Raw genomic sequence first — 57,671 nt, forward strand, 5'->3', positions numbered from 1 at the left:
TTATAGATTTCACCCAAAATCCACCATGAATTGACTTGGGTTCATAGGCGATTATGAAAATACCTGGATCAAGATCTTTCAGTCTAGTATACAGTTTTAACTCATATTTCCTTGGTGTTAGTATTTGAAGAGCTTGTCTCTCACCTTGTCTACCATTCGCATGCCAATCTGTAACTCCATATCCTTCATCTCTCAATATTAAAGGTAAGTTTAGTTTAGTATCTGTAGAGATTGCATTTACCATAATATACCCAAGTGCCATTTTTTCTTCAATTTTCGTTCCAATAACAACTCCAGTACCATACCCAACTGCATAAGCAACCAAGTTTTGGATTTCATTTAAGTTATCTAATACTAGACCTAGTCCCACTATATAAATTACCGTTTCTACCATACTTATAAGTGCGGCGATATAACGGTATCCTTTTAATGTAAGAATCATTCGCAAAGTAAAGAAAGTAACATAAACAATATTAATAGAAAAAATAATGATTATCATTAAAATTGGAGATACATCCATTTCATCAACTCCTAACATATGTTGTTCTTCATTATCGCATATAGTGTCGCAATTTCAAGGAATTCAAGCTTTTAGCTGAAATTGTATTCCTTTTATTACAAAGTTCAAATTTATAATATTCTGATGACAAATTATACAAAAGATAGTACAATACACTAATTGGGTGAAGTCTGGATTTGAAATTGTTTTAGTTCATAAATACTGTTAGAGAATATCACCAATTTCTAGGGGGATCAGTCAATGCATGGACAATTTAGAAAAAGATATACACAAACAACACAAGAACAAAAAATGTATGCAGTACAAGAAGTTCTAAAAAACGGAAGAGGACGTAAAGAGGTAGCAGATGAATTGCACGTAAGCGTCAATTCAGTTACAACGTGGATTAGAAAATATAAAGAAGATGGGAAAAATGCGCTCTCCCCATATTCTCAAGAAGAAATAAGTCGTCTCAAGGAAATTGAAAAAAAGTATAATGAGCAACAAAAAATGGAGTTACTTAAAAAGCTTCCCATTTATATTCACTTAAAAAAGCTTTCATATCCCAGAAAGCTGAAGAATCTTTGAAGTTTTCATATGCTTCATTTATGAAAGTAGGGAGTGAATTTCATAAAATATAAAATTAATTTTCTTACTTCTTTGTATTCAAAAAAAGTCTAATAAATTGCTATTGAATTAAACTTAGTACCGACTTTTTATATGGCGTCTAGTGATGGCATACTCCCACAAAGACCTGTGCAAGAGTTTAACCCGCCGTGGCTAAAACTTATGATGGCATAATATGTCTAGATTTCTATCGTTAGGGCTCTCTTTTGATTCTCCGGTATAATATACCTCTGAGCATCTCTTCCTTACATTCTCGAGCTCTTTGCGCCTCTTTTTCACGCTTACTTTACCGTGAAAAATGCAGTAATAGTATAAAAATGAGAGAAATCACAGTGGGGTTTCTCTTTTTTTGCTAAAGGGGCTAGTTGGAATAGTAAAAAATACCACAAAAAAGTCGTTACCGATATAACTCGGTAACGACTTTTTTTTGGTGCCCAGCGACGTCCTACTCTCACAGGGGGAGACCCCCAACTACCATCGGCGCTGAAGAGCTTAACTTCCGTGTTCGGTATGGGAACGGGTGTGACCTCTTCGCCATCATCACTAGACTCTTTCGGCTTTCAATATACGGCGCATTGCGTTGTCAACTTCATTCGATCTGTCAGTCACGTACGTTAGTACGTTCCTTCCTTCTCTCACTTGTTTCCTAGCACTGCTTGTATCTTGAAACCCTCATAATAGAGTGCTTGTTCACTCAAAACTGGATAAACGACATTGTTACGTTAAACAAAATTTGGTTAAGTCCTCGATCGATTAGTATTCGTCAGCTGCACGTGTCGCCACGCTTCCACCCCGAACCTATCTACCTCATCGTCTTTGAGGGATCTTACTTACTTGCGTAATGGGAAATCTCATCTTGAGGGGGGCTTCGTGCTTAGATGCTTTCAGCACTTATCCCGTCCACACATAGCTACCCAGCGATGCTCTTGGCAGAACAACTGGTACACCAGCGGTGTGTCCATCCCGGTCCTCTCGTACTAAGGACAGCTCCTCTCAAATTTCCTACGCCCACGACGGATAGGGACCGAACTGTCTCACGACGTTCTGAACCCAGCTCGCGTACCGCTTTAATGGGCGAACAGCCCAACCCTTGGGACCGACTACAGCCCCAGGATGCGATGAGCCGACATCGAGGTGCCAAACCTCCCCGTCGATGTGGACTCTTGGGGGAGATAAGCCTGTTATCCCCGGGGTAGCTTTTATCCGTTGAGCGATGGCCCTTCCATGCGGAACCACCGGATCACTAAGCCCGTCTTTCGACCCTGCTCGACTTGTAGGTCTCGCAGTCAAGCTCCCTTCTGCCTTTACACTCTTCGAATGATTTCCAACCATTCTGAGGGAACCTTTGGGCGCCTCCGTTACACTTTAGGAGGCGACCGCCCCAGTCAAACTACCCGCCTGACACTGTCTCCTACCCGGGTTACGGGTATGGGTTAGAATTTCAATACAACCAGGGCAGTATCCCACCGACGCCTCCTCCGAAGCTGGCGCTCCGGGCTCTAAGGCTCCTGCCTATCCTGTACAAGTTGCACCAAAATTCAATATCAAGCTATAGTAAAGCTCCACGGGGTCTTTCCGTCCTGTCGCGGGTAACCTGCATCTTCACAGGTACTATAATTTCACCGAGTCTCTCGTTGAGACAGTGCCCAGATCGTTACGCCTTTCGTGCGGGTCGGAACTTACCCGACAAGGAATTTCGCTACCTTAGGACCGTTATAGTTACGGCCGCCGTTTACTGGGGCTTCAATTCGCACCTTCGCTTGCGCTAAGCACTCCTCTTAACCTTCCAGCACCGGGCAGGCGTCAGCCCATATACTTCACCTTACGGTTTTGCATAGACCTGTGTTTTTGCTAAACAGTCGCCTGGGCCTATTCACTGCGGCTCTTCTAGGCTATGAACCCAAAAGAGCACCCCTTCTCCCGAAGTTACGGGGTCATTTTGCCGAGTTCCTTAACGAGAGTTCTCTCGCTCACCTTAGGATTCTCTCCTCGACTACCTGTGTCGGTTTGCGGTACGGGCACCTTTCACCTCGCTAGAGGCTTTTCTTGGCAGTGTGAAATCAGGAACTCTAGACATACGTCCTCGCCATCACAGCTCAATGTTAAAGAATGCGGATTTGCCTACATTCACACCTTACTGCTTGGACATGCATAACCAACAGCATGCTTACCCTATCCTTCTGCGTCCCCCCATTACTCAAACGGTGGTTTGGTGGTACAGGAATATCAACCTGTTATCCATCGCCTACGCCTATCGGCCTCGGCTTAGGTCCCGACTAACCCTGAGCGGACGAGCCTTCCTCAGGAAACCTTAGTCATACGGTGGACGGGATTCTCACCCGTCTTTCGCTACTCATACCGGCATTCTCACTTCTAAGCGCTCCACCAGTCCTTCCGGTCTGACTTCAACGCCCTTAGAACGCTCTCCTACCACTGATACCAAAGGTATCAATCCACAGCTTCGGTGATTTGTTTAGCCCCGATACATTTTCGGCGCAGCGTCACTCGACCAGTGAGCTATTACGCACTCTTTAAATGATGGCTGCTTCTAAGCCAACATCCTGGTTGTCTAAGCAACGCCACATCCTTTTCCACTTAACAAATACTTTGGGACCTTAGCTGGTGGTCTGGGCTGTTTCCCTCTTGACTACGGATCTTATCACTCGCAGTCTGACTCCCAAACATAAATCATTGGCATTCGGAGTTTGTCTGAATTCGGTAACCCGGGATGGGCCCCTAGTCCAAACAGTGCTCTACCTCCAAGATTCTAACGTTTGAGGCTAGCCCTAAAGCTATTTCGGAGAGAACCAGCTATCTCCAGGTTCGATTGGAATTTCTCCGCTACCCACACCTCATCCCCGCACTTTTCAACGTGCGTGGGTTCGGACCTCCAGTAAGTGTTACCTTACCTTCATCCTGGACATGGGTAGATCACCTGGTTTCGGGTCTACGACCACATACTCATTCGCCCTATTCAGACTCGCTTTCGCTGCGGCTCCGTCTTCTCGACTTAACCTTGCATGGGATCGTAACTCGCCGGTTCATTCTACAAAAGGCACGCTATCACCCATTAACGGGCTCTAACTACTTGTAGGCACACGGTTTCAGGATCTATTTCACTCCCCTTCCGGGGTGCTTTTCACCTTTCCCTCACGGTACTGGTTCACTATCGGTCACTAGGTAGTATTTAGCCTTGGGAGATGGTCCTCCCAGATTCCGACGGAATTTCACGTGTTCCGCCGTACTCAGGATACACTCAAGAGAGAATGAATTTTAGACTACGGGGCTTTTACCCTATCCTGCGGACCTTTCCAGATCGCTTCGTCTAACTCATTCCTTTGTAACTCTATGTAGAGTGTCCTACAACCCCAAAAGGCAAGCCTTTTGGTTTGGGCTATTCCCGTTTCGCTCGCCGCTACTCAGGGAATCGAATTTTCTTTCTCTTCCTCCAGGTACTTAGATGTTTCAGTTCCCTGGGTGTGTCTCAGATGCGCTATGTATTCACGCAAATGTACTGCTCCATTACGAACAGTGGGTTTCCCCATTCGGAAATCTCCGGATCAAAGCTCACTTACAGCTCCCCGAAGCATATCGGTGTTAGTGCCGTCCTTCGTCGACTCCTAGTGCCAAGGCATTCACCGTGCGCCCTTATTAACTTAACCTAAAAGTTAAAAAGTCTTACACGTCGTGATTACGTAAATAATCACAACAGAATTTCTTGTTGTTTATTGTTTCAATGTCGTTTTATCCAGTTTTCAAAGAACAAGAGTTGAATCTTCATATAAAATGAACATTCAAAACTGAACTGCAAAACGTTAAGATACGAATAAAAATTCGTATTCCGATATTATCCTTAGAAAGGAGGTGATCCAGCCGCACCTTCCGATACGGCTACCTTGTTACGACTTCACCCCAATCATCTGTCCCACCTTCGGCGGCTGGCTCCCGTAAGGGTTACCCCACCGACTTCGGGTGTTACAAACTCTCGTGGTGTGACGGGCGGTGTGTACAAGGCCCGGGAACGTATTCACCGTGGCATGCTGATCCACGATTACTAGCGATTCCGGCTTCATGTAGGCGAGTTGCAGCCTACAATCCGAACTGAGAACGGTTTTATGGGATTTGCTCACCCTCGCGGGGTTGCGACCCTCTGTACCGTCCATTGTAGCACGTGTGTAGCCCAGGTCATAAGGGGCATGATGATTTGACGTCATCCCCACCTTCCTCCGGTTTATCACCGGCAGTCACCTTAGAGTGCCCAACTAAATGCTGGCAACTAAGATCAAGGGTTGCGCTCGTTGCGGGACTTAACCCAACATCTCACGACACGAGCTGACGACAACCATGCACCACCTGTCACCGCTGTCCCCGAAGGGAAAAGCCTATCTCTAGGCCGGTCAGCGGGATGTCAAGACCTGGTAAGGTTCTTCGCGTTGCTTCGAATTAAACCACATGCTCCACCGCTTGTGCGGGCCCCCGTCAATTCCTTTGAGTTTCAGTCTTGCGACCGTACTCCCCAGGCGGAGTGCTTAATGCGTTAGCTGCAGCACTAAGGGGCGGAAACCCCCTAACACTTAGCACTCATCGTTTACGGCGTGGACTACCAGGGTATCTAATCCTGTTTGCTCCCCACGCTTTCGCGCCTCAGCGTCAGTTACAGACCAGAAAGCCGCCTTCGCCACTGGTGTTCCTCCAAATCTCTACGCATTTCACCGCTACACTTGGAATTCCGCTTTCCTCTTCTGTACTCAAGTCCCCCAGTTTCCAATGACCTTCCACGGTTGAGCCGTGGGATTTCACATCAGACTTAAAGGACCGCCTGCGCGCGCTTTACGCCCAATAATTCCGGACAACGCTTGCCACCTACGTATTACCGCGGCTGCTGGCACGTAGTTAGCCGTGGCTTTCTAATGAGGTACCGTCAAGGTACGAGCAGTTACTCTCGTACTTGTTCTTCCCTCACAACAGAGTTTTACGATCCGAAAACCTTCTTCACTCACGCGGCATTGCTCCATCAGACTTTCGTCCATTGTGGAAGATTCCCTACTGCTGCCTCCCGTAGGAGTCTGGGCCGTGTCTCAGTCCCAGTGTGGCCGATCACCCTCTCAGGTCGGCTACGCATCGTCGCCTTGGTGAGCCGTTACCTCACCAACTAGCTAATGCGCCGCGGGCCCATCCTGTAGTGACAGCGAGATGCCGTCTTTTAACATCTCCCCATGAGAGGAAATGGATTATTCGGTATTAGCCCCGGTTTCCCGGAGTTATCCCAATCTACAGGGCAGGTTGCCCACGTGTTACTCACCCGTCCGCCGCTAAATCAGAAGAAGCAAGCTTCTTCGTCATTCGCTCGACTTGCATGTATTAGGCATGCCGCCAGCGTTCGTCCTGAGCCAGGATCAAACTCTCCATAATAGTTCGCTTCCGGTATGCAGAGCACATCGAAAGCGAACAAATTAGAACTAGTTTAAAAGCTCATTTTGTTTTGCTGGCATCATCATTAAATGATGTCAAAAATTGTTTTGCTCTCATCCTAACAAGTTAGTTGAAAGCTATGTTTCTTAACGTTTTGCATGTTCAGTTTTCAATGTTCATGTTGTTTAAGTTGTCGTCTTGTTTCAGCGACCTTTGTATCTTAACACCCTTTTGCTACCTTCGTCAACAGCTTTTTGTAAAGTTGTTGTGTAAAATATAATAACACTTTTTTCTGATAAATGCAACAATTAAATAGAGTTAATAGGAACCCTTTTAAACGCTAGGTTTCTATGAAAATAACGACACTTCCTTTAAACTCAAATCTATCTAGATTCCTAATTATAATATTTAAGATTCTAATTAAAATAAGTTAGAACAAAGAGATAATACCCTCTTTAGTTTTCAAAGTTTAGTAAAGTTAGATGAATTTATCATAAGGTGCATCTATATAGAAGAAACAAAAAAGAGAAGCACAATGCTTCTCTCTTGTTTTACTATTTTTATAAGAAGATAAAGTAACAAAGGAATATAACCCATAAACCATACATAATCGGATGGATTTCTTTAATACGCCCTGCTACGATCATTGTAATTGGGTAGAATAAAAATCCAATGGCGATACCAGTTGCAATAGAATAAGTTAATGGCATTGCAATGATTACGAAAAACGCAGGCACTGCAACTTCGAATTTTTTCCACTCTATATTTCCTAAAGCAGAAACCATCAATACCCCAACTATTATTAACGCCGGCGCCGTTACATAAGAAGTAACTACACTTAATATTGGATAGAAGAATAATGCTAATAACATCAGCACTCCCGTTACTACTGCCGCGAAACCTGAACGCGCCCCAGCTGCAACACCAGCTGTTGATTCTACATAACTAGTAGTAGTGGAAGTACCCGCTACTGCTCCAGCTGTAGTAGCTATTGCATCTGCTAGTAACGCTTTACCAGCACGTGGTAATTTATTGCCTTTCATTAATCCCGCTTGGTTAGCAACAGATATCAATGTTCCAGCTGTATCAAAGAAGTTTACAAATAAGAAAGTAAGCACTACAACTAAGAATTGTGTAGTTAATAAAGAAGTTGGATCATTAAAAATTGGATCAAGTGCAGCTCCAAATGTTGGGCTTACATCTGGAATACTACTTACGATTCCAGATGGTAGTGGCACTAGACTGAAAATCATACCAACGATTGCCGTAATCAGCATTCCGTAGAATATTCCACCTTTAACGCCTTTCACCATCATAATCACTGTAATAACAAGCCCAAAAATCGTTAATAAAATGTTAGGGTCTGCTAAATCTCCTAGACCAACAATTACAGAAGGATCACTTACGATAATCTTAGAGTTTTGCAAACCTACAAAAGTGATAAACAAACCAATTCCAGCACCCACTGCATACTTTAGTTCGGTTGGAATTGCGTTTATAATTGTTTCACGAATGCCAGTTAACGATAGAAGTATAAAGATTACTCCTGCTACAAAAACGCCAGTTAAAGCAATTTGCCATGAGATTCCAAAATCTAGTACTACTGTAAAAGCAAAAAATGCGTTTAATCCCATACCTGGTGCTAGTGCAATTGGGTATTTCGCCAGTACTCCCATTAATATAGAACCAAGACCTGCTGCAAGAGCAGTAGCTGTAAATACAGCACCTTTATCCATATGCATGGAATCTGGTAATCCCTCTATCCCATCAAGCGAAAGGATCATCGGGTTTACTATAAGAATATACGCCATAGCTAGGAAAGTTGTTAACCCTCCAATAATTTCACTGCGGTAATTAGTCCCTAATTCTTCAAACTGAAAATACTTTTTCATGATTTCCTCCAGTTATTGTCTGTATAACAGAAAAAAGCATACGACTAGTAAATCAGTCGTATGCTTTAGTATCTCAAGTAAGGGAAGAATTATCCTTCTTCCTCTTAATCGTAGTCGAATCATTTACGGTGATTCGGTAGAGACTTTTGGGCCTTATTCCCAACGTTATACGACGACATATTAAATTATATATGTAATATAACATCATTATTTTAGAAAATCAATACTAAATCCGAACGTTTTTATATAAAAACTTAATATAGTTCGTCATTATGACATTTCTAGTATTTCTTACTAATTCAAATACTCCTCATACTTACTACTGTAATCAAAAGCAAATTAGTAATTTCCATTTTAAATAGAAGGAGTATGTATTATATTAAAAACGGAACGACTATTATTCATTTATAAATTCAAATAACTCTATCTCCAATAACTTGGAATAAGAAAAACACAGGAAAAGGTTTACCCTCCTGTGTTTTCATTTATATTATTTTTCCGTTTGGTTTTGTTTCTTTTTCAAATACTCTGCCCGTATTTTTTCTAGCTGCTGCTTTTTATCAAATTTGGCAGGCTTGTTTTTTTCATGATAACTTGCCACAGCTGCCTGACCTTTATTATCCAAAAGATATTTTCCCACTTTGTTCACCCACTTTTCTTGTCTTTAAAGAGAATCTATTCAACAAATATAATATACCTTATTTTACGGAATTAAACCCTATTAGCTTAACGCTAATCTAAAGATTAGATTTACGGTACTGAATGTACTTCTTAATATGAATCAACTCCAATGCTTTAATACACATCTCTACATAATACAGTTTCCTGATTCATTTTGAAACCTTCCTTCAATTCAATGATTCAGAACATAAAATAAGACCTCCCTTTAATCATGAATTACATGAATAAAGGAAAGTCCTATTTTGCAACGATCACTCATAACCTTTAAATCCTTGATATAAGGTTTTAGTGTTTGGTCCTATTCCCACTCAATCGTAGCTGGTGGTTTACTCGTAATGTCATACAGTACGCGGTTGATGTGAGACACTTCATTGACTAAACGAACAGATACTTTCTCTAGAACGTCCCATGGGATACGTGCCCAGTCAGAAGTCATTCCATCAATAGAAGTTACTGCACGGATACCGATTGCGTAATCATATGTACGTGCATCACCCATTACACCAACGCTGCGGATGTCTGGAAGAACTGTGAAGTACTGCCAAATATCACGATCAAGTCCGGCTTTGGCGATTTCTTCGCGAAGGATGAAATCAGATTCACGAACGATTTCTAATTTTTCTTCAGTAATTTCACCTAATACACGAATTCCTAAACCAGGTCCTGGGAAAGGTTGACGCCAAACGATTTTTTCATCAATACCAAGTTCTAATCCTAATGCACGCACTTCGTCTTTAAACAATGTTTTAAGTGGCTCAATTAGTTTGAACTGCATATCTTCTGGCAATCCACCAACATTATGATGAGATTTAATCGTTTGAGCTGTTGCAGTTCCAGACTCAATAATATCTGTATATAGCGTACCTTGTGCTAGGAAATCCATACCGTCTAACTTAGAAGCTTCCTCGTCAAATACGTATATAAATTCATTCCCAATAATTTTGCGTTTTTTCTCTGGATCTGAAACCCCAGCTAATTTGTTCATGAAACGTTCGCGAGCATCAATTTTAATAACATTCATATTAAAACCTTCTGTGAAAGTCTTCATTACTTGCTCTACTTCACCTTTACGGTTTAAGTTATGGTCCACAAACATACATGTTAGTTGGTCTCCAATTGCTTTATGGATTAGTACCGCAACTACTGAAGAATCGACTCCACCACTTAGTGCACAAAGAACTTTTTTATCCCCAACTTCTTGGCGAATGTTTTGGATTTGCATCTCTACAAAGCTTTCCATGGACCAGTCACCTTTAGCATGACAAATATCAAATACGAATTGACGTATTAACTCAATCCCATAAATAGAATGTCTAACTTCAGGATGGAATTGTACAGCATAGAAATTTTTTGCTTCGTTTGCCATTGCAGCTACTTCACAAGATGGACTTGTTGCAATAACTTCAAAACCCTCAGGAGCAACTGTTACATGGTCTCCGTGACTCATCCAAACGACTTGGTTTTCTGGAAGTTGTCCAAATAAAGGAGTTGCGTTTTTCACATTGATCTCCGCTTTCCCATACTCGCGATGAGAAGCTTTTTCTACTTTCCCACCAAAATGCTGAGACATTAGCTGCATACCGTAGCAAATACCTAAAATTGGAACACCTAAGTCATAGATTGCAGAATCGATATGGAATGCATTTTCATCGTAAACTGAATTAGGTCCGCCTGAGAAGATGATCCCTGTTGCATTTACTTTTTTCAATTCTTCTGCTGTAACTGTATGTGGCAGTAGTTCACTGTAAACACCAAATTCACGAATACGACGTGTAATTAGTTGGTTATATTGACTACCGAAATCCAAAACAACTATCTTTTCTTGTTCCTTTAATAATGGTGTTAAAGTCATTAGTTCCACCTCTTCTGATAATAATCCAAACGTACCCTCAATCTAATAGAATGATAAAAAAACGCGTAAGAAAGCATACCTCCTCTTTCTACGCGTTTATGTTCTCTACATCAAAAAGGTGAATGCATATGCCTAAAAAAGACATGACTGCATTCACCTTCATAGTCAAGTTGTTAATGGCAACTTGGTAGAAACATCCGAACCATATTATCGGACATATACGAGGGCAACATTGGTCATTTAATTTGACTTTAGTTTACAGGTAGTTGCCCTCAAAATCAACCGCTAAGCTGATTGATTAAATATTCCCAACTTTCTCTCATCGACTCATAATTTATGCCCTCTCGATTATTACCATATAAGCCTTTTTCATATTCATCTGTTAATTTACGCATATGTGTTTCTCCAAAGCCAGAATCTACATATTTTGCATAAGCAGATAGCGTCTGTCCTTGCTCTCTCTTCATTCCATATGCATCTAATTGTTTCAATAGCTGATGATACATTTTTTCAAATGTATCCCAGTCGTTTTTCCGCATTCGGCTCACCGGTATTAACACTTTGGATAACCACTTTCTTCGATAACGATAGGCTAGCATAGAAAGCAATACTAAACCGAGTAGTGTCCATAATATAGGTGCTTTGTTATTAGAAATCCATTTAGCAAAGCTACTCATGATTTCTGTAAAACCTTTGGAAACTTCCTTCTTATCTTTTTCAGCTTGAGGCTTTTCTGGAGTCTCCTTAGGTGTATTTTCCGGTGTTTCCAACTCATCTTTTTCATTGTCTATATCATAATTTAAATTGACAGCATTCGTAAATCCAATTGTAGGCTCGAATGTCATCCATCCAGTACCTGGAAAATAAGCTTCTACCCATGAGTGTGCATTATTGTTTGTCACTTCATAAACTGGAACTCCATTATCACGTTCAACTACGTCTCCCGGTGCAAACCCCTTCACCCAACGTGCAGGAATTCCTTCCGAACGCAACAATACAACCATCGAAGTGGAGAAGTTATCACAATAGCCGACCTTCGTATCAAATAAAAACTGATCGACATAATCGGTATCACCTTCTGGAACTGCCGCCAAATCCTGATTGTAGCTAAAACCATTTAATCGGAAATAGCGTTCAATTGCTTTTGCCTTATCATATAAATTATCGGTATCTGCAGTAATAGAAGTTGCCAAATCCTTTACCCTTGAAGGTAATGTTTCGGGAAGCTGCAAATAGCGATCGAATTCACTAGATAATCCTTCTAAGTTTGCAGGCGCCGTATCCCTAAGTGCTTTTAAGCTATAGATTGGCTCGTTATAGGTTACTTCATAGGTTCCAACAGGTACTTCATTGTCTCCATTAAATGTATATAGTTTTTGATTTCTTTCATTCATTTTTAAAGAAATAGGCTCCACTGAGTCAACCCGCTCGATTCCATAAGGCTGCATGATAAAAGGATATGGTTGAGACATATAGATTCTAGCTATTAACGACTCATCTTCTGTCCCAGGTGCAATATCAGATTGAATCGGTTCTCCCAGCCCGTAGTTCGAAAGGGTTGGAGGCTCTGTTGCTGAATTTACCCAACCTTTAGAAGTATACATATCCTTCGTTTCAATCTTCCAATATTGCTTCGTTGGACTAGTCGCATAAAATACGGGAGTATCATCGCTCGCAAAGGCTCCTCCCAAGAACTCATCATTTTCTCCATAGCCGACTTTTTGTATTCCTCCACCAACACCTTTTCCATCTTCCCTATTATCTGCATTTGGACTGGTCGATAATAGAAAAGGCACTGGATCTGGCCAACTAGGACCTGCTTTTGGCAAAACGTAAGCGAGGGCACTACTAATAACTATAATACTTAACAAACTTCCAATACTGGCTACTATAAATGCACCATGTATTTTCCCATCTTGCCCCGATAACATTTTTTGAGCATATAATAAGCCCAAGATAAGGAAGCCAGATATTAATACGGTAACAATACTCTTCTCTCCACTATATGGACTAAATGTATCTAAGATTGTTATAAATAAAACGGTAAACAAAAAGAATAACATTAAGTTTTTACGTACTCGTATCCAATAGTTTAATAGATACGTAGTCATCCATAATAAAATGAAAAATAAAAATGTTCGGAAGGGGTCTGTCACCTGTACCCAATCTTGACTTATAAGAGAAGCGATATTTCCTACGAACATCCCCCAAATAAATTTCAATGCCTCTATTGATAAGAAAGATAGATCTGTATAGATATGTATAATTACCCAACAAATAAATACTAACTTAACAGGAAATGCATATACCCATTTCAATTTTATAAGATAAAACAAAAAGGAGATTACTAAATACCAACCAAATAAGCTTAAAAAACCTGTACTCGTTAACTCGATAACTGGTTTTAACCATTCCATCATTAGGATAAAAACAAAAGAATAAATAAGTATAGATATTATTGTTTGCTGCGCTTTGTTACTCATGAACGTTTCACCTCCAAAAAGGCTTGGGCAAAGCGATCTTTCGTAATCGACTGCACTTGAAAACCTCTACTTGCTGCATACTTGTACATAGCATTCTCTTCACTTGTATTTTTTTCATTTTTGGATTTTATGACAAAACAAGTACACGCTCGTAAGTTTGTTGCATTTTTTTGTACATTATCCATCCATTCATAAGTTAGATTACTAGTCACATATAAAAGAGTTGTCGCATTGGATAATGATCGGTCATGCAAAATTACTTGCTCTAGCGGCTTCGTTAAATCGTCTTTTACCTTTGTTAAATGATATAGCACTCGTTGAAGATGCTGGTCAGTTTGAACTTCAGGCAAGAACAATCGTTCCTCTCCAACCGAGAGAAATGCAGAGGATGCCTGATGCTTTACAATCGCTTGCATCATTGAGGCTGTTAAGTCGACCACTTCCTCAAACAGAGGAGAAGGCGTTCGGTCCATCACCACGAACATATCCTGGGATTGACGATCTTCGAATTCTTTTGTTTTTAGTGTTTGTGTTCTGGCGAAAGACTTCCAATGAATCCATGATACACGATCACCCGATTGGTATGATCTAACGCCAGTTGCCATTGATGTATCTTTCATAGCTTGAATTCTAGAAGCAGCTGCTCCTTGGTCATATCTCGTTTCAATTGGAATGTAGACCATCTCAGTCAAGTTTGGAAATACGAGAATTGTTTTAGAATTTGTTACAAATACTTCTTTTTTCACCCAACCAAATAAATCGCTTACTACAATGCTTGTCCCTTCTAAAACATGCTCACCACGTGGAATATGCTCTATTTCATAAGTCCATCTAAATTCTTTTTTCATGCCCCAAAAGGTAAGCTGTTTCCATGAAGCTTCTGTAGCAAGAGAAGAGCTTACTTTTTCCTCCATTTGAACGTACATTAGTGGAAAACGACTTTTTCTCGTCACCTGAATAGTTGCTGAAAACCTTCCACCACTTTGAACTTTACCAGTTTCAATTATTCGTTCCACAACGATATCGTTCAGTGAATTCATATATAATAACAACGAATATAAAGAAATAGGGACGACCAAATAAAACAAAAACCAGCTAACAAACCCTCCCTGAAACATTGCATACACAAAAGCTACTACTAGGAGGAATAGAACGCCTACTACCCCTCGAATCTTTTTCCATCGATTGAGCAAATGCTTCATTGACTTATTTTCCTCTTAATAGGAACCGGAGTCCTCTTCACAATTCGTGCAAGCACTTCTTCAGACGAAATTCCATCATAACGTGCCTCAGGGCGTAAGATGACACGATGTCCAAAAACATAAGGCATCAAATATTGAATATCATCTGGGTTTACATAATCTCTACCATGAAGCAACGCAAGACCCTGCGACGCGCGCATTAATGCAATAGATGCACGTGGACTTACTCCTAGATAAATATATGTATCCTGTCTTGTACGATTAGATAGTTCAACGATATAGCTCTTTATTGTTTCATCTACTGTTACTTGCTTCACCTTTTTCTGAAGTTCGATTAACTCTTCTAGAGAAATGACAGGCACCAATGTATCAATCGGTGATGCATGTTCTAATCTATTTAATACTTCAATTTCTTCGCTTGGATGCGGATAACCCATCTTTAACTTAAGTAAAAAACGATCTAATTGGGCCTCTGGTAACGGGTAGGTCCCTTCATGTTCAATCGGATTTTGCGTCGCCATTACAAAAAATGGTCTTGGAATCGGCATAGTCACTCCATCAATGGTAACCGAAGCTTCTTCCATCCCTTCTAGTAGCGCAGATTGCGTTTTTGGGGATGTACGATTGATTTCATCCGCAAGAACTATATTCCCCATAATAGGTCCAGGTCTAAACTCGAACTCCATTTCCTTTGGATTGTAAATAGAAACTCCTAATACGTCCGAAGGCAATAAATCCGGTGTGAATTGAATTCTTTTAAAATCTGCTCCAATAGATTTGGCAAGCGCCCGCACCATCATCGTTTTACCTACACCTGGTACGTCTTCTAATAACACATGTCCTTGCGCTAATAATGCAACTACTGCAAGTTCCGCAATATCTTTTTTACCAATCATTACTTTTTCTATATTTCGAATAATCGTTTCTATCTGTGCTCGTTCTCTCATCATTCTCCCCCTAAAATCACGTATAAATTGACTTGCGTGAAAATTTTTACAATACGCTATAAGCATACCCAAAATTTGCCTTAAGTACAAATAGAAAACAAAAAAGTCGAGCTGCCTTTTTACTCGACAGTTCGACTTTCTATTTTTATATATCAGACTTTGTTATTATTTCCAAAAATCATCAAAAATGGTGACTGGCATATTACGTTTATGCATGGATCGAATATAGAAACCTTCAATTTTTTCTTCCGATTCCTTCGATACCGTTTTACCTTCTAAATAATCATCAATTTCATCATATGTTACGCCAAGCGCTACTTCATCCGGTAGAGCCGGTCTGTCTTCTTCCAAATCTGCAGTCGGAATTTTCGTATAGAGATGTTCAGGACAACCTAATTCTTTCAAAATCAGCTTACCTTGACGCTTGTTTAAGCGGAAGATTGGCGTAATATCTACTCCACCATCTCCGTATTTTGTATAAAATCCTGTTACGGCTTCTGCTGCATGATCCGTACCAAGGACCACGCCATTGTGCATAGCTGCTATAGAATATTGAGCTTTCATTCGCTCTCGAGCCTTTTCATTCCCTTTAGCAAAATCAGATAGGCTCACTCCAGCCTCCACTAAAGCCTTATCACTAGCATCCACAGCTTCTTTTATATTGATCGTTATACGTTTACTTGGCTTGATAAAATCCAATGCATCTTGACGATCCGTCTCATCAAATTGAATACCATACGGTAAACTTACTGCTATAAATGAATATTTCTCCTCACCAAGTTCTTTATTTAATTCATCGACTGTGAGCTGAGCAAGTTTCCCTACTAATGTAGAATCTTGACCTCCAGAAATACCTAAAACCATACTTGTTAAAAAGGGGTGTTTTTTTAAATAGTCCTTCATAAAATCAATACTAATACGTATTTCTTGTTGTACATCAATGGTTGGTTTCACTTTTAACGCTGCTATAATTTCTTGTTGTTTAGCTGACATTAATACCTACCTCCATTTTGGTCAATAATATTATGTTCCATGTCCTTAATCTCTTGAATATTACGCATTTTATTGTCCCAACATTTTTGGCTCAAGTCCACTGGATACTCTTCCGGATTTAGAGAGCGTTTATACTCTTCCCACAATAGATCCAGGTTGTCATGCGCATATTTCCGAACTTCCGATAACTCAGGGATTCGATAAATAACTTCCCCATTTTCAATCACTTTTTCATGTAGATCCCTTGCTTCAAAATTGGTTACAAATTTAGAGACAAATGTATGCACTGGATGGAACATCTTTAAGCGTTCCTCATGTGTTGGATCTTCATCGTGCATTGTAATATAGTCACCTTCTGCTTTACCATTTTCTTTATCAATAATTCGATATAGTTTTTTCTGGCCAGGCGTTGTCACCTTTTCAGTAGTGGAAGAAATCTTAATCGTGTCTTCCATCACCCCTGCCTCGTTTGCAATAGAGACAATTTTATAAACTGCTCCAAGTGCTGGTTGATCGTATGCAGTGATTAACTTCGTTCCGATTCCCCAACTATCGACCTTGGCACCTTGTGCTTTTAAGTTCAAAATAGTATATTCATCTAAATCATTGGAAACAACGATTTTAGCATTAGGGAAGCCAGCTTCATCTAACATTTTTCTAGCTTCCTTCGATAAAAATGAAATATCACCTGAATCTAAACGAATACCGATAAAGTTAATCTTATCTCCCAGTTCTTTCGCTACTCTTATAGCTGTAGGAACCCCCGTTTTTAATGTATTATATGTATCCACCAAAAATACGCAATCTTTATGGCGCTGCGCATACGAATGAAATGCTTCATATTCATTTTTATATGCTTGCACTAGTGAATGAGCATGCGTTCCAGTTACAGGAATTCCAAACTTTTTCCCAGCACGGACATTACTAGTTCCATCTATTCCTCCTATGTATGCAGCTCGAGTACCCCAGATGGCTGCATCCATTTCTTGCGCACGTCTTGAACCAAACTCCATAGCGATTTCTTCTTTAAGCACTTGTTTAATACGAGAACCTTTTGTCGCTATTAACGTTTGATAATTGACGATATTAAGCAGGGCCGTTTCTACTAGCTGCGCTTCCGCAAGCGTAGATTCAATACGAATAATCGGTTCATTCGGAAATACTAGCTCCCCTTCAACCATTGAATATACATTTCCGGTAAAACGAATAGTACGTAAATAGGCTATAAAGTCTTCTCTGTATCCAAGCTCTTCTTGCAAATACCCTAAATCACTGTCGGTGAAGTGAAAATCACGCAAATAATCTAGACATCTTTCTAGTCCTGCAAAAATGCCATATCCATTACCAAATGGGAGTTTGCGGAAAAACAATTCAAACACTGCTTTCCGTTCATGCATATTATCTGCCCAATAGGTTTCCACCATATTTATTTGGTATAAATCAGTATGTAAGGCTAAACCGTCATCTGGATAATTTTTCTTCATAAAAATCCCCTTTTTCATAACTATTGAAATAAGTATACACTATTTACCCTTTTTCTTTGCAAATAATCCTATCCCAATAACGCTTACAATTTCGGAGAAAACCTGACGTTTAGGTGTGACGTATTATCCTAGAGAGAATGATATCTAATCTAATTAATATTAGTAGTTTTAAAAACAGAAAAAGCTACTCAATAAGTTTGAATAACAACTTAATAAGTAGCTAGTATTTTTTTGTTTTATTATTCTCCCATTGGAGAAATTACATCTACAACATAGGCTGCAACTGCTTCGATTTCTTCAGCGGTCAGCGTATCTTTAAACGAAGGCATGGAAGTACCACCCTCTTCAATACGCGCTATAACATCATCTCTGCTAACAGCAACTTCACTATTTTGTAAATTAGGTCCATTATGGCCGTTTGCGCCTTGGTTTCCATGACAAGCTAAACAGTTTGCATCATATACAGTAATTCCTTTATCAGGATTTGCACTCACTGTGTCTCCTTCAGTAGGCTTTTCTGCCGGTTTTGTACTTTTCGCAGGGAACTTAATTACTTGCCCTTCTGGTAAATCCCCACCTAATTTAAATGTGTATATCTTATCTCCATGCTTACTACCTGCAAGTGCATTACCCGCAGCATATATACTGATGTATTGCTCACCATCAATTTCATACGTAACGGAAGGTGCATTTGCTCCTGCATCCATCATGTATTCCCAAACTTGATCGCCCGTTTTTGCATCGTATGCAATCAAACGGCCGTCATTATGTCCAACAAAAACAAGATTTCCTTTAGTAGTTAACACTCCACTATACGCTTGAGTATCCCACTTTTGCTGCCAAGCAATTTTGTTAGTTTTAACGTCGATCGCAGTGACAGTCCCCCGAACTGGAGCATCTAAAATTGGTCCAAAAATACTTCCAAAGTATTGATCTCCCTCTTTAAATTCTTCCAACTCACTTCTTTCAAAGGACATATATGTGTCATTACCTAATACATAAAAGTACTCGGTATCCGGATTATAAGCTGAAGGTGGCCAGTTTGCTCCACCAGTCGGTCCTGGCTTAAGTGTAATTGGAACATCCCAAAATGGTGTAAAGATACCTCCAATTTCACCTGTGAAATCAGATGATAGATCATTCTTCACATCTTCCTCTGTCACAGCCTGAGGAACAAAGGCATCTCCAACAGGAAACGGTTGCGTTGCTGCCGTTTTTTGACGTTCATCCTGCGGTACAGGTTTTTCTTCTATACCAACAAGCGGCGTTCCATCGGCACGGTCTAATAGATAAACCCAACCAGTTTTACCTGCCTGCCCAAGCCCTTTTCTCATTTTCCCATCCATTTCTACATCATAAAGAACGACTGGGTTTGCTGGATCCATATCCCAAATATCATGATGCACTTCTTGGAAATGCCATACATATTGTCCGTTTTCAGCATTCACCGCGACGACCGAATTGGCATATAAATTATCCCCTTCACGGTTACTTCCATCTAAGTCTGGAGCGGTATTTCCAGTTGCAAAGTAAATGTACCCCAGTTCAGGATCAACGGATGGAGTATTCCATACCGGTCCTCCACCTGTTAACCAAGCGTCACTATCTGCTGGCCATGTATCTCCGTTTATATCACCCGGACCAGGTATTGTGTAGAAACGCCAAACTTCAAAACCTAAATCTGCATCATAGGCCATTACACGTCCACGAATACCATATTCTCCTCCTGCTACCCCCGTATAGACTTTCCCATTATAGAATAGAGGTGCACTAGTGATCGTGTAACCTTCTTCCCACTCAGCTACAGTAGTTTCCCATAATACTTCTCCTGTCTTTTGGTCGAGTGCGATTAAACGTGCGTCCAGTAATCCTACAAATACTTTTCCGTCGCCGACCGCAACTCCACGAGTCGTCCAACCACAGCATACTGTATCCATTTCTTGCGGTATATCCGGATTGTATACCCATAATTGTTCTCCAGTTTTAGCATCTATAGCGAAAACATCATTTGCTCCAGTAGCGATATACATAATACCATCAACTACAATAGGAGTTGCTTCTCCAGAATATTTACCTTCTGCTCCTGACCCTCCTAAGCTACTAACCCAAGTTGGTTTTAAATCCCCAATATTTTCAGTAGTGATTTGGTTTAGCATCGAATAACGTCTGTTGTAGTAATCTCCACCATTTGTTGTCCATTCAGTTGAAGAATATTTTACTACTTCATCATGTATTAATGGACTTTCTTCCACTTCTGTCTCTTCCTCTGGTTCCTCTTTTACTGTTATGCTGGCATATGGAACTTCTCCGTTCTCTTCATTCAAGTTTTCAAAGTTTATTACTAGATATATCATAAAAAAAGCTACTAAAGTGATTACTAATCCTATAAAGATTAGTGCAGATACTGATAATCCTCTACTTTTCATCTGACTCTCCCTTCAAAAATAGTGAAATGTCCGTTTAAATATTTTATGTTTCGAAATTGATAGAAATGCGGTTTCTTCGATAGTCGAATCAAATAAAAAAACTGTTCAAGAGTTTAGACTCCTGAACAGTTTTTTTAATACCTTCTTATTTAGTTAAGTCTTTACAACCTTCATAGATTAGATCAAACAACTCTTGAATGTCATTCTCTTCTACACAGGAGAATGCAACGCGGATGTCTGTTTTGTTGCTTGCGATTACTCCTACACCGTAATGATCAAGTAAATGTAGTCTTAAAGTTTCTGCATCCACTGCGTTTAACTTCAAGCACATGAAGTAACCCGAGTTGAATGGATAATAGGTCCAATATGGAGCGAATTTTTCATCCGCTAGGACTTGCTTTGTTTTTACTGCTCTACCTTGCATAATTTGGAACTTTTCTTCTTTTTCTTGTAAAAACTCTTCAGATTGAAGAGATTCCAACAGAATTGTCTGAGAAATATGAGATCCACTTGAAACCGTACCGCGAATTATTCCCTTCGTCTTCTGTTCTAGAGCATCTAATGTATCAGGACTCGCCGCATATGTGATAAATCCAACACGGAATCCCCAAACGTAGTTTTCTTTTGTCGCACCATCAATTTTGACTGGCAAAATGTTTTCATGACTGTCCGCTAATAAACCGAACAACGATTCTTTAATAGAATCCTCATAAAATAACCCGAAGTATGCATCATCTAGTAAAACTACTAATTTCAAACCACCTTCAGCAGCATCCTTCAATACTTGAACGATTGCTTCTGCCTCTTTAACAGAAGGCGTAAAGCCCGTAGGATTGTTAGGGAAGTTTAACAAGACGATTGCTTTTTCTGTTTGTTTAGCAAGTGTGTCACGGAACGCTTCCACATGGAAACTACCAGCCTCATTGAAAAGAGGGAAAGTCTCTACCCGTCCACCTCTTCTTACTTGGAACACTGTGTTATAGTTCCCCCAATATTGTTGCGGTGTTACTAATACGTCTCCAGCATCCATGAACAAGTCTGCTGCAATACTTAAGCCATGAGTTAGTGCACTAGTTACTATCGGTGTACCAATTGATTTACCATTCATCGATGGGTTGTCTACTAACAGCTTTTCCTTCCATACTAAACGTAAAGCTTCCTTCCCCTGAGGAGGAGCATATGGATAGATATCATTTGGTTTATAATCTAATTTCTTTTGTATATGGTTGAAATGCATCGGTTCCCCATTTTCCGTTGCGATTCCAATAGTAGCATTAAAACGATGTGCTTTTTTCCCTGCTTCTGCACTTTGACTTAAAATACCTTTTGGATAGTACAAGTTTTTACCTAAATCGGACAACATATTATAGACTGCTGGGTTTTCTTTTTGCATTTTTTCATTTAATTGCGTTGCTAAAGCATTCATCTATTGGTACCTCCATAATATCTGATTTACAAATATTGTACTCTATTTAACTAAAGTATTATACCCTTACGTGAAATATATCATTCTAACCTTGTCACTGCACTAATTCTAAAATAACAGGACAATGATCACTTCCGAGTACCTGTGAATCTATAGAAGCATCCTTCAAAAAAGGGACTAGTTTTTCAGAAGCTATAAAATAATCTATTCTCCATCCAATATTTCGCTCTCGCACCTGACTCATATAGGACCACCAACTATAGGCATCTTCTTTTTCTGGATAAAAGTAACGAAATGTATCTACAAATCCTGCTGCAAGTAAATCGGTCATTTTGCCACGCTCTTGTTCCGTAAACCCTGAGTTACCTCTATTAGATTTAGCGTTTTTCAAATCTATTTCGCTATGAGCCACGTTTAAGTCCCCACACATAATTACAGGCTTTATAGCATTAAGTGTTATTAAGTAAGTACGCATTTCATCTTCCCATTCCAGTCGATATGGAAGTCTTGTTAGATCTCGTTTAGCATTCGGAGTGTATACATTCACCAAGTAAAATTGATCATACTCCAGCGTAATAATTCTACCTTCGTCCTCTGAAACCTTATCACCAACACCATATTTAACAGATAACGGTTTTACCTTCGTAAAAATTGCTGTACCAGAATAGCCCTTTTTCAAGGCATAGTTCCAATACTGTTCATAGCCGTGTAAGGGTAGCTCAATTTGGCCAGCTTGCAGCTTTGTTTCTTGCAAACAAAAAATATCAGCGTTTACTTCATTAAAATATTCGAGAAATCCTTTTTTCGCGCAGGCTCTTATGCCATTCACATTCCATGAAACCAACTTCATTTTATATCCTCCAAGATAGAAACTTATGTAACTAGTTTTATGTTAATCATAACAAAGTGTTGTCTCTTTTAAAAACAATGAGTAGGCAGACAAGTAATGGGAATTTTATAATTCCAGAGTTATGCTGATTAATATAGATCAATCCTCTTTTGGTTAAGAATTCTGTCATTCTAGCAGCTAGCATATATTGGTCGCTAGATTGGGTTTCTATTTAGTGAGAAAAAGGGTACTTTATAAATAAGAGAATAGTAGAGGAAGTGTCGAATACATGGATGTATCATTAAAATCATCCGGGGCAAAACATAAAATGAGCGAAGCGAAACCTTGGGTTCGTCGCTTTGGTCGTTTTGGTTATATGACTATAGGTATTGTGTATGGAATGATCGGCATTCTAGCAGCTTTAGCAGCATTCGGACCCCGAGGAGAGATGACCGGAACGTCTGGTGTACTGCAATCAATCTCTGAAATACCATTCGGGGAAATTGCCTTATGGATTATTGGAATAGGTTTATTCGGTTATATCCTATGGGTTTTTATATTAGCAATTAAAGATCCTAATAATGTAGGAACTGATGTACAAGGTCTAATAAAAAGAGCCGGTTATTTCATTAGTGGAGTCATTTATGCAAATTTATCATATGGAGCTATAAAACTAGCAAGCCATACGGGAAATGCTGGTAATAGTGAATCTGAGAAAAACGTTTCCATTAAGTTACTGGAACAACCATTTGGTATATGGTTAGTTGGAATAGTTGGTGCAATAATTATTGGATGTGGCGTTTTCGAACTTTATAGTGGTATTAAAGAGAAATTCATGTCTGAATTCAAAACCTATGAAATGAATGGTATGGAACGAAATATTGCTAGAATAACAGGGAAAATTGGTCTTATTTCAAGAGGGACTGTTATAAGTATGATCGGATTTTTCTTTATTCGCACGGCATATACAAATAACTCCGAAGAATCTAAAGGGTTTGGGGGTGCTTTGACAGAATTAGCAAACCAGCCCTTCGGAAAGTTTTTGCTAGCTATGGTAGCAATTGGACTAATCTTATATGGCCTCCACCAAATCATACTCGGACGCTATCAGCGCATGAACTTTGGTTATGAGAAATCTAACTTTAAAAAACGTTAAACATTTTCGAAGTACGCTATCCCTCATCCCTTATAAATGGCTATCAGATTGATATATAATCTGATAGCCATTTTAGATTTCATCTATCTCCTTCAATAAAGACTGACTTACTCTTTACTTTTTGGTCATCTTCAGTAACACAAATATGGCGATAGCTAATGCAAATAGCCCAAACAAAATAACTAATGAAATAGCCCCAAACAATACTAAGCTCATAAAAACCCTCCTTTGGTGCTAACTCTATTAAGCATGGACTTTAGACTTTTCTAGGGCAGTCCCTAAAAACTTAGCAAGCTCCAGCATCCCATATTTCTCTGCCTTAGCCTCTGCATACGCATTGTAGTTCGTATTTGTGTTTACGTCATACGTGTACACTTCCCCGTTTGCATCACGAATAAATTCAATACCGGCTACATCAATTTTGTTTGCTTGCAAGAATGCTTCATATCGCTCGACCCAAGATACATCAATATCTTCTTTAACTTCAAACTTCATAGCTGGCTCTTCTCCCACTGGACAGAATGCATCTCCAATTTGACAAGAATCTGCCGGACAAAGCTCGAATCCTTCTGAAGTATCTACTCTTACTGCATATAAATACTTACCACCGATGAACTCCGCTCTCGTAATATAAGCATCGGGTGATTGGATGTATTGTTGGATGAGCGTAATACCATCTACAGGATCTTCAAATGCAGGGCCATTCACATAAGTTTCCAATGCCTCTATTGTTTGAAATAATTGTACTCCTAATCCTTTACCAGCACGATTATGCTTTGTGATAAATGGCGTCTTCCCTAGCTTTTTAGCAGCTAAAATAATTTGCTCACTACCAACAGCCGCAATCGTTTTTGGCGTGTTGATGCCACTTGCTTGCAAAGCAGTATACTGATTGATCTTACTTAGTTCTAAACTTAACGCTTTCGTTCCATTAAATACTGTTCTTCCATGAAGCTCAAGCCAAGACAGCACTCCACCAGCTAATTCAGGTGCATATCTATGTCCCCTAGTATGGGAAGAAGCACTCATTCGGTTATAAAACACCCCTTCTGGAGGTGCTGTTGTTAAATCTACAATTCCCTGGTTTAGATGCCATAATTCATACGGTAAATTTAATTCTTCTAATCGTTTTGTTAAATGAACCGTCCACTCATCATTTTCATGAATTATATATATTTTAGACATAATCATCCACTCCTCTACTTCTATTCCTATCAAACTACTATGTATTAGTATATACCAATAAAGTTGGAGACAACAGCAGAAAACCCTGCTCTTGGAGAGCAGGGTTTTCCAGTTAATATGGATCCGCTTCATGACTTTTATCAATTGCTTGTTCTGGTGCTTTATCTCCGTCTTTATTTCCCAACGGTTTTTGAGAGGAACCATTACTTTTAGCTTGAGCAAGTCCTTCTCTTAAATGACGCCCATAGTCTTCATCTGCTTCCTCCGCTAAAGCAATCATCTTTTCTTGAATTCGTGGGTCACAGACAGACAGGTCATTTACTAAATTCGAGATGAGCTCCGTTTTTTCCCATTGCTCAAATTGTCGATAGGTTTCTCCTGCTTGCTTTGTGTTATTTTGACGGTCAATGGACTCGCGCACTAAGTTTCCTTTAATCATTGGAGTGTACTCTTTACCAGTTTGTGTTGCTTCCTTTAAGCCATCTAGTATAGAAGGTTCATAGTTGATATGTGGATTTTGGAACGGACCTCTATCTAACTTGTACGCCATTTGGCCACCGCTTTGATTGGTTGCAACACGTTTTTTAGGTGCATTGATCGGAAGCTGTAAATAGTTTGCTCCAACACGGTGACGTTGTGTATCGGAATATGAAAATGTACGGCCTTGTAGCATTTTATCGTCCGAAAAGTCCAATCCATCTACGAGTACACCGGTACCAAACGCTGCCTGTTCCACCTCTGTAAAATAATCCACTGGGTTTCGATCTAACACCATTTTTCCAACAGCCTTCCAGGGGAATAAGTCTTCAGGCCACAGCTTTGTATCATCTAACGGATCAAAGTCTAACTCTGGATGATCATCATCACTCATCGTTTGGACTAGTAACTCCCATTCAGGGAAATCGCCTTTTTCAATTGCATCATATAAATCCTGCGTTGCATGATTAAAGTTTTTTGCCTGTATTTCCTCTGCTTCCTTTTGAGTTAAGTTACGAATGCCTTGCTTCGGCTCCCAGTGATATTTTACAAGGACTGCTTTACCTTCGTTGTTTACCCATTTATACGTATTTACACCTGACCCTTGCATCATTCGGTAATTTGCCGGAATGCCCCATGGAGAATAGATGAAAGTCACCATATGAAATGACTCAGGGGAACTCGCACAAAAATCAAAAAAACGTTCCGAATCTTGAATATTAGTTACCGGATCTGGCTTAAACGCATGAATCATGTCCGGGAACTTTATCGCATCACGGATAAAGAATATTTTTAAGTTATTCCCTACTAAATCCCAGTTTCCATCCTCTGTATAAAACTTCACTGCAAACCCACGTGGATCACGTAGCGTTTCAGGAGAATGCCCTCCATGAATAACGGATGAAAATCGAACAAAAACAGGAGTTTTCTTTCCTTTTCCCTGAAATACTTTAGCACGAGTATATTTAGAAACTGCCTCGTCTCCCACAGCACCATAAGCTTCGAAATAACCATGCGCTCCGGCACCTCTTGCATGAACTACCCGCTCTGGTATACGTTCCCTGTCAAAGTGACTTATTTTCTCAATGAAATCATAGTTTTCTAACGTTGCTGGTCCTCTGTTTCCAACAGTCCTCATATTCTGATTATTCGTTACCGGATGCCCCTGCCTATTCGTAAGAGTATCCTCATTTTCCACATTTGTAGTGTTATTAGTTTGTTCTTCCTTCACTGTTCATCCTCCTAAACACAAGATAGAATTTACATTCCTCTCTATACTGTCCAGAACAATGAGTAAATATTCCAGTATTACATAAAGCTTGCTATAGAAAGTGCATACTTTCTCCAAACCGATACGTGAATCGGTTTCTCTACTTTCCTTTTTCCACTTACATACGTTTGTAAATCTCCTTTAAATGTTAAGGATAATGCTGAAAGTTGTTCGAAATGATATGGCTGCGTTAAAGGAGGTGCAACCCGGAACTGCGAGGACGGACATTCTTTCATAATTGTAGCGACAAACTGAGAACAAAAGAATGCATTCTCACGTTCTTTTTCAATATTTATCGCAACATACACTAAGCCGAGTAAATTATATTTGTATAATTGCTGTTGTTGTTCCATTTGAGTAATTATACTTTTCATCCGTAAATATTCAGAATCCGTCACCCCACACTCATAAATGGCACAAGTAGCTCTTTGAAGCATTCCCTCAATCGGGTTTTCTTTTATAAACCCTCCATTAAAAGGGTTATGATGACTTTTTCTACCAAAGCTATACATCTCATTTAGTTCCTCATCAAAAGCAATAGAGGCATGGTTCAACTCTTTTTTTGTATACATGCCAATCGCTTTTGAAAAAAGTGTCCCAGTATTACTAAGAATGATATAAACCTTTTTCCCCATTTTTTCCACCTCGTTCAGAAGAGGTATTTTTCCTCTAATCTATTATCCTAATCATCCTCTATTTTTTAATAATTCCAAACGTACTAAAGGTGGAAAGTGACTAAGCCCTAAGCCGTAGATGGTTGATACAATTATATTTTCCAGCCCGAATATAAAGAATAAAAAGCAATATTGAATGCATACATTTTTTCTACAATTATTATACGTTGAATATTCACAATACACTTTTCTATTAAACACTCTATATACATATGTCTAGTTGTTAGTCATATAGCCATGTATTAGTGATTGTGCCCATATTACAAACTTGTTACAATTTCATTGCTTGTTATAACTATAAAAAAATATTATTCCAAAAAGATAGAATTTAAAGGAGAGATAATGTGACTCAATATAATTTAGAAGAGTTGAAACTATTAAATCAGTTTTTGTTTGCCCTATTTATCGTTGCTGATTTTGCACTTTTTCTTCATTTCACTAATAATATTTTTCCCTGGTTCTCATTAATTGGCGCAGCTATTGGATTGTCCATTATTGTTGCTTGTTGGACCGGAAAAAAATACACACTTTTCATCGCCGCATTATTAGTAAGCACTGCCTTATTTTCAATCGTTTATAATTGGCAAACTATTGTACATTAATACATTTTTCATAAATGGAGGGTTTGAATATGTCAGAACAAGAAAAAAAGAGTCCTATTTTAGATAAGCGTTCATCTAGACGTACATTCATCAAAAATTCTGGTTTAACAGTTGGTGGACTTGTTTTAGGTGGAGCAATCGGTAGCTTAGTTGGTGGCAAAACTGAAACAACTACTCATACAGCTACTGGCGGAAGTACTCATACGGCTATCGATTACAGTGATACTCGTCAGTTTTTCGTAAGACAAAAAGATTTTGATGCACTTAGTACAGCAGCGGAACTAATTTATCCAGAAGATGAGCATGGTCCAGGCGCTATTACACTCGGCGCTCCTTACTTTATAGACAAACAATTAGCTAGCCCTTGGGGTATTAATACGGATGATTATAGAAAAGGTCCTTTCCAACCAGGCGAAGTCCCTCTAGATAAAGCAGAAATTATGCTGCAAGGTGTTCGTAAAATAAATGAAGTTGCAGAGAAAGAGCATGATGGAACGGTCTTCAAAGATTTATCGGAAGAGCAACAAATTACTATCCTTAGTACTTTTGAAGCTGGAGAAGTAAAGATGGATTTAGTAAATTCTGCAGCATTTTTTGGTTTACTAAGAACACTTACATTACAAGGTTGTTTCTCAGACCCACTTTATGGTGGCAATAAAAACATGGCTGGCTGGAAAATGAAAGAATTCCCTGGAGCTCAAATGTCGTATGCTTCCTATTTAGATGAAGAGGAATTTGTATTAATAGATCCTATTAGTTTAGGCGGACACAAACATTCATAAGGTAAAACAACAAGAGGAGGATTATTATGGTTACAAAATTACCAAAAGTTGATGTTGTAACAACTGGTATGGGCTGGACAGGCGGTATTGTTGCTGCTGAACTGACAAAAGCTGGCTATCATGTGGTTGGATTAGAACGTGGAGTAGAAAGATCCATCGAAGATTATTTACATGGTCATGATGAATTAAAATATAATATTCATAAAGAATTAATGCAAAAGTTAACAAAAGATACTATTACATTCCGTAATACATTAAACGATACTGCCAAACCAGTACGTGATGAAGGTGCATTAGTAGTAGGAACTGGTACTGGCGGCGGCGGTGCTCACTGGGGTGGCCAAACGTATCGCTATTTCCCATATGATTTTGAAATTCGTAGTAAAACGATTGAAAAATATGGTGAAGGTAAAATTCCGGCTGATGTTACTATTCAAGACTGGGGTATTACGTACGATGAAATCGAACCATATTACTCCAAGTTTGAACAAATGGCTGGTATATCAGGGGAACCCGATCCTTTAGCAGGACATCGTTCGATCGATTACCCAACACCACCACTAAAAAAATTACCACAAATGAAAATGTTTCATGAAGCAGCAGAGAAACTTGGATATCATCCATTCGTAGTTCCAACTGCAAATGTGTCAGAAACATATACGAATCCAGATGGAGAAACATTAAATGCATGTCAGTACTGTGCATTTTGTGGGAACTATGGCTGTGAGTACGGAGCAAAAGCAGACCCAATCGTAACAGTAATACCAACTGCTAAGAAAACAGGTAATTTTGAACTTCGAACAAATTCTATCGTAACGCGTGTATTATATGATGGAACAAAAGCGACTGGTGTTTTATATAAAGATACAAGAACTGGTGAGGAGTTCGAACAACCTGCCGATCTTGTTGTTTTAACAAGCTATATCTTTAATAATGTTCGCTTACTATTGTTATCTGGTATTGGAAAACCGTATAATCCTAAAACTGGCGAAGGAATTATCGGTAAAAACTACACAGATCACCATACGATTACTGGAGCTATTGGTTATTTTGAAGAGAAAAAATTCAATAGTTACATCGGAACAGGTTCTTTAGGATCGGCTTTCAATGACTTTAATGCGGATAACTTTGACCATGCAAATCTGGATTTCATCCATGGCGGGCAGATTGAATTGCATTTATTTGGTAATGAACCTATTTCTAATAATCCTGCACCATTTGGTACGCCGACTTGGGGTAAAGAATTTAAGAAAAACTCTTTACACTATTTCTACCGTAACCTAAGTGTAGTTTCACAAAGAGCTATATTGCCTCATAAAGATCATTATCTAGACTTAGATCCAACATATACAGATGATTACGGTGATCCGTTAATTCGTGTAACATTCGATTATACTGAGATGGACCATAAACGTAATGAATTTTTAGTTGAAAAAATTAATGAAGTAGTAAAAGAAATGGGAGCAGACATTATCGATACAATTCCAATGGCTGAGCATTTTGGTGGAAGATTTACTTTCCAACATGATGGTGGCGGTGTAATCATGGGTGATAGCCCTGAAAACTCTGCAGTAAATAATTACATGCAAATGTGGGATGTAGATAATTTATTCGTTTGTGGAGCTTCGGCATTCCCTCACTTTGGTCCAACGAATCCAACTCCAACTGTTGGTGCATTGGCTTACCGAGCAACTGAAGGTATGATTGAGTACTTAAAAAACGGCGGCGGACCATTAGTTCCTAAAAAATAATACAGTAGCAAGTGTAGAACCATCATTTTCTTTCAAAATGTGTTATATTAATAACGATTCTTTATAGAAGGAGGAGATTCTATGCCAAACATAGGGATACCCGGTTTAATACTTGTACTAATTATTGCTTTGATCATCTTTGGTCCATCTAAATTACCTCAACTAGGCAAAGCTGTTGGACAAACGTTAAAAGAATTCAAAACCTCGACTCGAGATATTATAAATGATGAAGAAAAAGATGATAAGAAAGTCGAAGCATCTGAAGTAAATTTAGATAAAAAATTATAATTTTGGTTGGTCCTGACATCTGTCAAGACCAGCTTTTTTTATTAGAATTAGCTTTTCTTTTTGAAATGAAATGAGCTATTATTGGTTTTAAATATTTCTAATAAATTATCTGCAATTTGCTCTGGTGTTTGTTTACACCCACCATGTATCCATTCAAGAATTACCCCATAAGAACCATACATTTTATATGTATTATAATGCTCTAGCTCAATACTTTCATTCGCTGCATCTAAATATACGATTCCCTCAAATACTTCCTTAAATTTCAAAAAGAATTTATCATTCATCCTAGGAATGGAATCTTCTAATGTTAATAAACTATAAAAATCTCTATTATCATAAAAGTGTTTAAAAAAAGCATTGGATGAAGGTAATATATGATTATAATCAACAACATTTGTTTCTAGAAATGGCTTATGAAATGCTAATTTTAATTCTCCTAATACTTCTGCTAGTAATTCTTCTGCTAAGTCCTCTTTATCTTTAAAGTGTAAATAAAAGGTGCTTCTATTATAGTCTGCCTTTTCCACTATATCTGTGACCGTAACGTTTTTGTATCCTTTGCTCTTCACTAGCTGGATAAAATGCATCTTCAAGAGATTTTTTGTTCTCCGAATTCTTCTATCCCCCATCGAATAACTTTCGGAATTCATGAGCAATTCCCCCTTGTCTTTTTAAATATAGACAAAATTATACATGAATAATCATCCTTGAACCAATCTGTTTTAAGTTCGTCCATATTCCTATAGCCATTTAAAAGGAGTATGGGAATGCGAAATCTTCTACTATTTACTTATTTACAGGCACTTTCTTGTATATTTCCTGTAATCATCTTTTCAGCCTTAGCTCTTTCTAAGTTTGTCAGTATCCCACTTATCCCTAGATATGATCTGATCCTACTCCTTTGTATAGCGGGGCAAGTATTTATGCTCATTTCCAAATTAGAGACTTGGGATGAATTTAAGGTAATTTGTTTGTTTCATATTATTGGTCTCGGTTTAGAATTATATAAAGTACATATGGGTTCTTGGTCGTACCCCGAGGACGCCTTTAGTAAGGTAGGTGGCGTACCTTTGTATAGCGGATTTATGTATGCGAGTGTTGCGAGCTATATTTGTCAAAGTTGGCGTAGGATGAATCTCCATATGTACAATTGGCCGAAACCCTTTTGGGCGGTAGGAATTAGTGTTCTTATCTACTTCAATTTCTTTACCCACCATTTCAGCTATGATATTCGTTGGATTCTTAAATGCTTATTGTTAATCATCTTTTTCCGCACAGTAGTGACTTTTGAGTTAAGAGAAAAAGTGTTTAAAATGCCTATGATTCTTGCATTTTTACTAATTGGCTTTTTTATTTGGATCGCTGAGAATATCGTTACCTTCTTAGGTGCGTGGCAGTATCCTAACCAAGCGGAGACCTGGTCGCTCGTGCATATCGGCAAAATTAGCTCGTGGTTTTTACTTGTGATTATAAGCGTTATTATCGTTGCACAACTGAAGCGAGTGAAGAGCCGTTCCTTATAAATGTGTGAGGATTGATCGATTATCGGTCGCTATCGATCGATATTCTTACTCGGTGGATCGATTATGGAGCATCATCGATCGATTCGACAGATATTAAGTGTTTTTTGACCGATTATCCATTTTCTATATATAAAAAACACTGCCAAGTTAGTTGGCAGTGTTTAATCTTTAGTCAACGACAAAATATCTTGCATCTGGATGTGCAAAAACGATTGCAGATACAGACGCTTCTGGTTCCATCATGAACTCTTCAGTAAGTTCTACTCCAATGACTTCAGGTTTTATCAAGCTAAACAGTTTTGCTTGGTCATCTAAATTGGGACAAGCTGGATAGCCGAAAGAGAATCGCTGCCCTTGGTATTTTGCTGCAAAACGGTCACGCATGGTGAAGTCCGTTGCATCTGGGAATCCCCATTGGTCTCGGATTTCTTGGTGAATGCGTTCGGCAAATCCTTCTGCAAGTTCTAAGGCTGTTGCTTGTAATGCATGGCTTTCTAAAAACTTGCCTTGGTTTTTCAGTTTAGCGGCTTCCCCACGAACTCCATGCCCTGCCGTTACTAACATTAGTGCTACATAATCCATTTCTCCACTGTCTACAGATTTTAAATAATCTGCTAAACACAGGAATGGCACGATGGATTGACGTGGGAATGTAAAGCGCTCGATTTCTGTTTTACAGTCGAAAGGGTCATAAATAATGACATCATTACCATCCGCCTGAGCAGGGAAAAATTGATATACCCCTTGCGGCTTCAATATATCAGATTGCAAATATCCCGTGACTAATTCATGTAATTCTGTAGCGCGCCCGTCATTTTCTGCTAAAAGTTTTTCACTATACCCTTTTAATCCTAAATGATGGCCTATTAATGTTCGCATATTTACATATGGGTGCAAATGTGCAACTAAATAATCCTTTAATACATGTTTACGAACATCCTTTGGTCTATATACCTGAACATCCTCACTTACGGTCTTAATTGGTTTTTCTAAAACAGCTACCGCTTGTTTGGCCGAGCGATTAGCTTCCGCAATTTTTCGTTTTTCCTGTTGAACACTAAGTTCTACTAATAGAATCTCTTTATCTTCTTTATTTTGTAATCGATTGGCTAAGTCCAGACCCTGCATGGCATCTTTCGCGTATAGAACAGGCCCATCATATTGAGCGGAAATTTTTGTCTCAGTAAAACGACGAGAAAGTGCTGCTCCACCTACTAATATTGGCACATCAATACCTGCTTCTTTAAAGTCTTGAGCAGTGATGACCATTTGCTGCGCAGATTTTACAAGTAGCCCTGAAAGCCCGATCATATCAGGCTTTTCTTTCCGGATTACCTCTATTAAAGTGGCTGGAGTTACTTTAATCCCAACATCGATTACTTTATATCCGTTATTACTCAATATAATATCAACTAAGTTTTTACCTATATCATGCACATCGCCTTTTACAGTCGCAAGGACGATTTTCCCTTTACCAGAGTCATCCTCTTTTTTCTCCATGAACTGCTCCAAATATGCAACAGAAGCCTTCATCACTCCCGCACTTTGAAGAACCTCTGCAACTATTAACTGATTGTCATTAAACAGTCGTCCTACCTCAGCCATGCCCTTCATTAATGGACCATTAATAACATCTAGTGGTGCATCATACATTTGAAGTGCCGCTTCTAAATCCGGGATAAGTCCTTCCTTCGTACCTTCAATAACATAATAGGCAAGACGTTCTGGTACCGTTTTGGGTATATCATCTTCAGTCTTTTCTTTCTTTTTATCTCGGTAAAAATCGGTGAAATCAGCAAGTGTTTTGTCAGTCGTCGTAAACAAAAGCTCATTGGCCATATCGATTTCTTGTTTAGGAATAGACGCATATCTCTCCAGTTTCTCGGTATTTACAATCGCGTAGTCCAAACCAGCCTGCGTGCAATGATATAAATAGACTGCATTCAATACTTCTCGACCAACGGGTGGAAGACCAAATGAGACATTACTTACTCCTAAAATAGTTAGTGCTCTTGGCAGTTTTTCTTTAATGAGGCGAATCCCTTCAATCGTTTCTACTGCTGACCCAATATATTGTTGGTCACCTGTTCCGACTGGGAATACGAGTGGATCAAAGATAATATCCTCTGGCGCAAGCCCCCATTTATTAACTAATAAATCATAAGAACGTTCTGCGATTTCTAACTTTCGCTGTCTTGTAACCGCCATTCCTATCTCATCAATTGTGCCAACTACAACTGCCGCACCGTATTTCTTCACTAAAGGCATTACAGCTTCAAACCGCTCTTCTCCATCTTCTAAATTAATAGAGTTGATAATTGTTTTTCCTTGGGAATATTTCAGTGCAACTTCAATTACTTTTTCATCAGTCGAATCAATAACAAGTGGCACTTTAACTTTTTTCACTACCTCTTTCATAAAGTTAGTCATGTCCTCTAGTTCATCGCGGTCCGGATTTGCTAGGCAAATATCGATAACATGAGCTCCACCTTTTACCTGTGCCCGAGCAATTTCAGAGGCTTCCTCAAATTTTTCATCTACGATTAAACGTTTAAATTTTCGAGAGCCAATTACATTTGTTCGTTCCCCTATAAAGAGTGGGCGCATCGTTTCGTCGTATTGAAGAGGCTCAATCCCTGATACTACATGCCCATGACCTGCTTCTACGGGTTTACGTGGTGAAAGATCCTTTACCGCTTCTCGTACTGCTCGAATATGAGCTGGAGTAGTTCCACAACATCCACCAACAACATTCAACCACCCTTTTTCTGCAAAGCCTCTCAGCTTTTTAGAAAGTGATTCAGGAGATTCGTGATAATGCCCTTCCTCATCTGGTAAGCCAGCATTAGGATAGCAGCTAACATATCCATCTGATAGCTCAGATAACGAACGGATATGATCGGTCATAAATTCTGGTCCGGTAGCACAATTCAATCCAACGGAAAGTGGCTTTATATGCTCGATGGAAATATAGAATGCTTCAATACTCTGCCCTGCAAGTGTCGTTCCCATCGGTTCAATCGTTCCAGAAATCATAATAGGTAGTTCTATCTTTAGCTCAGTAAAAGCCTGTTGGATACCAATTGTTGCAGCCTTCACATTCAGCATATCTTGGCTCGTTTCTAGTAAAATAACGTCTACTCCACCTTCTACTAAAGCTTTTGCCTGTACATAAAAGTCGTTTGTAAGTTCGTCAAACGTAATACCACCAGTAACCGATAGTGTTTTAGTAGTTGGCCCTATTGCCCCAGCTACAAATCGTGGCCAGTCAGATGTAGAAAATTCATCTGCACATGTTTTAGCAAGCTGGGCTGCTCGAAAGTTTATATCATGTGCCTGAGCACCAAGATCATATTCATTTAACACGACTGGGGTTCCACCAAATGTATTCGTACAAATAATATCAGCCCCAGCAGCTAAATATTCACGATGAACATGTTCAATAACATCTGGTTTGACGATATTTAAATACTCATTACAACCGTCGTATTCTTCCCCTCCGAAGTCTTCAGGGCTAAGATCTGCATTTTGTATCATCGTTCCCATTGCACCATCAATAATTAGTATTCTTTGTTGGAGCTGCTGCTCAATTAGATGTTTGGACATAGCTGAATCCTCTCTCTTTCTCCCGGTCAGTCTCTTGAATATAATGAATTAATTCTAAAGACATATCGTAACGGAAAAATGGTGTAATAATATAAATTCCGTTAAATAATTCCGCTGCGGTATCGATTAATTCCTTCGATATTTGAATACCTTCTGCAGTAGCTCGCTCTCTATCTTCTCCACATAAGCGCATACGCTCTAGCACCTCTTCAGACAATTTTATGCCTGGGACTTCATTGTGAAGGAATTCAGAATTTCGACTATTGGTTAGTGGCATAATTCCGATGAAAATAGGGGTTGATAAATGCTTGGTCGCTTCGTAAATCTCATGGATTTTTTCTTTAGAATAGACAGGCTGTGTGATGAAATAATCCGCCCCACACTCAATTTTCTTCTCGAGTCGCTTCACTGCACGGTCCAGCACACGAACATTCGGATTAAAAGCAGCTGCTACAGAGAAGTTAGCCTTTTTCCGTAGCGACTTTCCTGAGAAAGAAATACCTTCGTTTAATTGTTTGATCAGTTGAATCAGTTCTAAGCTTGATACATCATAAACACTTGTCGCTCCAGGGAAATCCCCAATTTTAGTTGGGTCTCCAGTAACTGCAAGAATGTCATGGATTCCGAGCGCATCCAGTCCCATCAAATGAGATTGAAGACCAATTAAATTACGGTCACGGCACGTAATATGAGCAAGTGGTCTAATATTTTTTTGGTGTTTTAACATCGAACCCATCGCCATATTACTAACTCGTGGAGAAGCCAATGAATTATCCGCCATTGTCACCGCGTCAATTCCAGTTGCATATAGCTTTTCTGCACCTTCCATGAATGTAGTCGTATCGAGATGACGGGGAGTGTCTAATTCAACAATTATGGTCCTTTCTGTTTTCGCTTTTTCATGTAGAGCTTGGGTATTAGTTGGCTTAGCATCTTGAATAATAATAGGCTTTCTTGTCTCTACTACTTTATTGGTAATAGGGGTTAAATGCCCAATATGTCTTTTCACTGCTTCAATATGCTTTGGTGTCGTTCCACAGCAACCACCTATTAAGCGTACTCCTGCATCTCTCAAATATAATGCAGCTTTACCAAAGTACTCAGCATCGGATTCGTAAACTATACGTCCTTCATCTATATCCAGTAAGCTCGCATTTGGATAAGCAGATAAGAATGCCTTTTCTGGCAGCTTTACTCCTTCAAATGCTTGAATTGTATGATGTGGACCTAGTCGACAGTTGACTCCTACAATGTTGGCTCCAATTGTTTCAAGCTCATGCAGCGCATCATTTAGAGGTAAGCCATTTTGCAAAATACCCGGATCATGCATAGATACTTGAGCTATTATCGGAATATCGGTTAGTGTACGAAGATAAGTCACAGTAGTCTTTAGCTCTTCGAAATCATAATAGGTTTCAAGTAATAGACCATCTGGATCTCCCGCCAACAATTGGATTGCTTGTTGGTCGAGTGAATGAATAATTTCTTGGAGTGTAGCATCACTTTTTCGAATTCCTCGAATCCCCCCAATAGTCCCGAGGACGAATTGGTTTCCAGATGCGGCAGCTCTTTTCGCAATTTGAATGGCAGCTTCATTTATTTCTTTCACTTGATTTTCTAGTCCATAGCGAGCAAGCTTAATAGCATTTGCTCCGTATGTATTCGTTTGAATAATATCTGCTCCGGCCGCAATATAATCCTGATGGATTTTCTCTATAATTTCCGGTTTTTGAATATTTAACTCTTCATTACAATAGTCAATTCCATAAGAGTACAGTAGTGTCCCCATTGCCCCGTCTGCTGTCAGCATAGACGTCTGTAACTTCTCCAATAAACTCATCGTGCATTCATCCTCCCATATAAAAAAGCCTTCTATGAAAAGAAGGCTTTACTAGTATGCAAGATACCACCTTCTCATCTTTCAAACTTTTGCAAAGTCTGCTGGATTTAGCACCTGACCAAATGAATGGCTGGTTGCTGAAGCGTCGTAGGGCCAGTCCCTCGGCTTCTCTTGATAAGAATTTCACTATTCAGTTTTCTAATTAGACATATCGTACCTTTATTCAACTAAAGCGTCAAGGTATATTTTGAACTTTCTATATACTCCGCTTTTGAAGTTGGATCGTCCTCATCGATCGATTTATCGTGATGATTGATGAATTATGGACGACGATGGAGCGATTTTTAGTGGTGGTCGATCGATTTTCGATGTGTATCGATCGATTATTCCTATCGATCGATCGATTCTCCAATAATACGCTTCACCACTTCCATTTATACTCTATTTTACTCTGGGATGTACCAGTTCGAATTAAATCCATAGATTGGAGAAGTCTAGATGCTACATGATGAGAATTTATATGAAGGAATTTTCGACACTGCCGATTATTAATCGTATCCCCGATCAAAACAAACCACTCTCGAATGGCTTTCTCATGAACAAGCCTATCTACATGACCACAACGTATACAGTTCCAGCCATTCTTCCTTTTTACCATCCCAAACATTTCACATTTTTCACAGCACACTCCAGTTTGTAAATCATTTGGGTTAATACCCCAGCGATTACACATCGGGTATGGGAAGTATGTTTTGTGACTCTTTAAAATTTCTGTACTCAATTTATGCAGCTCTTTTCTAGATATATATCTTCTTTCTCGAGGAATATTTCTTAGATAGATAGGAATTGTTTGATGGAGAATAGCGTTGTATTTTGTGGGGGGCTCAATAACTCGAACTTTGGAATTTGTTAATACAATTACTCCAAAAACAGGAATCGTCACACCATGTTGTTTTAACCATTCGTCGAGTAAAAAAATATTCCTTTCAATCTGAACCTCTGGACTTTCAAATACGTCCACTTTACCTTCTTCATTTTCTCTTTCTAATTGAGAGGGGTTTTGCTTAAAGCTCAACTTCCCACCTATATTCTTACTCTCCAAAATCACCGCAAAATACTGCGTGAAAAAGACTGTATCAATCTGGAACTTTCCATATGATTCTAAACTCACATCGTGCAATACCACATATTCAAAAGGAAATGAATACTTACTAAACACTCCGTCTACTCTAACTTCTCCATGAATACCAGCCAATGCCATATGCATTTTGGAATGAATCAATTCCTTCATTTCATGTGACTCATGTAATCGTCGATTCAATAACTGAAGACCTATATAGCTATATTCCTCCGTACGTGTTTTTACTATCAACCAACCACCTCCACCCGCATCGTAGCACAATAAAAGAAATTGTAAATTCTACTAAAAATGCAACTATTCCCTTTTCCCCATAAAAAAAAGACCAAAAGTGAATTTTGGTCCCGTAATTTACTGTACTATTGAATTTATGATTTTTTCTGCAGTTTCTCTGCCATTCTTAATACAAGCCGCAATCCCAACTCCGTAATAAGAACAGCCAGCTAACAAGACATTTGGCATGTCATTTGCCATTTTAGCTGTTAATGATTGAATCGCATCTCCATGCGCTAAATGATAGTTCGGCATTTGCTCGTTCCATTTTGTTACTTCTATGACTTCAGGTTTGCCTGTTAATTTCAAGCTCATTTCAATATCTTGAAGCGCCACTTCCACTAGCTCGTCTTCACTCATGTTCTTCATACTCTCAAAAGCCGGGTTCGAACTCTTATAAAACATACGAACTAATAACTGATTATTTTTTGATGTGTGCGTCCATTTCCGACTTGTCCACGTACATGCATTACATCTCACATCACTATTTTCAGAAACGATAAAACCAGTTCCCTCCGCTGGGAGCTGCTCGTCTGGAATATCAAAACCAAGATATACACTAATAAGGGAGGAATTTTTCAATTTGTTAAAGTCCGTATCCAACTCTTCATCCTGAAGAATTACTTGCGCCACGTTATGAGGAGTTGCTAGCACTACACTGTCCGCTTCAATCGTTTCTCCGTTAGTCAATAAAATCGAATAATAATCATCTTTCTTCTCTACTTTCTTCGTTGCCACACCTTTAATAATTGTTGATTGGCTTAGCACTTCCTCTAAGCGATCGATAAGTGTAGAAAGTCCGTTTTGAAAGGAAATAAACTTCTTATTTGCTGAGGCCTGGAATTGCGCTTTGTTTTCTTCTAACCCTTTCATTATACTGCCGTATTTGTTTTTATAATCGATTAAGTATGGCAATGTTGAAGCGATAGAAAGCTTATTTAGATCCCCCGAGTATACGCCAGATAACACAGGAACAATTTGTTTTTCCACTAATTCTTTCCCTAAGAAATATTCTAAAAATGATCCGACAGAACTTTCTTTTGTGAAAGTTTCATTTGGTATTTCTAAATCCTTTAACGCTTCTTTTTTCCCTAATTCGGATACTAGCGTACTGCTATTTAACGACTCGATACTTGCAGGGATACCGAAAACACTATCTGCAGGAATCGCATGGAGCTCATTATTTGTGTAAATATATGAAATGCCTGTTGAGTTGTACACTTTTTCATCTTCTAGTTGAAGCTCTTCAATTAGCTGAATGATGGATTCATTTCTTGCAACGATTGAATCTGCCCCAACCTCCATGATAAAGTCATTCTCCAGTACGGTATGGATTTTACCACCTAAATACTCATTTGCTTCAACTAACACTAACTCTATATCTAATGACTTTTCTTTTTTGAGTTTCTGCAAATAATGCATCGTTGAAAGGCCTGTAATGCCTCCGCCTATAACTACTATTCTTTTCAACATAACCACTCCTTATTTCACTTCATATAACTAGTATAAGCGTTTTTAAAATTATCGGATATGATTTACCTCACTACGAGAAGGTAAATTATGAACAAATAGAGAAAAACTAATTCTAAAGAAACAATCTCCATTAGTAAAAGCCTTGTTACTCTGTAAGATTAAGTACAAGTAATTGTGCTTAATGTCATATTCAATAGTGTTTCTTTTATAATGTTACACATTAAATAAAAATGCACATTACTAAATTCAAATTTTAGTGATGTGCTTTTTATTCTCATTAACTTTCTCATGTACATTTGTTAAAAGGTTAAACACTTTACAATAACTAAGTAAAATATTAACATGAGAACATTAGTTCTTATTAAAGGGGGGTAATAATTGTATTGGTTTGAGTATTGTCCAAAGCATATTGAAAGTAAATACCAGTTACTTGTATTTAAAGATAACCAGCCCTTTATTCCTTTGACAGATTATTATCATGATTGTTTGGGGAGAATTGATAAAAGCTCTGCAATATCATATTTGAATTGTCTACTTCCATTTTTTAGATGGTTAGAGAAAGAAAGTAATTATCAAGGAAACAAAGTGCAATGGAACGATTCGGAAGAGAAAATACGTGTTGTGGTTGAAGATTATTTGATGCATGAAATGAAGTGTAAGATTCGCGATAAAGACACCTTTCGTTTTGTAAATTTAACTAATAAAAGTCCTAACACAATAAGTCAATTTTTATCGGCATTAAAATCATTTTACAAGTCCATGCTACGGTTAAAACAGTATCACTATAGTAATCCATTAATAGATGGTCAGGCTATCCTACACAGCTACAAAGAGGAGATAAATGGTGTTAGAGAAGATAAGCCGAGAATGCCTTCAATTGCAGGTACAGAAGAAGCTATTCCTCATCGAAGATTAACGGATTCCTATTTTAAAATCATCAATGAAGAGTGGCAACCACAAATTATTGATGATACAGATCTACCGTATCAAGTATATCAAGCTGGTAAAAAAGCAAGTTGGTCGCTTCGTGAGATGGTCATAGCTCGTATGTTATTTGAAACGGGTGCAAGGACATCAGAAATTATTGAATTAACAATTGGGGATTACCGCAAACGTAAAAGTCATCAAGAATTTATAACCTTCAATAAAGGGAGTCATGGTAGAAAAATAAAGTTTATACGTGTTAGCAAAGATACGGTGAAAAGATTGTTTCACTATATAGATACTGAAAGAAAATCCCTTGATGAAAATCATTTAAATTTTGAACAATTACCTGATGATGCCCCTATTTTTTTATCAGCAAATAGAACACCTCTTACTTATCACGCTTGGTACTACCACTGGAATCGAGCAATGAAGATAAATGAACTAAGTTTAAATCCACATAAAGCCAGACATTGGTTCGTTACTTCTCGATTAAGAGAAATTTATAACATTGCAAAAAACGAAACAGAAATACATCAACGGAAAAATGAGTTGATTAAATATATGAAGTGGAAAAATCCAGATATGATGTCTGTGTATGAGCATCATTTTGATGAAACGAAACATCGAGAAGCACATGAAAGAATGTTGGGACAAATGCAGCAAAACGAAAAGGACTATGTTAAGCAACTGCAATCTTCTAGAAAATCAAAACAAAAGTTAAGAGTCGTTAAATCATCAGTTATCGAAAACTATGATGAAGATTTGAAAGAATTGTTAGAAGGGTTGGAATAAATTTGACTGGAACAACGCAGTTGAGACCAAAAACAGAATTTTACGATAAAATGCTGGAACAAATGGATACTCGATTAATGTGTCTACAAAATCACAGAGGCGAATTTATAATTGATAAATTGGATGAACGGTTGCTTAAATATCTATATGATAACTGCTTAAATTTTGATTGGAAAAATCAACTATTGCTTATAGCATTAATCGAAGTATCTAGGAATAATGACTATTCAACTACTGCGAGTACATTCTATACCCTTCATCCAAGATTCAAAGATATTTTTGGGCAATGTAACATTACTTCATTTTCAGATTTCGAGCCGGATGTTCATTTAAATAAATATTTACAAGGTAATATTTGTGTCAATTCTTCTAACGGTATGAAAAGTAATTTACTAAACACCTATAAATCATCTGAATACCATACTAATAAATGGATTAATAATAACCTTCCTTCATTTGAACAAGAATATTGTCGGAAATTTATAATTCCACCCTTTTTGAGTGATAGTAGGGATTTTTCCTTTACTAAATTAGCATTGGAACAGGGACGAAACACTCGCAAAGATGAAACAGATGCTATTGTGCCACACCTTTCAAAAATACGTGCAGAAGCAAATCTACGATGCATTCAAATGAAGAGGCTAAGAGACGCATTTCAGAAACAAATAAGGATTATAGAAGCCGATTCAATGTTATTACCGATTGAATTTTCTTATAACGAACCAAAACGCATTGGTGAAATATTTCATTTTCGTTTGTGGGATAAACCTTCCTTTGTACTGAATCATCAAAAGGATTTTTCCGATGTTATTATAAAGCAAGCAAAACAAAAAAAATCAACTTACTCTGATGAAAATAATGCTTATTTCCTTGAGTTTATTCGTGCTGAATCTATAGATAGTGAGTCGGAACCAGAGGGTCTTTGGTTTAATGAATTAATTGAGCAGAATGTTTTAGGTTATTGGTCAAAAAACAGACCAGTTGAAGAACATGAGAAGATTTTAAAATTCTTGTCTTTATGGGGATACAAAGCTGAAAAAGAGCAAAAGTCCGTTCCATTTTTTTCACAGCATAAGGGAATAATAACATCTTCAAACTTTATCGCTTTACATAAGGATAAAGCAGAAGGCTTACTAATAGATGTAGAGCCATTTTATGCAGCTTGTACATTTGGTCTATTAGCCATCGACATTTTAACAACAACAGGTGCAAGAAAGAACGAGTTACTTCAAATTAGTAATACAAAAGAATGTATTCAGGTAAAGAAAATTAATAACAAGCTGCATTATTCCTATAAAGCTATTCCTAAAGGAAGAGATTCATTAGAAGAATTTTATTTAAGCAAACAAACGATGGAGCATATTCAAATGGTATCAAGGATGTTAAAAACACATTATGGTAGTGATAAAATTCCAAGTGTCCTTTACAGAGAGGACAGAAAGCATATATTCACTAAAACTATGCCTTATTATTTTCAATATGCAGGTAAAGCATTAAAAAGTGATGCTTTACACAGTTCCATTCGATTTTTACTTCATGGATTATTATTTGAGATGCAAGATGGAAAAGCTGTAACTATAAAAACACACCTATTACGTCATGCATTTGCGACAGAAGCTGTTCAACGTCAAAAAATGCCGATTGATATTGTCGCAAAAATGTTGCATCAAAAGGATTTTAACGTAACAGAGTATTATTCATCTCCTACACCTACCCAAATCGCAGAATCAGTAAGTGAGTTACATGATGTTATTTCAAGTTATGTGGACATTGATGATGTGTATATAAGAAGTCCACAAGAATTACAAAAAGAATTCGATGTCTACGCAGAAAAAGTTGGCGTATTTAATAAGGTGTTGGGTGGTACTTGTGTTACTGACTATGTTTGTCCTGTTAAAATGCAATGTTTAGGTTGCAAAGCAAAAATACCCGATCCAGACCAAGAGAATGAATTATTAGAAGTCATTCAATTATCAAAAGATATGGAACAACGATTTAAAGATATGGGATTGGATGTCGAAGCTCGGAAAGCGATAGAAATGGCAAAGCAAGCTAAGATTGAATTGAAAGAAATTGATTTAATTAAGCAATATAGAGAGGAACGTAGCTATGAACCAATCACCAAAAGGAATCCATTTAGATAATCATCAGTGGCTTGATAAAGTACATCAGCAACGTAAGAAACGTTCTGTTTCTATTGGCATACAAACCATTGATTTTCTTGTAGCTCAAGATATTCCAGTAACATATCACAACATTAGTGAACATTCAAAAGCATTTGATGATAAAGAGAAAGGTATTCACATAAATACTATTAAACGAAATGAAGAACTATATGAGTATTACAAAAAGCATAGTAGAACTTATAAAGTAAAGAATGCTCGTAAAAAGCCAGAGAAGCCTACTACATTTGATGAATCAACTTTAAGAAGGATTTCCCCTAACCGGGACTCAGATAACGCTAGAAAGAAATATATGCAGCTTTCTAAGGCTGAATTAGTTAACCGTTTAATTGAAGTAGAACAATATGTTGCAGAGAATCAACGACGTTGGGTTAGTAATCAATTTGAACAGTTTAAATAAAAATAAGGGGGACTGTTCTTACTTAGCCCCTCTTTCTTCCATTTGAAAGCTTTTCAAATTTCTCCTTCAAATCCTATTATTTTTTATATAAATCTTTGTTTGGAGGAGTGCTATTAAAGATTATTTTACCTTTTGTATCTTCGCCAAGTACCATAACCGTTTTTCCAAAATCATCTTGTATAAAGTTAATACCAGTTATTTCTTCTCCATTTTTAGACGTATAAAAAACAGCTTCCTTAAATAATAGTTTCTTATAAGAAAGTAATCTGAATTCTATCATTTTTCTTTCTAGTAATTCATCAACAATTCTATTGGCATCATTATATACTACTCGGAAATTATCATCATAAAGCAAATACATTCTATCCATTAATTTATACTCCCCATTAATCACCAAATAGTAATCATCAGTAAAGATCAATGTGATTTGATATTGTTGAGAAGAAAAGTCTTTAAAAAAGTTTACACCTACTTGCATAGTCAATTTAGGTTGATTTTTATCAAAAGTATGTGCTTTTGCTAGATTTAAATCATTATGTGCGAAAGATAAATTTTCAAGAGTACAGTCAAATGCTTGATTATTATGATGTTCCACTATAAAACCCTTTTCTTTAGTTTCTAGAAATTCTTTTAATCCATACCAATGAGCCATTACCGATTGATGTAATGTAGAATGCTCTACGAATTCTTTATTGCTCGTTTTTATATAAGTTTTTTCTCCATTTAAAAATTTCTTTGTACTTACTGTCCAAGATACCATAGAAATCCAATTCCAAAAATCTGTTTCAAATGTGGTATAACCTAAAAAACCATGTTCTTCATTTTTAAAATAAATTTTATCTTTATCATAACTTAATGATAATTTCATTTTATAACTCCTCTCTTTGTAATTCTTATTTTATCAAAAAAGCAAGTACAGGGTAAAAGTTGTTATAATAAATGCTATGTTAAAGGTAAAGGTTGATTTAAAAATGCATATAAAAAATGAGCTGGAAAATATATCTCCAAGCTCATTTTATTTTGATATCGTTTTTTACTAAAGCACGACGTTAGCTTAATAAAAATAACTCTGTAATTTGGGAACCAACTTTTTATAATCGACAATAAAATCTCTTATTGCAAGCACAGCAAAATAAGAAGAGACACCTGTTTTTGCTAACAGACATTCTTCATAAACCAAGCTAATATTCAATGTTTTTTGAGGTTCTATCTCACTTTTCATTAGGGATATCGCCAATTGATTATATATTTCTTGTATATTATTATCGATAGACCTTTCTACCGATAACTGCCCTGCAATGCTTTCCCACCATACTTGAAAAGACTTGTAGATTTCAGCATATTTCTTTAAGTTTTCTAAATCAATCACGAATAATCTTTGATAAAATAAATCTTTTTCTTCATAAAATATTCTCATGTCGTTACTTTGGGGTTTAGATATGCTTATCCTTTCTGCAATTTCATCCCATAAATCCTTATAATTTAATTCAAACTCTTCATTAAAAGCTATTTTTGATGGGAAAAACGGGTATTTGCATTCTTTTTCACTCTGATTTTGATTAAGATAAATATTTTGTATGTATATCAAAAAATTCAAATTATAAGATGCACTTATTGTTATTAATAGTGAATTTCCCAATTCTTTTCCTCCATTCTTAAAATAATAATAATCGGTCTTCTTAAACTAACCTGCTGCGTTAGTTCAATAAGAAAAAGCTCCCCTTACAGGCAGCCACTTGTTTTAACTAAATCACCCGTTAGTTTAAGTGTAGACTTTCACAATATTGCAGAACTCTAATCATCATTAGTCATCTTTTAAACAGTCAATAATGTCGGTGCGGTTGAAAAGGGAAAGAATTTTAACATTTCTACTGAACTGGAATGGTCGTTGACCAAGGTAACATTCGAACTATTGAATTAAGTAAAATATATTTTCTACAGATGCATCCAATAACTCTTCTTTTAAATCGTAAAGTTTAATGACTGTAATATATTTTTCATTATTCACTTCAACAACATATAATCTTATATCCTGAAAGTAGGAACCCAAATAAGAAATAATATGTTTTTCTATATTCTCCGTCCATTTAATAAAAGGAGTGAATATGGAATTAGCTGGTGTACCGTATTTATTCCACAAAAGAGAAGATTTAATTATTAACTGTGAAATGTACAAATCAGGAATCTTCATCTCGCCACTTTCAAAGACAAGCTTTTTCTCCTGAGCAAGTCCCAAAGCAGGACTTCTTTTTACTAGTATTTCTTGGTGGTTAACAAAATCGATAATATGAGTATATGCAACATCCAAAAGATTGTTTTGGTAATAAAAATCAAATTGAACTAAGACTGATTCTTTCAAGTTAAATAACTCTAATGAGAAGTTTTCATCTTCTTGTTTTGTTAAATGTACTTCCTCAAAAATCCCATTGAAATAATTAATATCAACATCATTTATAAGGTCTTTATCGATAAAGTAGTTTATACAAAAATGTTTGTTTTCATCGCAATTATATTTCTGTTGTATAAATAATTCGATTAAATCATTTAACAATATAGGCTTATATTTTTGGGATATCATTTATCAACCTCTTTACCAAAAATCTAATTATGTTTTTCTAAAGTAATATTCTCTATCTAATCAAAAAATCCTTCTTCAACTAAACTGCCGCGTTAGTTTAAGTGAAAATTTTCACAATCTTATAATTATTTTAACATAAATATCCAATGCAAACTTATATGGCAAACCCATTCAACGCATTCAACGCATTCATTAATGATTAATCAACCTTGTCTTTTAATCAGAGCATTGGTTTTAACTATTGTTAATATGGTGTTCTCTAATGACTCGTATGCGATCACCAGTGTTAATGGTTTCAGGCAGTATTTGACTATATTTTTTAGCCTTACCCCATAATTAAAGAAATTGATGACAACCATATTAACAGCCCCAAAGGTTTCCCGTTTATTTTTAAATAGTATAGTACATAAACATCACTTTTAAATAATAAAAAACAGAACCACCATAGCTATAATGATTCTGCCTATTATAATGTGTAACATTCTATTCTCTTTGATTAATTACTAAGTGAATTAAAAATATGTTGACTTTTAATAAAAATAATAACAAGGCTTTTTTATCGACTGAATTCACTATTATGCTAATTTACCCTTATCATTTGATGAATCATTGCTTTTCAGACTGTCTAACAAAACATAGCCAAATATAACTCCTGCTATATACGTGAATGTAAAATCACCTAATAGCATTACTTCATTGAAAAATAACAAATTCTTTCCATAAACAATAGCCAGAAGCCGAATCATAGCGATATAAATAGATGGGATTCCAATTACAAGGACCTTTACCCAATCAATCGACCATCTCTTTTTATCTTTAATTTCTATGATCAATTTAGGTAATCGTAACAACATTCCCATAAAAATAGAGAAAATACTTGTAAATATTATAAAAGGTTTAATATCAAATACTATCGCTGACCTTTCTCTTAATCGCATTTGATAATCCATGCCCATATAAAAAACACCTCCAACTATTACAGTTGAAAGGAAAATAAATAAAAATCTTTTCATTCAAGCTCCTCCTTAATAGAACCAAAAGAAAAAATGGATAGACTAGCATTTCTAAGTGCTATATCTACCCTTGGTATTATACTTTTCTTAACACAGCTCGTATGGGACTTCCATCTGCTCCTTCAATTTTCAAGGGTAGAGCGATTAAATCATAATCACCTGGTTCTACCTTTTCGAGCAAAAGATTTTCAATTATAAATACATTGTTGTTAAACAGCGAATGGTGAGCTAATAGTTCCTTACTTTCGATACCGTCCACGGAAGGTTGGTCGGTACCAATGAGATAGATACCCTTTTCCTTTAAAAAAGGTCCAATATTTTCCTTCAATGTATTAATCCTGTCTGGAAATTTTTCAGGAGATGCAGTATTCGTTGTTTTTAAAAGCAAACGTTCTACACCTGTTAGATCAAACCCTTCTAACTCCTCCCTACCAATTTCCGTAGCCCCAACGACACTCACCACTTTGGCACGACCAATATACATATTAACGTCTAGCATATCTAACGTTTTCCCTTCACTTACATAGTGAAATGGGGCATCTGCATGTGTTCCAGTATGCAAACTTGCTGTAATCGTCCCAACATTTGCAGCACCACCATCATCCTTTGTAGCGGTTAGTTCATATTCAAAGAGTGTATCTCCTGGCCATGTAGCTATTCTAGTAGAGATAGTTTGTGTAATATCGATCCATTCCTTATTCATATCCGTGACCCCCTATAAATTAGTGCGTAAATCCCAAAGTTCCGGGAAAAAACGATGATCTAACACATGTCGTAAATAATTCACACCGGAAGATCCCCCAGTGCCTTTCTTAAATCCTATTATTCTTTCAACCGTTTTCATATGACGAAAGCGCCACTGTTGAAGCCAGTCTTCCACGTCTACTAGCTTTTCTGCTAGTTGATATAAATTCCAGTGTTGATCGACGTTTTGATAAACTTCCTTCCATGCATTGGCTACTGATTCATCTCCCACATACGAAATGGAATAATCTCGATTCAATAATGAAGGAGCTATCGGAAACCCCGCTCTAGCTAATGCTTGAATCGAAACATCATAAATACTCGGTGCAAGAAAAGCAGTTTCTAATTCTCTATGCAATTCTTCATCCTGCTCGTAAATCTTTAATATATGTTTGGACTTATGGCCAAGAGCAAATTCGATTTGTCGGTATTGAAAAGATTGAAATCCAGAAGCCTTGCCTAACTTATCTCGAAATTCTAGATACTCTGCCGGTGTTAATGTAGAAAGAACATCCCAAGCTTGAATAATTTGTGTTTGAATTTTCGTCACTCTTGCTAGCATTTTAAAGGCAGATTGCATCTTATCAGCCTGAATAGCATGAATGGCACTAGTCAATTCATGTAGGATAAGCTTCATCCAAAGTTCACTAACTTGGTGGATAATGATGAAAAGCATTTCATCATGATGTCCAGATAATCTGTTCTGACTAGACAATAAATTATCCAGTTGCAAATATTCTCCATACGTCATATCATTGCTAAAATCTGTATGAATGCCACTTTCCTTCTTTTCATCTTGCATATCTTCCCTCCTTATTAAGCAACGACATCACGTTTGTTTTCATATTTTCTATACAGCTCTTCCTCCATAATCCTTTTTAAAATCTGCACAGTATTCCAAACGTCTTCAAACGAGTTATACAATGCAACTGGTGCCAGGCGAATACCATTAGGTGAACGAAAATCGGGAATGACTTGATGCTCTTTTAACGCTTTACATATACGTGCCGCCTCTTCATGCACTAAAAAGATATGACCTCCACGCTTTTCTGATTCACGCGGATTAGAAATGACAAAATTATACTCACCCAATTCCAAATCAATTAACATCATCAGATAATCGGTAAGTCTTAATGATTTTTCACGAATTGCTTCCATTCCAACCTCTTGGAACATCTCTAGCGAACCTAATAATGGTGCACTGCTTAGTATATGAGGAGTCCCGATCTGATACGCACCAGCATCAGCTGCTGGTACCATTTGGGTAGACATATCAAATTGCTTCTCTTTATCTGACCCAAACCACCCTGCTAATCCAGGCTTTCTTCCGAAATGCTTACGGTTCACATATAAACCACCTGTTGCACCAGGTCCACCATTCAGATGCTTGTAGTTACACCAAAAAGCAAAATCTACGTCCCATTTATCTAACTCATGTGGTACAGATCCTATTGAATGACACAGATCAAAACCAATAATAATATTGCGCTTATGCGCCGCTTCCGTGAGCAATTGGATGTCTAATACTTGACCACTTCGATATAGCACACTAGGTAGTACTATTAGAGCCACATCATCGGTCAACGCATTAATAATATCTTCTTCCTCTAACGTATAGCCATCTCGACTTTTCACCATTATCATATGGTCTTTAGTATCCAATCCATGCAAGGACAGCTGACTACTAATAGCATATATATCAGATGGGAAATTTAGTTCATCCACAACTATTTTCGTACGCTTTCCCTCGGGTCGATAAAAACTAGCAACCAACTGATGCAAGTTTGCCGTTGTAGAGCCCGTTATAATTACTTCGTCCTTTGAGGCTCCTACTAGTGGAGCACACATCTCACTTAATAACTCAGGGAAATAAAACCAAGGATACTGCCCTTTTGTCCAGCCATCTATTCCATATTCTTTCCAAGAATCTAGTAGGGTTAATACTGAATTTTCTGCTCGCTTAGAGAGTAACCCAAGGGAATTTCCATCCATATAAATGGTATTTGGTTGGACATAGAATTCGTGTCGATACATCCTTAAAGTATCTTGCTCATCTAATTTTTGGGCATAGTCTAGTGAAGTATTTCGTTCCATAGTAATTCCCTCCTTATAAACAAACTCATCTATACCTACTTCTGCAATTATCCGAAAATTCCTTCTTTCTATTTCTCATTATGTATTTACAATAAACACTGCTTCTTCGTACATACAAAAAAGCGTTCGAAAATGGACTCTTCGAACGCTACTTGTAACTATACTATTTTTAGTCGTTATTAATTTGCAAATCAGTTAACACAATAACATTGGGATGATTACAAAGCCGTGTAACCGGAATATCCTCCGTTACATCTCCTTTTAATAACGCTTCAATCGCAGTTCTTTTCTCTTCTCCTACTGCAATTAAAAGAATGCATTTCGCTCTCATTATAGAAGCAATGCCCATCGTAATGGCTTGCTTTGGAACTTCATCAAGCGAGTCAAAAAATCTAGCATTTGCAGATCTAGTGGAAGCTGTTAGCTCAACCACATCTGTTTCACTTTGAAAGGATGTACCTGGTTCATTGAAACCTATATGCCCATTCACTCCGACACCTAATAATTGCATATCGACAGTTAGTGATTTTAACACGTTTTCATATTTTAATGCTTCTGCATGTACATCTTCAGCTACTCCATTTGGAATATATGTAGCTTTAAATGGTTTTGCCTCAAAGAGATGTTGTTGCATAAACGTATGGTAGCTTGCTGGATGTCCTTGAGGAACTCCCACATACTCGTCTAGATTTACACTATTACAGTGAGAGAAATCCAACGCACTACTTCGCAGCTTTTCATAAAGTGGAATCATCGTCCCACCCGTTGCTAATCCAAATGTAATTGCACCATTCTTTATCTGTGTTGAAAATATTTCTTGTGCCCGACTATATAGAGCATCATTGTCTTCCCATACTTCTAAATCTAATGCCATACTGAAAACCACCTTTTTCTGAATTGCGCATACTCACTAATTGCTAAATTTTTACGTTAGTAAAATTATCATTATATTCAATTTGGTCATTTGATGCAAATCGAGAGCAAACAAGCACTAATAATACTTTAGTTAAAATCTATTCGATTTTTATACTTTTCCATCATCTCTTCATTATGCAATTGGCTATCTGAGAGATTTGCACTTTTAAACACTGGTAGTTGATCAGATTCCTTACTTATCTCCTCGATAATTTGCGAAATAAGTGCATTAAGAAGAGCAGCCCCAACAACCGTAGAAGATGGACCATATTGCAATCCCTTGTTACTCAGAAGTCCATCGCCAACAGGTATATGTGTATTTAAAACGATATCCACTACATCTTCTAGGCGCTTCCCGCTCGCGTGTCGACCTTCTTGGTCCTTATAATTTAAAGACTGAAGAGAGATAACTAAAATACCCGCCTTTTTCCCTAAGAAAGCCATATCTATTGGAGCTGGATTGCGACCAGAAGTAGAAATAACAATTAGAATATCATTCGGTTGAAAGCTTATGTTGTCATTATTACGCTCGATGAACGTAGGATCTTTCTCGTTCTGTGAAGAAGTCAACGCACCTTTGTGTAACATTAAAGGCTCTATGGTAATCGGAGCAACAGGTACTAACCCTCCTGCACGGTAATATGCTTCCTGAGCTAAAAGATGGGAATGTCCACAACCAAATAATTGCACTATTCCCCCCTTTTTAATACGGTCACCAATTAGCTTAGAAGTATTATCTATATTTTCTTTTTCCAGTGCTGCAACCTGCTCCAGTAAACTATTTATTTCCTTCCAATAGGACTGCATTTGATCACCTCTATTTTCATTAACTTTCAAATACTATATTTCCTCGACAGATTGTTTTTTGTACATTCAATTCCAAATCCAATATAACCAAATCTGCGTCAAAGCCTTCATCAATATACCCTTTATGGGATAATTTCAATTGTTTCGCTGCATTAGTAGAGGACATCGATACCAGTTCTTGCAAGGAACAACCCGTCGTTTGCTTCATATTACGAACAGCCTGGTCCATTGTCAGTATACTTCCCGCTAATGCGCCACTAGACAGATGTGCACCTTTTTCTGTGACATAAACAGTCTGTCCACCAAGATCGTATTCCCCATAATCTAATCCTTTAGCACGCATAGCATCTGTTATTAAAATAATTCCTTCAGCACCCTTCAAACGGTATGCTAAATTCACTGCCTTCATATGACTATGTATATAATCAACAATGATTTCCACTTTCATATGATCGTCTAGCAGAACTGATCCGACTACACCTGTATCACGATGATGGAATGGACGCATTTGGTTATATAAATGGGTAGCTTGCTTAGCTCCTAATTGGACCGCCTTTTCAACTTCATCTGAACTAGCATCTGAATGTCCGATTGAAGAGATAATGCCTTCCTCACTCATGGCTTGTACAAATTCAAAACCACCCACTATTTCGGGAGCAACGGTCACTTGTTTAATGCGATTTCCACTAAGTTGTTGCCACTTTAGAAACTGTTCAATAGAGGGCTCGCTAATATGTTCAATTGGCTGTGCTCCAGCCCATTTTGTAGAAATATATGGTCCCTCTACATGAATCCCTAAAACCTCTGCTTCATCTGCATTATTTACAAAGCCATTTACATTTTCAAGCGCTGCTTCAATCGCATCCACCCGTTGAGTGATAGTAGTTGGCAAATAGCTAGTCGTACCTTCTTTTACTAATGAACGAGACATTCCTCTAAGCGCTTCTTCTGTAGCATCCATCATGTCAAAACCAGCTGACCCATGAATATGCATATCGATAAAACCTGGCATAACTATCCAATTCTTTGCAGTTCCATCTAAAAAGATATCTGCCTCCACTTGTAAAGCTTGTCCAATTTTCTCTACCTTACCATCTCGGATAAATAGATCCCCTGTAATTTCACGATCATAATTTACAATAGTCACGTTCGATATTAGAATTGTTTTACTCATTACTACACCTCCGCAGTTTGCTTAATAACAGTATAGATTAATAATCCCAAAATGATAAATAGAATCTGCATCACCATAAAGAAAAAGCCGTTTAATATGGACACCCAAATTAAACAGCTTTTCAATTATCTACTATTTACGTATTTTCTCAATTTCGTCTGCAACAAATTGTACGCTTGTTCCAACAATAACTTGAATATTTTTCGGACCTACTATATTAATACCTGGAACACCAGTATCTTTAATTTTCTTTTGATCGACTTTATCCATATCTAATACTTCTACACGTAAACGAGTTGTACAGTGTTCTACAGATGCAACATTGGCGTCCCCACCTAGCCCATCATAGATTCTAGCTGCCATATTTGAAAACTTATCATCAGATGAAACTACAACAGTTTCTTCACTTTCATCTGTATCGTCTTCTCTACCTGGAGTTTTTAAGTTAAACTTCAAGATTAAGAAACGGAATAAGAAATAGTAAATAACTGCAAATACTAGCCCTTGTAGCAATAGCATAAGCGGGAAATTAGCGATTGGAATTCGAAGACTTAAAAGATAATCGACTAACCCTGCACTAAATCCAAAGCCTGCTGTCCAGTTAAAGGATGCTGCGATGAATAAAGATAACCCTGTTAAAGCTGCATGAACTACATAAAGTGCTGGAGCTAAGAACATGAATGAAAATTCAAGTGGCTCAGTTACACCTGTGAAGAATGACGCAAAACCAGCTGCAAGCATAAGAGAAGCTGCTTGTTTTTTTCTTTTTGTTTTAGCCGTGTGATACATTGCAAGAGCTGCTGCTGGTAATCCGAACATCATAATCGGGAAGAATCCGGCTTGGTACATACCAGTTACACCCTTAACGCCTTCACTGCTCCAAAACTTATTGATATCATTTATACCAACAGTGTCAAACCAAAACACTGCATTTAATGCGTGATGCAATCCTGTAGGTATTAATAGTCTGTTAAAGAAGCCATAAAGCCCAGCGCCTACTGCTCCTAGACTACTAATTGCTTCACCAAAGTTAACTAGTCCACCAAAAACGATTGGCCAAATATAAAATAGTGCTGCAGAAGCAACTAACATTGCAACTGCGGACATAATAGGTACTAAACGTTTTCCACTAAAGAATGCTAAGAAATCAGGTAATTTCACGTGACTGAAGCGATTATACATTGTTGCAGCAACAAGACCAGAAAGAATACCTATAAATGCATTATTAATCTTTCCAAATGCAGGATCAACACTCTCTACATCGATTCCTTGTAATAAACCAACAGTCCCACTTGAAAGCATCGTAGTTACAACTAAGAAAGCTACTAATCCACTTAAAGCGGCTGCCCCATCTTTCGCCTTGGACATCCCTATCGCTACCCCTACTGCAAACAGAATAGGAATATTATCAATAATCGAGCTACCAGCTTTTATCATGAAGGCTGCAAATACATTTCCTGATCCCCAACCATCCGAGTCAATCCAGTATCCAATCCCCATTAATATTGCAGCTGCGGGTAAAACAGCTACTGGAAGCATTAACGAACGCCCCAAATTTTGTAAAAACTTCATCATAATTTATTCATCTCCTTTTAACTGATTTTTAATAAAAATATAATAGTATAAAATAATGCCGAATTATGAAACTTGCTTTCTTAACCGTTCAATATGCAGTGCAATATAACCTAACTCTTCTTCGGGAAACTCAATTCCATGGTCCGCCTTAAGCTCTTTTGCTATTTGGCTTGCGCAACTATAACCAACCGGGAATTTCTTTTGAATCATCACTAACATTTCTTCATCCATCATATGAAGCTCAGATTGATTTAACCGTGTTAATGCAAAGCGTAAATGGGTGATTAACCGATGATAGGAAATATCGTCTTCCTCAATTTCAATATTCAAGTACTTTTTAATCGATAAAACCATGCCCTTTATTAAATTGGTTTGTCTTATTGTCTGATGTAAATCCCCCCCTTGAATTTTCATCGTGTGAATATGAAGCGCTATGTAAGCCGCTTCATCTACAGGCATTTCTACCTGACACGTTTTATTTATATGCTGAATTGCCCAAAGACCTATTTCAAACTCTGCTCTATATAGAACTCGAATCTCATGAAGCAGTCTATTGTTTAAATTAATGCCATCCTTTGCTCTTTCAATAGCAAATGAGATATGGTCTGTCAAAGCTATATGAATATGCTCATTTAATCTTGTATTTAAATACGCTTCGGCGTAAGTAATTATTTCTTCTGAAATAGTAAAATGTTCTTCTGGAATTCGACTTAATAGCTGCACTAGCTTATCATTTTCTTGCATAACAAAAATCTTTTCAATTTTGGACCCAATGATAATGTCATTCCGTTTCTTTTGAAAAGCTATACCCGAGCCAATAGCTATTTTCTCGCGTCCATCATGTAGAACAATCACAGCGTTATTATTAAGTATCTTTGTGATTTTAATGGAAAGTCAGCCTCCTTCACATACTATCCAACCTGAATTACTTCGAAGAAACAGACATTACCAATGTGTCACCCGCTACACTTGCTGACGCATCAGTATATTCTACAGTTCTTTCTGCACTATTCGTAATTACTACTGGTGTAATAATGCTTGGCACTTTATCTTTGATAAAATCCCAATCCACTGTCATTAGTTTTTGTCCTGTAGAAACTACATCACCTTCATTTACAAATACAGTAAATCCTTCACCCTTTAGTGTGACTGTTTCCAAACCAACGTGAATTAGCACTTCGGTATCGTCCTTTGTCCGAATACCGATCGCATGCTTTGTTTTAGAGATTAATACAACTGTCCCATCAATCGGCGCTACTACATCTCCTCCTGTTGGCATAATTGCTACTCCCTCACCCATCATTTTTTGACTGAAAACTGGATCTGGAACTTGTTCTAGGGGAATCACTTGACCAGATAGTGGTGAGAATACTTGTACTTTATTTTTTTTCATGAATTTAGCAAACATTAGTAGAACTCCTTTGTATAAAGATATTATGGAAATTGTCTTATTAAAATATATTGCTCCATGAGACCTAAAAGAACATAAAAAGGCATGGGGTAATGGAAAAGAATAATAGTATTATTCCCTCACAGTTTACCACCATGCCTGAAAAGTTCAGTAACATGTGACCAATATGCGTATTTATAATCCGATAATATCATCCAGAGATCCAAAAAGCAACGTAAATTTAAATAATTGAAAGCTGTTTAAATTGCTTAAATATCAATAAAG

General features: G+C 37.7%; 44 protein-coding genes, 3 rRNA genes and 3 riboswitches (2 of these 50 running past the window's edge). Of the genes, 10 read left to right on the forward strand and 37 right to left on the reverse strand.

The window, feature by feature from the left end; translation table 11 throughout:
• Nucleotides 1-520: the 5' portion of a DUF2179 domain-containing protein gene (locus MHI47_RS16110; protein ID WP_093538032.1), read on the reverse strand. It extends 23 nt beyond the left edge of the window; the window shows 520 of its 543 coding nt (coding positions 1-520); the start codon lies at nucleotides 518-520; the stop codon falls past the left edge of the window.
• Between the two features lie 240 nt (nucleotides 521-760).
• Between MHI47_RS16110 and MHI47_RS16115 the strand changes: the two genes are divergently transcribed.
• Nucleotides 761-1,087: a transposase gene (locus MHI47_RS16115; protein ID WP_093538031.1), complete on the forward strand. Its 327-nt coding sequence runs from the start codon at nucleotides 761-763 to the stop codon at nucleotides 1,085-1,087.
• A 471-nt stretch (nucleotides 1,088-1,558) separates the two neighbouring features.
• Here the strand turns inward: MHI47_RS16115 and rrf are convergent.
• The 14 genes from rrf to MHI47_RS16185 form a co-directional block, all read right to left on the reverse strand.
• A 5S ribosomal RNA gene (rrf, locus tag MHI47_RS16120) occupies nucleotides 1,559-1,674 on the reverse strand.
• A 185-nt stretch (nucleotides 1,675-1,859) separates the two neighbouring features.
• A 23S ribosomal RNA gene (locus tag MHI47_RS16125) occupies nucleotides 1,860-4,788 on the reverse strand.
• Nucleotides 4,789-4,983: 195 nt separating this feature from the next.
• Nucleotides 4,984-6,538: ribosomal RNA gene (locus MHI47_RS16130) — 16S ribosomal RNA — on the reverse strand.
• The 16S, 23S and 5S rRNA genes sit together here, the layout of an rRNA operon.
• Nucleotides 6,539-7,098: 560 nt before the next feature.
• On the reverse strand, nucleotides 7,099-8,430 hold the full coding sequence (locus MHI47_RS16135; protein WP_340763498.1) for an NCS2 family permease: 1,332 nt from the start codon (nucleotides 8,428-8,430) through the stop codon (nucleotides 7,099-7,101).
• Nucleotides 8,431-8,521: 91 nt separating this feature from the next.
• Nucleotides 8,522-8,623, reverse strand: a riboswitch (purine riboswitch).
• Nucleotides 8,624-8,920: 297 nt separating this feature from the next.
• A complete protein-coding gene (locus MHI47_RS16140; RefSeq protein ID WP_093538347.1) occupies nucleotides 8,921-9,070 on the reverse strand; it encodes a hypothetical protein in 150 nt (49 codons plus the stop codon).
• A 339-nt stretch (nucleotides 9,071-9,409) separates the two neighbouring features.
• Nucleotides 9,410-10,963, reverse strand: coding sequence for a glutamine-hydrolyzing GMP synthase (guaA, locus tag MHI47_RS16145; protein ID WP_093538346.1), 1,554 nt, complete (start codon nucleotides 10,961-10,963; stop codon nucleotides 9,410-9,412).
• 142 nt (nucleotides 10,964-11,105) lie between these two features.
• A riboswitch (purine riboswitch) is annotated at nucleotides 11,106-11,207 on the reverse strand.
• A gap of 34 nt (nucleotides 11,208-11,241) precedes the next feature.
• Entirely contained in the window at nucleotides 11,242-13,446 is a 2,205-nt protein-coding gene (locus MHI47_RS16150; protein WP_340831474.1) for a transglutaminase domain-containing protein, read from the reverse strand.
• Nucleotides 13,443-14,648 carry a DUF58 domain-containing protein gene (locus MHI47_RS16155; RefSeq protein ID WP_340763500.1) on the reverse strand — a complete coding sequence of 402 codons (1,206 nt, stop codon included), beginning with the start codon at nucleotides 14,646-14,648 and terminating at the stop codon, nucleotides 13,443-13,445. Before MHI47_RS16155 ends, MHI47_RS16150 begins: the two co-directional genes overlap by 4 nt.
• The gene (locus tag MHI47_RS16160; protein ID WP_093538343.1) at nucleotides 14,645-15,595 is read right to left on the reverse strand and encodes an AAA family ATPase; all 951 of its coding nucleotides are present in this window, start codon (nucleotides 15,593-15,595) and stop codon (nucleotides 14,645-14,647) included. The genes MHI47_RS16155 and MHI47_RS16160 overlap by 4 nt, the downstream gene beginning before the upstream one ends.
• Nucleotides 15,596-15,760: 165 nt before the next feature.
• Nucleotides 15,761-16,588, reverse strand: a complete 828-nt coding sequence (nadE, locus tag MHI47_RS16165; RefSeq protein WP_340831475.1) for an ammonia-dependent NAD(+) synthetase — start codon at nucleotides 16,586-16,588, stop codon at nucleotides 15,761-15,763.
• Nucleotides 16,588-18,072 carry a nicotinate phosphoribosyltransferase gene (locus MHI47_RS16170; protein ID WP_340831477.1) on the reverse strand — a complete coding sequence of 495 codons (1,485 nt, stop codon included), beginning with the start codon at nucleotides 18,070-18,072 and terminating at the stop codon, nucleotides 16,588-16,590. The genes nadE and MHI47_RS16170 overlap by 1 nt, the downstream gene beginning before the upstream one ends.
• Nucleotides 18,073-18,311: 239 nt before the next feature.
• Complete coding sequence (locus tag MHI47_RS16175; RefSeq protein ID WP_340831478.1) at nucleotides 18,312-20,498, reverse strand: outer membrane protein assembly factor BamB family protein; 2,187 nt, start codon at nucleotides 20,496-20,498, stop codon at nucleotides 18,312-18,314.
• Nucleotides 20,499-20,643: 145 nt separating this feature from the next.
• The gene (locus tag MHI47_RS16180; protein ID WP_093538339.1) at nucleotides 20,644-21,924 is read right to left on the reverse strand and encodes an aminotransferase class I/II-fold pyridoxal phosphate-dependent enzyme; all 1,281 of its coding nucleotides are present in this window, start codon (nucleotides 21,922-21,924) and stop codon (nucleotides 20,644-20,646) included.
• A 94-nt stretch (nucleotides 21,925-22,018) separates the two neighbouring features.
• Nucleotides 22,019-22,774 (reverse strand): exodeoxyribonuclease III, encoded by a 756-nt coding sequence (locus tag MHI47_RS16185; RefSeq protein ID WP_340831480.1) that lies wholly within the window; start codon nucleotides 22,772-22,774, stop codon nucleotides 22,019-22,021.
• Nucleotides 22,775-23,042: 268 nt separating this feature from the next.
• Between MHI47_RS16185 and MHI47_RS16190 the strand changes: the two genes are divergently transcribed.
• Entirely contained in the window at nucleotides 23,043-23,909 is an 867-nt protein-coding gene (locus tag MHI47_RS16190; protein WP_340831481.1) for a DUF1206 domain-containing protein, read from the forward strand.
• A gap of 243 nt (nucleotides 23,910-24,152) precedes the next feature.
• Here MHI47_RS16190 and MHI47_RS16195 read toward each other — a convergent pair whose 3' ends face one another.
• The 3 genes from MHI47_RS16195 to MHI47_RS16205 form a co-directional block, all read right to left on the reverse strand.
• Nucleotides 24,153-25,094 (reverse strand): ATP-grasp domain-containing protein, encoded by a 942-nt coding sequence (locus MHI47_RS16195; protein WP_340831482.1) that lies wholly within the window; start codon nucleotides 25,092-25,094, stop codon nucleotides 24,153-24,155.
• Between the two features lie 112 nt (nucleotides 25,095-25,206).
• Nucleotides 25,207-26,802 carry a catalase gene (locus MHI47_RS16200; protein ID WP_340831483.1) on the reverse strand — a complete coding sequence of 532 codons (1,596 nt, stop codon included), beginning with the start codon at nucleotides 26,800-26,802 and terminating at the stop codon, nucleotides 25,207-25,209.
• 77 nt (nucleotides 26,803-26,879) lie between these two features.
• On the reverse strand, nucleotides 26,880-27,476 hold the full coding sequence (locus MHI47_RS16205; protein ID WP_340831484.1) for a hypothetical protein: 597 nt from the start codon (nucleotides 27,474-27,476) through the stop codon (nucleotides 26,880-26,882).
• Between the two features lie 383 nt (nucleotides 27,477-27,859).
• Between MHI47_RS16205 and MHI47_RS16210 the strand changes: the two genes are divergently transcribed.
• The 4 genes from MHI47_RS16210 to tatA all read left to right on the forward strand — a co-directional run bounded on the left by MHI47_RS16210 (nucleotide 27,860) and on the right by tatA (nucleotide 30,938).
• On the forward strand, nucleotides 27,860-28,117 hold the full coding sequence (locus MHI47_RS16210) for a hypothetical protein (protein ID WP_340770289.1): 258 nt from the start codon (nucleotides 27,860-27,862) through the stop codon (nucleotides 28,115-28,117).
• Between the two features lie 29 nt (nucleotides 28,118-28,146).
• On the forward strand, nucleotides 28,147-28,899 hold the full coding sequence (locus tag MHI47_RS16215; RefSeq protein ID WP_340831485.1) for a gluconate 2-dehydrogenase subunit 3 family protein: 753 nt from the start codon (nucleotides 28,147-28,149) through the stop codon (nucleotides 28,897-28,899).
• A 26-nt stretch (nucleotides 28,900-28,925) separates the two neighbouring features.
• Entirely contained in the window at nucleotides 28,926-30,650 is a 1,725-nt protein-coding gene (locus tag MHI47_RS16220) for a GMC family oxidoreductase (protein ID WP_340770293.1), read from the forward strand.
• Between the two features lie 81 nt (nucleotides 30,651-30,731).
• Nucleotides 30,732-30,938: a twin-arginine translocase TatA/TatE family subunit gene (gene tatA / locus MHI47_RS16225; protein WP_093538330.1), complete on the forward strand. Its 207-nt coding sequence runs from the start codon at nucleotides 30,732-30,734 to the stop codon at nucleotides 30,936-30,938.
• 47 nt (nucleotides 30,939-30,985) lie between these two features.
• On the opposite strand, the gene MHI47_RS16230 is transcribed toward tatA, so the two are convergent.
• Complete coding sequence (locus MHI47_RS16230) at nucleotides 30,986-31,591, reverse strand: TetR/AcrR family transcriptional regulator (protein WP_340831486.1); 606 nt, start codon at nucleotides 31,589-31,591, stop codon at nucleotides 30,986-30,988.
• Nucleotides 31,592-31,708: 117 nt separating this feature from the next.
• Here MHI47_RS16230 and MHI47_RS16235 point away from each other — a divergent pair, with 117 nt between their 5' ends.
• Complete coding sequence (locus MHI47_RS16235) at nucleotides 31,709-32,464, forward strand: DUF817 domain-containing protein (RefSeq protein WP_340831487.1); 756 nt, start codon at nucleotides 31,709-31,711, stop codon at nucleotides 32,462-32,464.
• Nucleotides 32,465-32,632: 168 nt separating this feature from the next.
• On the opposite strand, the gene metH is transcribed toward MHI47_RS16235, so the two are convergent.
• From metH to MHI47_RS16255, 4 genes are all read right to left on the reverse strand, one after another.
• Nucleotides 32,633-36,070, reverse strand: coding sequence for a methionine synthase (gene metH / locus MHI47_RS16240; RefSeq protein ID WP_340831488.1), 3,438 nt, complete (start codon nucleotides 36,068-36,070; stop codon nucleotides 32,633-32,635).
• Complete coding sequence (locus MHI47_RS16245) at nucleotides 36,051-37,910, reverse strand: bifunctional homocysteine S-methyltransferase/methylenetetrahydrofolate reductase (RefSeq protein WP_340831489.1); 1,860 nt, start codon at nucleotides 37,908-37,910, stop codon at nucleotides 36,051-36,053. The genes metH and MHI47_RS16245 overlap by 20 nt, the downstream gene beginning before the upstream one ends.
• 71 nt (nucleotides 37,911-37,981) lie before the next feature.
• Nucleotides 37,982-38,091, reverse strand: a riboswitch (SAM riboswitch).
• Nucleotides 38,092-38,331: 240 nt separating this feature from the next.
• Nucleotides 38,332-39,282: a nuclease-related domain-containing protein gene (locus MHI47_RS16250; protein WP_340831490.1), complete on the reverse strand. Its 951-nt coding sequence runs from the start codon at nucleotides 39,280-39,282 to the stop codon at nucleotides 38,332-38,334.
• 117 nt (nucleotides 39,283-39,399) lie between these two features.
• Nucleotides 39,400-40,791 carry a protoporphyrinogen oxidase gene (locus tag MHI47_RS16255; RefSeq protein WP_340832084.1) on the reverse strand — a complete coding sequence of 464 codons (1,392 nt, stop codon included), beginning with the start codon at nucleotides 40,789-40,791 and terminating at the stop codon, nucleotides 39,400-39,402.
• Between the two features lie 381 nt (nucleotides 40,792-41,172).
• On the opposite strand from MHI47_RS16255, the gene MHI47_RS16260 reads away from it, so the two are divergent.
• From MHI47_RS16260 to MHI47_RS16270, 3 genes are read left to right on the forward strand one after another with little or no spacing between them, the layout of a single operon-like run.
• Nucleotides 41,173-42,513 carry a tyrosine-type recombinase/integrase gene (locus MHI47_RS16260; RefSeq protein WP_340831491.1) on the forward strand — a complete coding sequence of 447 codons (1,341 nt, stop codon included), beginning with the start codon at nucleotides 41,173-41,175 and terminating at the stop codon, nucleotides 42,511-42,513.
• Nucleotides 42,514-42,515: 2 nt separating this feature from the next.
• Nucleotides 42,516-44,657, forward strand: coding sequence for a site-specific integrase (locus MHI47_RS16265; protein ID WP_340831492.1), 2,142 nt, complete (start codon nucleotides 42,516-42,518; stop codon nucleotides 44,655-44,657).
• Nucleotides 44,623-45,096 (forward strand): hypothetical protein, encoded by a 474-nt coding sequence (locus MHI47_RS16270; RefSeq protein ID WP_340831493.1) that lies wholly within the window; start codon nucleotides 44,623-44,625, stop codon nucleotides 45,094-45,096. The genes MHI47_RS16265 and MHI47_RS16270 overlap by 35 nt, the downstream gene beginning before the upstream one ends.
• A gap of 76 nt (nucleotides 45,097-45,172) precedes the next feature.
• Here MHI47_RS16270 and MHI47_RS16275 read toward each other — a convergent pair whose 3' ends face one another.
• The 14 genes from MHI47_RS16275 to MHI47_RS16340 all read right to left on the reverse strand — a co-directional run.
• Complete coding sequence (locus MHI47_RS16275; protein ID WP_340831495.1) at nucleotides 45,173-45,964, reverse strand: hypothetical protein; 792 nt, start codon at nucleotides 45,962-45,964, stop codon at nucleotides 45,173-45,175.
• Between the two features lie 186 nt (nucleotides 45,965-46,150).
• On the reverse strand, nucleotides 46,151-46,735 hold the full coding sequence (locus MHI47_RS16280) for a hypothetical protein (RefSeq protein WP_340831496.1): 585 nt from the start codon (nucleotides 46,733-46,735) through the stop codon (nucleotides 46,151-46,153).
• A 270-nt stretch (nucleotides 46,736-47,005) separates the two neighbouring features.
• Nucleotides 47,006-47,674 (reverse strand): hypothetical protein, encoded by a 669-nt coding sequence (locus MHI47_RS16285; RefSeq protein WP_340831498.1) that lies wholly within the window; start codon nucleotides 47,672-47,674, stop codon nucleotides 47,006-47,008.
• 575 nt (nucleotides 47,675-48,249) lie between these two features.
• A complete protein-coding gene (locus MHI47_RS16290; RefSeq protein WP_340831499.1) occupies nucleotides 48,250-48,687 on the reverse strand; it encodes a hypothetical protein in 438 nt (145 codons plus the stop codon).
• Nucleotides 48,688-48,763: 76 nt separating this feature from the next.
• Nucleotides 48,764-49,390, reverse strand: coding sequence for an arylformamidase (kynB, locus tag MHI47_RS16295; RefSeq protein ID WP_340831501.1), 627 nt, complete (start codon nucleotides 49,388-49,390; stop codon nucleotides 48,764-48,766).
• Nucleotides 49,391-49,402: 12 nt separating this feature from the next.
• Nucleotides 49,403-50,233, reverse strand: coding sequence for a tryptophan 2,3-dioxygenase (gene kynA, locus MHI47_RS16300; protein ID WP_340831502.1), 831 nt, complete (start codon nucleotides 50,231-50,233; stop codon nucleotides 49,403-49,405).
• Nucleotides 50,234-50,247: 14 nt separating this feature from the next.
• On the reverse strand, nucleotides 50,248-51,525 hold the full coding sequence (kynU, locus tag MHI47_RS16305) for a kynureninase (RefSeq protein WP_340831503.1): 1,278 nt from the start codon (nucleotides 51,523-51,525) through the stop codon (nucleotides 50,248-50,250).
• A 169-nt stretch (nucleotides 51,526-51,694) separates the two neighbouring features.
• Nucleotides 51,695-52,399: a glucosamine-6-phosphate deaminase gene (locus MHI47_RS16310; protein WP_340763518.1), complete on the reverse strand. Its 705-nt coding sequence runs from the start codon at nucleotides 52,397-52,399 to the stop codon at nucleotides 51,695-51,697.
• 128 nt (nucleotides 52,400-52,527) lie between these two features.
• Nucleotides 52,528-53,277 carry an SIS domain-containing protein gene (locus MHI47_RS16315; RefSeq protein WP_340831504.1) on the reverse strand — a complete coding sequence of 250 codons (750 nt, stop codon included), beginning with the start codon at nucleotides 53,275-53,277 and terminating at the stop codon, nucleotides 52,528-52,530.
• Nucleotides 53,267-54,421: an N-acetylglucosamine-6-phosphate deacetylase gene (gene nagA / locus MHI47_RS16320; protein WP_340831505.1), complete on the reverse strand. Its 1,155-nt coding sequence runs from the start codon at nucleotides 54,419-54,421 to the stop codon at nucleotides 53,267-53,269. The genes MHI47_RS16315 and nagA overlap by 11 nt, the downstream gene beginning before the upstream one ends.
• 132 nt (nucleotides 54,422-54,553) lie before the next feature.
• The gene (nagE, locus tag MHI47_RS16325; RefSeq protein ID WP_340831506.1) at nucleotides 54,554-55,996 is read right to left on the reverse strand and encodes an N-acetylglucosamine-specific PTS transporter subunit IIBC; all 1,443 of its coding nucleotides are present in this window, start codon (nucleotides 55,994-55,996) and stop codon (nucleotides 54,554-54,556) included.
• A 63-nt stretch (nucleotides 55,997-56,059) separates the two neighbouring features.
• The gene (locus tag MHI47_RS16330) at nucleotides 56,060-56,884 is read right to left on the reverse strand and encodes a PRD domain-containing protein (RefSeq protein ID WP_093538316.1); all 825 of its coding nucleotides are present in this window, start codon (nucleotides 56,882-56,884) and stop codon (nucleotides 56,060-56,062) included.
• A 37-nt stretch (nucleotides 56,885-56,921) separates the two neighbouring features.
• Nucleotides 56,922-57,404 carry a PTS sugar transporter subunit IIA gene (locus tag MHI47_RS16335; protein ID WP_093538315.1) on the reverse strand — a complete coding sequence of 161 codons (483 nt, stop codon included), beginning with the start codon at nucleotides 57,402-57,404 and terminating at the stop codon, nucleotides 56,922-56,924.
• Between the two features lie 258 nt (nucleotides 57,405-57,662).
• On the reverse strand, nucleotides 57,663-57,671 hold the 3' end of the coding sequence (locus tag MHI47_RS16340) for a YcdB/YcdC domain-containing protein (protein ID WP_340831507.1). The gene runs 2,220 nt beyond the window's last position; only the last 9 of its 2,229 coding nucleotides appear in the window; its start codon lies off the right edge, out of view — the gene reads right to left on this strand; the stop codon is at nucleotides 57,663-57,665.

Source organism: Psychrobacillus sp. FSL H8-0487 (genome assembly GCF_038008385.1).
GTDB lineage: Bacteria > Bacillota > Bacilli > Bacillales_A > Planococcaceae > Psychrobacillus > Psychrobacillus psychrotolerans.

Excerpts from the sequence above, each read along its gene's own strand:
- MHI47_RS16310 (WP_340763518.1), bottom strand. The coding sequence starts at position 52,399 with ATGGCATTAGATTTAGAAGTATGGGAAGACAATGATGCTCTATATAGT.
- MHI47_RS16180 (WP_093538339.1), bottom strand. The coding sequence starts at position 21,924 with ATGAATGCTTTAGCAACGCAATTAAATGAAAAAATGCAAAAAGAAAAC.
- MHI47_RS16150 (WP_340831474.1), bottom strand. The coding sequence starts at position 13,446 with ATGAGTAACAAAGCGCAGCAAACAATAATATCTATACTTATTTATTCT.
- metH (WP_340831488.1), bottom strand. The coding sequence starts at position 36,070 with ATGTCCAAACATCTAATTGAGCAGCAGCTCCAACAAAGAATACTAATT.
- kynB (WP_340831501.1), bottom strand. The coding sequence starts at position 49,390 with ATGAATAAGGAATGGATCGATATTACACAAACTATCTCTACTAGAATA.
- MHI47_RS16215 (WP_340831485.1), top strand. The coding sequence starts at position 28,147 with ATGTCAGAACAAGAAAAAAAGAGTCCTATTTTAGATAAGCGTTCATCT.
- MHI47_RS16275 (WP_340831495.1), bottom strand. The coding sequence starts at position 45,964 with ATGAAATTATCATTAAGTTATGATAAAGATAAAATTTATTTTAAAAAT.
- MHI47_RS16245 (WP_340831489.1), bottom strand. The coding sequence starts at position 37,910 with ATGAGTTTATTGGAGAAGTTACAGACGTCTATGCTGACAGCAGACGGG.
- MHI47_RS16235 (WP_340831487.1), top strand. The coding sequence starts at position 31,709 with ATGCGAAATCTTCTACTATTTACTTATTTACAGGCACTTTCTTGTATA.
- nagA (WP_340831505.1), bottom strand. The coding sequence starts at position 54,421 with ATGAGTAAAACAATTCTAATATCGAACGTGACTATTGTAAATTATGAT.
- MHI47_RS16285 (WP_340831498.1), bottom strand. The coding sequence starts at position 47,674 with ATGATATCCCAAAAATATAAGCCTATATTGTTAAATGATTTAATCGAA.
- MHI47_RS16170 (WP_340831477.1), bottom strand. The coding sequence starts at position 18,072 with ATGAAGAAAAATTATCCAGATGACGGTTTAGCCTTACATACTGATTTA.
- tatA (WP_093538330.1), top strand. The coding sequence starts at position 30,732 with ATGCCAAACATAGGGATACCCGGTTTAATACTTGTACTAATTATTGCT.
- MHI47_RS16160 (WP_093538343.1), bottom strand. The coding sequence starts at position 15,595 with ATGAGAGAACGAGCACAGATAGAAACGATTATTCGAAATATAGAAAAA.
- MHI47_RS16290 (WP_340831499.1), bottom strand. The coding sequence starts at position 48,687 with ATGAAAAGATTTTTATTTATTTTCCTTTCAACTGTAATAGTTGGAGGT.
- nadE (WP_340831475.1), bottom strand. The coding sequence starts at position 16,588 with ATGTCAGCTAAACAACAAGAAATTATAGCAGCGTTAAAAGTGAAACCA.
- MHI47_RS16270 (WP_340831493.1), top strand. The coding sequence starts at position 44,623 with ATGAACCAATCACCAAAAGGAATCCATTTAGATAATCATCAGTGGCTT.
- MHI47_RS16155 (WP_340763500.1), bottom strand. The coding sequence starts at position 14,648 with ATGAAGCATTTGCTCAATCGATGGAAAAAGATTCGAGGGGTAGTAGGC.
- MHI47_RS16220 (WP_340770293.1), top strand. The coding sequence starts at position 28,926 with ATGGTTACAAAATTACCAAAAGTTGATGTTGTAACAACTGGTATGGGC.
- MHI47_RS16185 (WP_340831480.1), bottom strand. The coding sequence starts at position 22,774 with ATGAAGTTGGTTTCATGGAATGTGAATGGCATAAGAGCCTGCGCGAAA.
- MHI47_RS16115 (WP_093538031.1), top strand. The coding sequence starts at position 761 with ATGCATGGACAATTTAGAAAAAGATATACACAAACAACACAAGAACAA.
- MHI47_RS16335 (WP_093538315.1), bottom strand. The coding sequence starts at position 57,404 with ATGTTTGCTAAATTCATGAAAAAAAATAAAGTACAAGTATTCTCACCA.
- kynU (WP_340831503.1), bottom strand. The coding sequence starts at position 51,525 with ATGGAACGAAATACTTCACTAGACTATGCCCAAAAATTAGATGAGCAA.
- MHI47_RS16175 (WP_340831478.1), bottom strand. The coding sequence starts at position 20,498 with ATGAAAAGTAGAGGATTATCAGTATCTGCACTAATCTTTATAGGATTA.
- kynA (WP_340831502.1), bottom strand. The coding sequence starts at position 50,233 with ATGCAAGATGAAAAGAAGGAAAGTGGCATTCATACAGATTTTAGCAAT.
- MHI47_RS16195 (WP_340831482.1), bottom strand. The coding sequence starts at position 25,094 with ATGTCTAAAATATATATAATTCATGAAAATGATGAGTGGACGGTTCAT.
- MHI47_RS16135 (WP_340763498.1), bottom strand. The coding sequence starts at position 8,430 with ATGAAAAAGTATTTTCAGTTTGAAGAATTAGGGACTAATTACCGCAGT.
- MHI47_RS16205 (WP_340831484.1), bottom strand. The coding sequence starts at position 27,476 with ATGGGGAAAAAGGTTTATATCATTCTTAGTAATACTGGGACACTTTTT.
- guaA (WP_093538346.1), bottom strand. The coding sequence starts at position 10,963 with ATGACTTTAACACCATTATTAAAGGAACAAGAAAAGATAGTTGTTTTG.
- nagE (WP_340831506.1), bottom strand. The coding sequence starts at position 55,996 with ATGATGAAGTTTTTACAAAATTTGGGGCGTTCGTTAATGCTTCCAGTA.
- MHI47_RS16230 (WP_340831486.1), bottom strand. The coding sequence starts at position 31,591 with ATGAATTCCGAAAGTTATTCGATGGGGGATAGAAGAATTCGGAGAACA.
- MHI47_RS16190 (WP_340831481.1), top strand. The coding sequence starts at position 23,043 with ATGGATGTATCATTAAAATCATCCGGGGCAAAACATAAAATGAGCGAA.